Raw genomic sequence first — 57,671 nt, forward strand, 5'->3', positions numbered from 1 at the left:
ATCCTTGGCGTTTTTGCCTATGCGCCGTAGCTACGTTCAGCGCCTTCAATGGCGTCAGCTTCCGTGCTTTTTTCAGCACTTATATCGTCTGCTGATTTTTAGTCATGGTTCAAGTGGAATTAAACTTAATAAATTGTTTTATAACAAAATTAATCATTATAGAGTTATTCAAAATCAAACTGGATTTTGTGGGGATTCGTCAGACCCCCGCCAATTTGGTGAGCAGTGTTTCTGCCTGCTGCTGCAAATGTTGAACAAAAGTGCTCACCAGTTCAGAAGAGGGGCGGTGTAGTGGGCGGATCAAACTCACCGTGAAGGGCACAGCCACACTAAAGGGCCGGATATGGATGCCGTTGCTGGCATAATCCAATGCGGTCAGTGGGTTGACAATCGATATGCCGACACCTTCTTTGACCATGGCACACACGGAAGCCGCGCTATGGGTTTCCAGCACCATCCGGCGCTCGACCCCTTGTTCATGGAACAGCGTATCCAGTAATTGCCGATAACTGTCGGTGGCAGACAGGCTGATAAAGTTCTCTGCTGTAAAGTCCTGTGGGGTGAGTTGTGCTTTAGCCAACAGGCGGTGCCCGGCAGGGAGCACACAGACTTCATTCATGGTCATTAACGTCATGCGTTCCGTGCCCGCTGGCGTCAGGGTATTTTCTGTCAAACCCAGGTCATAACGCTGTGCCGAGAGCCACTCTTCCAGCAGCGGTGATTCCTGCGGGATCACGCTGAAACTCACTTCAGGATAGCGGTCAACAAAGGGTTTACAGACTGCGGGCAGCAACGATTGGGAAAACACCGGCAAACAGGCAATGGACAGTTGGGCCTGCTGGAATTGGCGGATCCCGGCGGCCGCATTGGTGATACGCTCCAGGCCATAATAAGAGCGTTGCACTTCCTCAAACAATCTCAGCCCTTGCACTGTAGGCTGAAGACGACCACGTACCCGATCAAACAACGGTAACTGGATCAGCTTCTCAAAACGAGCCAGTTCACGGCTGACCGTCGGCTGCGAAGTTTGCAGCAGGGCAGCCGCTTCAGTCAGGTTGCCAGTGGTCATTACCGCATGAAAGATCTCAATCTGGCGCAGGGTTATGGCGGGCATATTTAGGCTCCATGAATCGGGTCTACCAGCGAGATAATGAGGCCGAGATCATTGAGCCATCTCGAAACTATACCTATATCATAAATGAATAGACTAGGCCTAAATAGATATTTTTCATACCAACTGGGTCGCGGCATGATAGGGAAAATTTGATGATGGAAACAAAGTTATGCCATATGCCTTGAATGATACCGCTACAGCACTTAATGCAACCAACCTGCTGGCATTACCAAAACGTTTTGGCTGCCCGGTATGGGCCTATGATGCGGATATTATTATTGATCGTATCAACCAATTGCATAATTTCGATGTGGTGCGTTTTGCCCAGAAAGCCTGTTCGAATATTCATATTCTGCGCTTGATGCGCGAGCACGGCGTGAAGGTGGATGCGGTATCGTTGGGGGAGATTGAGCGTGCGCTGAAGGCGGGTTTTGAGCCGGGTGGCGAGGAGATCGTCTTTACTGCAGATTTGCTCGATCAGGCTACGTTACAACGTGTCAGCGAATTGCGAATACCGGTTAACGCTGGCTCGATTGATATGTTGGAGCAACTGGGGCAGGTTTCCGCTGGGCACCCAGTCTGGCTGCGTATCAACCCCGGCTTTGGTCATGGTCATAGCCAGAAAACCAATACCGGTGGGGAAAACAGCAAGCACGGTATTTGGTATGCCGATTTGCCCCAAGCCATTGCTCAAGTGCAACAATACGGCTTGCAGTTGGTCGGATTACATATGCATATCGGCTCGGGTGTGGATTATCAGCATCTGGAGCGCGTATGCGACGCCATGGTGCAGCAGGTGATAGCGTTGGGGCAGGATATCAGCGCTATTTCAGCCGGTGGTGGTCTTTCCGTACCTTATCAGTTTGGTGAGGAAGCGGTGGATACTGAGCACTATTATGGTTTGTGGAATCGAGCTCGTGAGCGGATTGCCGCGCACCTGGGGCATCCGGTCAAGTTAGAGATTGAGCCGGGTCGCTTTCTGATGGCGGAGGCGGGGGCGCTGGTGGCAGAAGTACGCTCGGTGAAGCAGATGGGGAGCCGCCATTTTGTCTTGGTGGATGCCGGTTTCAATGATCTGATGCGCCCGGCAATGTACGGCAGTTACCACCATATCTCATTGTTACCCGCTGACGGGCGTAATCTAGAGCAGCAAGCGGAGCACGAAACCGTGATTGCCGGGCCGTTGTGTGAATCTGGTGATGTCTTTACCCAGCAAGCAGGGGGCGGCATTGAAACCCGCCTGTTGCCATCGGTGCAGGTAGGGGATTATCTGGTATTCCATGATACCGGGGCTTATGGCGCATCTATGTCGTCTAACTACAATAGTCGTCCATTATTACCCGAGGTGCTGTTTGAGCAGGGGCAACCACGGTTAATCCGCCGCCGTCAGACTATTGAAGAGTTGATTGGATTAGAACTGGTGTAAGTGGCCAGTGTGTTCGCCGGCCTCACGCTCGCCTAGCTGCAACTTTATGAACCAAGGGTAGCGGTGGCGTAGGGGCCGGGAATTACCGATTCACGCAGTTTTAGTTCACCAGTGAACGGGGTTAACGGTGGCAACGGTTGCCCATTAATCAGGCGCAACGCCTGGGTAATGGCGGTTTCGATCATGATATCGATCGGCAGATAAACCGTAGACAAGGCCGGTTGCAGGTAAGCCGCGCTGGGTTCGTCATCAAAGCCAAACAGTGAAACATCTTCTGGTAGACGTTTGCCGGCTTGTTGCAGCGCTTTCATCGCCCCAATGGCCATATCATCATTGTTGGCAAAGAGGGCACTGAAATGGCTGCTGTGGGCTAACAAGGTGTTGCAGCTGTGGTATCCCCCCGGCACGCTGCTATCGCTGTTGGCAACCAGCGCTGGGTTGAAGGCAATATTATGCTGTACCAAGGCCTGACGGTAGCCTGCTAGGCGTGCTTGGGCCGTGGGGGTGTTGATCGGCCCGGTAATACAGGCGATCTCACGGTGTCCTTGGCCAATCAGATAATCCACCACTTGGTAGGCAGCCTGCTGTTGTTCAAAGAACACGCAGCGTTCGGGTGCTTGGGGGAGGTTGCGGTTAACCACCATCACCGGCAAGCTTTCCACCAGCGCCATCAGTGCGCTTTCACTCATAAAGCGGGTATAGAGAATAATGGCATCACAGCGGCGGTCAGCCAGCAGATGCACTGCCTGCAATTCGTTTTCTGGCGTATTGTGTCCATCAGTGACGATCAAATGTTTGCCGTTAGCTTCTGTCAGCGTGGCGGCCTGGCGTAACAAACGGCCAAAATAGGGACCATCGAAATTGGACACCACCAGACCAATACTATTGGAGCTGTTATTGGCCAGTGATTGAGCAAGAAAGTTTGGCCGATAGCCTAACTCATCCATGGCCTTGAACACCGCGTCGCGGGTACTTTTTTTCACCAGACCGGTGTCATTTAATACGCGGGAAACGGTGGCTTTCGACACTCCCGCGCGAATGGCGACATCCAACATGGTGATCATTAGTCAGTAACCTCTATCAGTAGCGGCAGTAGTCAATATCGCTCAGTTTACCATAGGGGCTCTATACCTAGGTTCATTCAAGTTGCAGGTAGGCGGCAATTGAATGAATCCCTAGGAGCATAGCCCACTATGTGACTAGGGTGAGTGAGAGAAGCCAACAACCCTGTAGTTTGAATGGCGACGTGTATAAACCCGGTGATTAGCCAGGTCTAGGGATTATCAAGCATCGGTTGGATTTGGCTCAACTTGATGACTGATATTAGCCACTGAATGGCGGCGCACCAGCGTTGGGCTAAACATATTGGTGACTTCCGGCAGGGGTTGTTTGTTCGCCAGCGCCAAAGCCAGTTGTGCTGCTTGTGTCGCCATGGCTACCACCGGATAACGGATGGTGGTCAGGCGCGGGCGCAAATAGCGTGAAATCAAAACATCATCAAAGCCAATTAAAGAGAGTTGTTCCGGTACGTTGATGCTGTTGTCGCTGAGAACCGAAAGTGCTCCGGCAGCCATGGGGTCGTTATAACAGGTGATAGCGGTGAAGTTTTTGCCCCGGCTTAACAGTTCGGTCATCGCTTGTTCACCGCCGACCTCATCGGGCTCGCCGTAGGCAATCAGCTTTTCATCCACGGTGATACCCTGTTCCGCCAAGGCATCCCGATAACCTTGTAACCGATCGGTGGCGTCTGAAATCTGGTGGGTGGAACAAATGATAGCGATGCGTTGGTGGCCCTGCTGGATCAAATGTTGTGTTGCCAGCCAGGCACCGTAATGGTCATCCAGCGCCACACAGCGCTGCTCGAACCCTGGCAGGGTTCGATTGATCAGCACCATTCCCGGTATTTGTGCCATCCAGGCCATAAGTTCTTCATCGGTCAGCTTTTTGGCGTGGACCACCAAGGCAGCACAACGGTGGCGGAGCAGTTGTTCAATCGCCTGACGCTCTTTTTCAGCGTTGTGATAACCATTGCCAATCAGCAAAAAGTTGTGGGTGGCATAGGCGACCTGTTCCACGGCTTTGACCATGGTACCAAAGAAGGGGTCGGACACATCGGAAACGATCAAACCCAGGGTTTCAGTGGATTGTTGCGCCAGTGCGCGCGCATTGGCGTCGGGGTGATACTGCAGCGCTTGCATGGCATCTTGTACCGCAGTACGTGCACTTTCGCTGGTTTTGGGGGAGTGATTGATTACGCGTGATACTGTGGCTACGGAAACGCCCGCCAGCCTGGCAACATCTTTGATCGTGGCCATATCTCTCAACGTTTCCTGAGTAACTGCCTGATAACCGCCAGTCTTACGGAAAAAGCCACAAGCTGCAACTTGAATTATCAGACTATTTTCATCTGGGTTTGTCCATTTACTGGTTAAGACGTCGCCATTATGTCAACCAGAGGTGAAAAATGACATCGTTAGTTACATTTTGCACCTGACTGTTGCGATTAGCCGCTGGCAGTGATTGGCGATGACACGATAGATTAAGCGTCCCAGAGGTATTGATTGGTGAACATCAGCAAGTTGCTTGTTGAAACTGTTTGTTGAAACCATCTTGATTACACCAACCTACGCAAATGCGTAGGTTTTTTTTTACCTGTCATCTCTATATACTCCGTTCGTTATACCCCAAATGATTAGATTTGCTTGCGGGCGGAAAATCCGAGAGTCGCCAGGAACATAGCCCGCTATGTGACTGGTGCGAACGGAGGCAGTTCGCACCCAAGCAATTTGAAGTATCAAGGGGATATATATTTCAAGTAGCAAGGGTTCGGCTTATGGCTGAGGCATCCCTATCGCTATTCAAGCTACAGCGGTGCTGGCTACGTTATGGGGCCAATCCCTGAGCCCCTTAATCCCGTAGGAGAGTGGGATGTTATTATCTGTATTACGTGCGCTGTTTCGCTTGCTGTTTCGTGTTCGTGTTGAAGGTGATGCCAGCTATTTTGAACACCAGAAGTTGCTGATTGTACCGAATCACGTCTCTTTTATGGATGGTGCGTTGCTGGCACTATTCTTGCCTGTCAAACCGGTTTTTGCGGTTTACTCGTCGATTTCTCAACGCTGGTTTATGCGTTGGTTGAAACCCTTTATCGATTTCGTCCCGCTGGATCCCACCAAGCCAATGGCCATCAAATATCTGGTTCGGATGGTGGAACAGGGCAGGCCGATTGTCATATTCCCGGAAGGGCGTATCACGGTGACCGGTTCATTGATGAAGGTCTATGATGGCGCGGCTTTTATTGCCGCCAAGTCTGGTGCGACCCTGGTTCCTGTGCATATTGATGGCCTTGAGTTTAGCCGTTTTAGCCGTATGGCTGGGGTGTTTAAACTCCGTTGGTTTCCTGCAGTGAACATCACCGTCCTTCCTCCGACAACCTTGCCGATGCCGGAGGCTCCACGAGCCCGTGAGCGGCGGGAGTTGGCGGGTGACAAACTGTATCAGATCATGATGCAGGCGCGGATGGATAGCATTAAACCACAAACCCTGTTTAGTGCTTTATTAGCGGCGCAGTCTCGTTATGGGCGCAATAAGCCTTGTATCGAAGATATCTCCTTCAAGGAAGAGAGTTACCAACAGCTGATTAAAAAGGCGCTGGGGGTTAGCCGGATTCTGCAGCGTTTTACCCAACAAGGGGAGCATGTCGGCTTGTTGTTGCCGAATGCCACGATCACTGCTGCCGCTATCTTCGGTGCTTCGTTACGTGGCCGTATTCCTGCCATGCTCAATTACACCGCTGGCGCCAAGGGGTTAAACAGTGCGATGACTGCCGCGCAGATCAAAACCATTGTCACTTCGCGCCAGTTTCTGGAAAAAGGCAAGCTGACTCATCTGCCCGAGCAGGTACCTGAAGCCAATTGGGTCTATCTGGAAGATTTGAAAGATAGCGTGACCCTGCAAGATAAGTTATGGATCCTGCGCCATCTGTTCCAGCCAGAACGGGCCATGGTACCTCAACAGCCAGAGGATGCCGCCTTGATCCTGTTTACCTCTGGTTCAGAAGGCAATCCGAAGGGGGTGGTGCACTCTCACGCCAGTTTATTGGCCAATGTGGAGCAGATCCGCACTATTTCAGATTTCACGCCGCGAGACTGCTTTATGTCTTCGCTACCCTTGTTCCATTCATTTGGTTTAACCGTGGGATTATTCACCCCGCTAATGACCGGTAGCCGAGTGTTTCTTTACCCCAGCCCACTGCATTATCGGGTGGTGCCGGAACTGGTGTATGACCGCAACTGTACTGTGCTGTTTGGCACGGCGACGTTCCTCAATAACTATGCCCGTTTCGCTCACCCTTATGATTTTGCTCGCCTGCGCTATGTGGTGGCCGGGGCTGAAAAACTGGCAGAAAGTACCCGCCAAATCTATCAGGACAAATACGGGATTCGTATTCTGGAAGGATATGGGGTCACAGAGTGTGCGCCGGTGGTGTCGATCAACGTTCCTCTGGCCGCGAAGGTGGGGACCGTAGGGCGCATGATGCCGAAAATGGAAGCACGCCTGATGGCGGTACCAGGGATTGAGTATGGCGGCCGCCTGCAACTGAAAGGCCCGAATATTATGAAAGGCTACCTGCGGGTTGAGCGCCCTGGCGAATTAGAGCCCCCTGCTGCGGAAGATGAACATGGGGTACTGCAAGCGGGCTGGTATGACACGGGGGATATTGTCAGCTTTGATCAACAGGGCTATTGCACCATTCGTGGACGGGTAAAACGTTTTGCCAAGCTGGCGGGTGAAATGGTGTCATTGGAAAGTGTCGAACAGTTGGCATTGCGCCTGGCACCGGAAGGCTTACATGCCGCCACCGTGAAAAGTGACAGTGGCAAAGGTGAGGCGTTGGTCTTATTTACCAATACCCCCAGCCTCACTCGTGAGGCCTTGTTGCGCGTCGCGCGTGAGCAGGGTGTCCCGGAGTTGGCGGTGCCACGCGATATCCGTTTGCTGAAGGCATTACCGCTGCTGGGAAGTGGCAAAGCGGATTTTGTTACTTTACGCCAAATGGCTGAACAGCCGGAGAGTGTTTGATGAAGTCCCCTGATTCTTCGTTGTTATCACGCCCGATGATAGCGGTGATTTGCGCGCAGTTTTTTTCGGCTTTTGGTGATAATGCGCTGCTGTTCGCCACGTTGGCGTTGATTAAGCAATTAGAATACCCAGAATGGAGCCAGCCGGTTTTGCAAATGGCTTTCGTGGTGACCTATGTCATTATGGCGCCGTTTGTTGGCCAAATTGCGGATAACTTCTCCAAAGGGCGGGTGATGATGTTTGCCAACGCCCTCAAGGTGGGTGGTGCGTTGGTAATTTGTTTCGGCTGGGATCCTTTCTTGGGGTATAGCCTGGTGGGGGTGGGCGCGGCCGCCTATTCACCGGCGAAGTATGGCATTCTTAGTCAAATCACCAGCGGTGAAAAACTGGTTAAAGCGAATGGGCTGATGGAAGCCTCCACCATTGCGGCTATTTTGACTGGTTCATTGGCGGGTGGCTATCTGGCTGATTGGCATATTGTGGCCGCGCTGGTGGCTTGTGCCTTGATGTATGGTATTGCGGTGGTGGCTAACTGCTTTATCCCTCGTTTGCCAGCAGTGCATAAAGTCACCTCCTGGCGGCCTTCGGCGATAGGGCGCAGTTTCTTCAACGCCTGTGTGGTGCTGTGGAAAGATGGAATGACGCGTTTTTCGCTGCTTGGTACCAGCCTGTTCTGGGGGGCTGGGATCACCTTGCGTTTACTGTTGGTGATGTGGGTGCCAGTGGTGCTGGGGATTAACGATAATTCCACGGCCCCACAACTCAACGCCATGGTGGCGATAGGAATAGTCGGTGGGGCGGGGGTGGCGGCACGTTTTATTACTTTGGAAAACGTTAAACGTTGTATGCCTGCCGGGATATTGGTCGGGGTGGTAGTGGCGTTATTTGCCATACAAACCCATATATTGAATGCTTATGGTTTGTTACTGCTCATCGGTGTGCTTGGCGGTTTTTTTGTCGTGCCGTTGAATGCGCTGTTGCAGGAACGGGGTAAACAGTCTGTTGGCGCAGGCAATGCGATTGCGGTACAAAACCTGGGTGAAAATACCGCGATGCTGCTGATGCTGGGCCTATATTACTGGATGGTTGAATTAAAAGTGCCAGTAGTGACGATTGGCATTGGTTTTGGCGTGGTATTCGCCCTGGCTATCACGGCACTGTGGGTTGTTCATTTACGCTCTAAAGCCTAGCTTTTATCTGATTTCCGCTAACCAAGCACCGATATCAGGGCACGGAGTACCGTGCCCTGAGTGCTTTACGGCGCAGGGATGGTAAAGCGGCGATGGATCTCTTCCAGTGCCTGCAAGACTTCGTCATTGAGCACCAGATCAAAACTGCCAATATTGGTTTTCAACTGTTCGAGTGAGGTTGCCCCCAATAAGGTGCTGGCGACAAAAGGCTGTTGCCGCACAAAGGCTAAAGCCATTTGTGATGGGTCTAACCCCTGTTTTTTTGCCAGGGCGACATATTCGGCGACGGCCAATTGACTCTGTGGTGAAGTGTAGCGGGTAAAGCGGCTGAACAGGGTATTGCGGGCGCCCGCTGGCTTTGCACCGTTGAGATATTTGCCGGAAAGCGTACCAAAGGCCAAACTGGAATAGGCCAGGAGCTCCACGCCTTCGTGCCGGCTGATTTCTGCCAGACCAATTTCAAAACTGCGGTTCAGCAGACTATAGGGATTTTGGATTGAGACTATCCGTGGCAAATCATGCTTTTCTGCTAACTGCAGATAACGCATCACACCCCATGGTGTTTCGTTAGAGACACCGATATAGCGTATTTTACCGGCACGGACTTGCTCGTTCAGTGCTTCCAGGGTTTCCAACAGCGAAACAGCAACTTTCTCGTCGGTATATTGATAGTTCAGTTTGCCAAAACAATTGGTGGTACGTTGTGGCCAATGTAACTGATAGAGATCGAGATAATCGGTGTTGAGCCTTTTCAGGCTGGCATCCAGTGCGATACGGATATTTTTGCGATCTAACGCCTGCTCAGGGCGGATGCTATTGTCATTACCTCTTACCGGGCCACTCACTTTGCTGGCCAGCACAATTTTATCGCGACTGCCGCGTGCTTTGATCCAATTGCCAATATATTGCTCTGTCAGCCCTTGGGTAGCCGGGCGAGGGGGAACTGGGTACATTTCAGCGGTATCGATCAGGTTGATGCCAGCGGCTAATGCGTAATCCAGTTGGGCGTGGGCATCAGCTTCGCTATTTTGTTCGCCAAAGGTCATGGTGCCCAGCCCCAGCACGCTGACTTCTAAAGAACTGTGGGGAATACGGTGGTATTGCATTAACAGCCTTCCTTCAATGTTAGCACTTCCAGGTGACCTTCTGACGGGAGATACCCGGTGAGGCAGAAGTCAGAGATCCAAAGCCAATAAAACGCCTTGTCTGTATATATCCAAGCCGAGGGAAATAAGATAATAGTCGCTATTACTGAGCAATAGCGGTTAGCGCTTTGATCACCGGCTCAGACCCTAGTACCGATATCACATTATGCAATCAAGCCGCAAGGGTAGGTTAGCGATTAGCGCTTTTTATCTGCAGGATTAAATTGGCCGCTCGCCTAAATAGATGTTCACAATAGTGAGAGCGGTTTGAGCGATGCGGGTTAGCTGATTATGGTGTGCCTGCGTCAGAAGAATTGACATAAATTCAGGGGGAACAAGGTGCTCCCCCCTGGATTAAATTTTAGGCCGAGGGTGCTTTTTTGTTGCGTATCAGATTCAATGCTTCAACCGACATTGAGAAGAACATGGCAAAATAGATATAGCCTTTCGGAATGTGGATTTGCACGCTTTCCAGTATCAAGGTGAAGCCCACCAGGATCAAGAATGAGAGCGCCAGCATTTTCACTGAAGGATGGCGGTTAACAAACTCCCCGATTGGCCGTGCGGCAAACATCATTACCCCGACGGCAATCACTACCGCCGCCATCATAATAAACAGATGGTCAGACAGACCCACGGCGGTGATGACTGAATCCAGGCTGAAAATAATATCCAGTAACATGATTTGCACGATGGCCCCAAAAAAAGAGTGCACCTTGCTGTGCAGTTCTTCATTTGAGCCTTCAATAGTTTCATGAATCTCTTTACTGGCTTTCCAAATCAGGAATAACCCCCCCAGCAGCAAAATCAAATCGCGGGCGGAGATATTGAAATCCATCACCGAGAACAGCGGTTGCGTCAGGCGGATCACCCAAGCTATTGACGCCAACAGTGCCAAGCGCATCAGCATGGCTGCAGCTAAACCAATACGGCGAGCTTTGTTCTGCTGCGCCTTCGGTAATTTGGCTACCACCAAAGAGAGGAAAATAATGTTATCGATACCCAATACAACCTCAAGAATAGTCAGCGTGCCTAACGCTAACCAGGCATTGGGATCCATAATCCATTCAAACATTGCCGCTACATCCTAATAGAAAAACAAACCGGAATTATACGTGGTTCTCGGCAGCTTGGTACTGTTACTTAATACCCCGCTTAATCTTTATCGCCTTTAGGCCATTGTGCGAATCAACATCAGTTAATGGCGAAATGCCTTGCCAGCAGTGCACCGGTGAAGTTTTTCTTAAGATAGAATCCACGGGGCAGTGTCATAATCGGTTGGCCTTGCTCACCTATGGCTTCGGTTAGCGCTTTGCTGTTAGCGGCCTTGGGGCGTAGTTGCAGCACTTCCCCATGGCGCGCGGTGATGCGTTCCACCTGGCCAAGGACGATTAAATCCATCAGTTCTTCCCAATCGCGGCGTAGCATATCCTCTTCTTCCTGCGAGGGCTGCCATAACAATGGTGAGCCGATACGGCGCTGGGATAACGGAATTTGCCGTTCCCCCTCAACGGGTATCCACAGCACTTGTGCCAGTTTGTGGCGCACATGGCTACTTTCCCAAGTGACGCCACTGTTAGCGGTGAGGGGAGCCACACAGACAAACGTGGTTTCCAGTGGCCTACCGGTGCTATCCACAGGGATGGTTTTCAACTCAATGCCGAGTTCAGGGAAATCCTGCTCTGGTTTACTGCCCGCCATCGCCCCCAGACAGCGTTCCAGCAGGGTCCCTACCCAACCCTTATCACGCTTTAAATCCTTAGGGATATTGAGTTGTACACCCACGGCCAACTCACCGAGAGTGAAACCGGCTAACGCTTGCGCTCGTGCGAACAACTGCTGTGCATTTTCCGGTGGTAACGGAGACGAATATGTCATAAATCAAGCCCATGAGTTCTGGTTGAAAAATACACTGTATTTACTCACAGCCAAAATAAGGGTAGTGAGATCGAAAAGAATAATATTAATACTATGATTTATAATCGTTTTTTTTAATTTCCTGGCGGGTGCGAATTTTTTTATTATGGTTTGTTCATCGGTAGCCACCGACAATGAACAGGATCTTACCCCTATTTATCCACAGATTTATGGGATAACCCAGTTTTTTACTGATCACTGGTTTGATTTACAGCCTTGACGCGAGACTTTTTTTGCGAACTTGTCGGTTTTATAGGCCACTCTGGCGGATAAGCTGTGGATAAAATCGAGGGTGCTGTAACTTTCGCCAGAGAAAGAGATAAAAGCGCTAGCGATCGTAAGTTCACCTGACAAATCGTCCTTAATTGTTACTTAACTCATTGTATTTTAATGATATATTTTATTTTGGTGAAGCGCTATTTCTTAGGCTCTACAGAGTTGTACCAGCTTATCCCTTGAGTTTTTCACATACCTATCCACAGAAATAGTGAATAAAATCCGCTTAAAACCCTAAGCTGTGTTTATAACTTGGCCCATATCTGTGAGTTACCTGAATGTTATCCGAAGACATGTGCTGCAAAGCAGTGGTTTACCGCTTGTAGCTTGTGTGAAACAATCAGGTTATCAATACGAATTTATGCTTATCGAGGTAGTCCGGTGATCGATGATGATGGCTACCGCCCGAATGTTGGTATCGTAATCTGTAATCGTCAGGGGCAGGTCTTATGGGCTCGCCGTTACGGTCAGCACTCCTGGCAGTTTCCCCAAGGGGGTATCAATCCTGGGGAAACGCCGGAGCAGGCGATGTTCCGTGAACTGTTCGAAGAAGTAGGGTTGAATAAAAAAGAGGTGCGTATTCTGGCTTCAACCCGTAACTGGTTGCGCTATAAATTGCCAAAACGTTTGGTGCGTTGGGACACAAAGCCGGTTTGTATCGGCCAAAAGCAGAAATGGTTTCTATTGCAGCTCATGGGCAATGACTCTGATATCAATATGCAACGTAGCAGTACACCGGAGTTTGATGGTTGGCGTTGGGTGAACTTCTGGTATCCGGTGCGTCAAGTGGTCTCATTCAAACGGGATGTATACCGTCGGGTAATGAAAGAATTTGCTGTCACTGTGATGCCCATGCAGGAACAGGCAGTACAGCGGCAGGTCCCGATTTATCGCCGAAAGAGAGGTTAATTTAAACGGACTATGCTCACGCGCTTGCGAGAAGTGGTTGAAAAAGTAGCCGCGACGGCCAACCTGACAGAGGCGCTGGACCTTTTGGTCAATGAAACCTGTCTGGCTATGGATACTGAAGTCTGCTCTATTTATTTGGCAGACAGTGACCGTCGCTGTTATTACCTGATGGCCACGCGAGGGTTAAAAATGCCGCGTGGGCGCACCGTCACATTGGCCTTTGATGAAGGGATCGTCGGTCTGGTGGGGCGTAAGGCTGAGCTAATCAATCTGGCGGATGCGCACAGTCATCCGAGCTTCAAATATGTTCCACAGGTCAAAGAAGAGGATTTTCGATCTTTCCTCGGGGTGCCGATTATTCATCGTCGGCAGTTGCTGGGTGTTTTGGTGGTTCAGCAGCGTGAGCTACGCCAATTTGATGAAAGTGAAGAGTCCTTCATGGTTACCCTGGCCATGCAAATGGCCGGGATCCTCTCGCTCTCACAGCTGAATGCTGTTTTTAGTCAATATCGCCAGATCCGCATCCGCGCGTTAGCTGCCTCCCCAGGGGTTGCCGTGGCCGAAGGGTGGCTGGATAGTAGCCAACCTTCCCTCGATCAGGTCTACCAAGCCTCCACGCTGGATGTTGCCAGTGAACGTGAACGCCTGGTACTGGCTCTGGAAGCGGCCGGTGCTGAGTTCCGGCGTTTCAGCAAGCACTTTAACGCCAGCTCGCAAAAAGAGAGCGCGGCTATTTTCGATCTCTATTCTCTCTTGTTGAATGATGTCCGCCTGAAGCGTGAGCTTTTTACAGAAATAGAGACCGGTTCAGTGGCGGAATGGGCGGTAAAACAGGTGATTGAAGCCTTCGCTGCCCAGTTTGCGGCGTTGCAAGATACCTATCTGCGTGAGCGCGCCAGTGATTTGCGTGCACTCGGTCAGCGCTTGCTGTTTCATCTTGATGATAGCACTCAAGGGGCCACCCAGTGGCCAGCGCGTTTTGTGCTGGTGACCGATGAACTGACCGTAACGTTGTTGGCGGAGGTGCCGCAGGATCGTTTGGTAGGTGTGGTGGTGCGTGATGGTGCTGCCAACTCCCATGCGGCAATCCTGGTGCGGGCCATGGGCGTGCCAACGGTGATGGGGGCGGATATCCAACCGGCTTTGTTGGCACAGCGCCTGTTGATTGTCGATGGCTATCGCGGTGAATTGCTGGTCAATCCAGAACCGGTGCTGGTGCAGGAATATCAACGCCTGATCAGCGAAGAGCAGGAACTGAGTAAACTTGCCGAAGATGACGTTGAGCGGCCCGCCCGTTTGAAATCCGGTGAGCGAGTTCAGGTGATGTTGAATGCCGGTCTCTGCCCTGAACATGAACAAATGCTCGGTGGGCGGGTGGATGGTGTCGGTTTATACCGCACTGAACTCCCTTTTATGCTGCAAAGCGGCTTCCCGTCAGAAGAGGAGCAGGTGGCGCAATATCAGGGGATGCTGCAACTTGATCCGCAAAAGCCAGTCACGCTAAGAACATTGGATGTGGGGGCTGATAAACAGCTTTCTTATCTGCCGATTAGCGAAGAGAACCCTTGCCTCGGTTGGCGTGGCATCCGTATTACTCTCGATCAACCAGAAATTTTTCTGATTCAGGTGCGTGCCATGTTGCGTGCCAATGCGAGTACCGGGAATTTGGGGATCTTGCTGCCGATGATCACCAGCCTGGATGAAATTGACGAAGCTAAACGTCTGATTGAACGCGCAGGAAAAGAAGTGGAGGAGATGCTGGGGTATCAAATACCCAAGCCGAGGATCGGCATCATGCTGGAAGTCCCGTCGATGGTCTTCCTGATCCCTCATTTGGCGGCGCGTATTGATTTTATTTCCGTGGGCACCAATGATTTAACGCAGTATCTGTTGGCGGTCGATCGTAATAATACGCGCGTCGCTTCGCTATATGACAGCTTGCACCCGGCGATGTTACAGGTGCTCAAACTGATTATTGAACAAGGGACAGCTGCGGGGCTACAGGTTGGCTTATGCGGTGAACTGGCGGGTGATCCTATGGGAGCCTTGCTGTTGGTGGGCATGGGATACCGTCATTTAAGTATGAATGGTCGCAGTGTGGCACGTATCAAATACTTGCTGCGCCATATTGAATTAGCCGATGCGCAAACTCTGGCTCAGCGGGTATTGAGCGCCCAAGTCACAACCGATGTTCGCCATTTGATCGCGGCTTTTATGGAGCGGCGCGGTGTGGGGGGGTTGATCCGCGGTGGTCGTTGAAGTGAATACTTTACAGAATTTTTCCCGGTCAGCACGCTGAGGCACGGTTAAGGCTATGCTATGATGCGCCCTCTCTGCACAGAGTGCTTTTGAGCATTTTTGTAGTTACCGACCCCAGATGGGGAAGAATAATCGACATATACCCAAAATAATTCGAGTTGCTTGCAGGCGGAAAGCGATGGAAGCCCTAGGCGCATAGCCAACTAGGTGACCTGGGCGAATAACCGCAGCTCACACCCAGGCAGTTTGAATTATTAAGGGGATAACAGACATATTGTGGTGATAGATGAGTAATAACTATCTGGCGTTTCCTGACTTTGATCCGGTCATTTTCTCTATCGGCCCGGTTTCTTTGCACTGGTATGGTTTGATGTACCTGGTTGGCTTTGTGTTTGCCATGTGGCTGGCGGTTCGCCGGGCGAACAAACCAGGGAGTGGCTGGACTAAAGATGAAGTGGAAAACCTGCTGTATGCGGGTTTTGTCGGCGTGTTTGTTGGTGGTCGGGTAGGTTATGTGCTGTTTTATAATTTGCCCCTGTTTCTGGATAACCCCCTTTATCTGTTTAAAGTCTGGGATGGCGGCATGTCGTTCCATGGTGGCCTGATCGGGGTGATCCTGGTGATGTTGTGGTTTGCCCGCCGTACCAAGCGGAGTTTCTTCCAGGTCTCTGATTTTATGGCCCCATTGATTCCGTTTGGTTTAGGAGCGGGCCGCCTGGGGAACTTTATTAACGGTGAGCTTTGGGGGCGTGTGACGACTGACACCCCTTGGGCGATGCTGTTTCCTACCTCGCGCGCAGAAGATATTGCTGTTGCTGCCAGTAATCCTGATTTGCTGCCATTACTGAATCAGTATGGTGTATTGCCACGCCATCCCTCGCAACTGTATGAGTTGGTATTGGAAGGGATCGTACTGTTTATTATTTTGAACTTGTTTATCCGCAAGCCACGCCCGATGGGGGCAGTTTCTGGGCTGTTCCTGATTGGTTATGGCGCATTCCGTATTATTGTTGAAATGTTCCGCCAGCCGGATGCTCAGTTGGGTCTGTTTGACGGCATCATCAGTATGGGGCAGATCCTCTCTGTGCCGATGGTGCTCGCGGGTATTATTATGATGATTTGGGCTTATCGCCGTCGTCCACAGCCACATTTGTCGTGAGGAACCATGCAACAGTATCTGGATTTGATGAACAAAGTGCTCGCCGAGGGCACCCCTAAGGCTGACCGCACCGGCACTGGTACCTTGTCGATTTTCGGCCACCAGATGCGTTTCAACTTGCAGGAAGGTTTCCCGCTGGTGACCACGAAAAAATGTCACTTGCGCTCGATTATTCATGAGCTGTTGTGGTTCTTGAATGGCGATACCAATGTGGCTTACCTGCGTGAAAATAAAGTCACCATCTGGGACGAGTGGGCTGATGAAAATGGTGACCTGGGGCCGGTCTATGGCAAACAGTGGCGAGCCTGGGGTGCTGCCGATGGCCGCCAGATTGACCAGTTGAGCAACGTTTTACAGCAACTGAAGCAGGATCCAGACTCACGGCGGATCATTGTTTCAGCTTGGAATGTGGGCGAGCTGGATCAAATGGCGTTGGCACCTTGCCATGCCTTTTTTCAGTTTTATGTCGCCGATGGCAAACTTTCCTGCCAACTGTACCAGCGTTCTTGCGATGTATTTCTTGGTTTGCCATTCAATATCGCCAGCTATGCGTTGTTAGTGCATATGATGGCACAGCAGTGTGATCTGCAAGTGGGTGATTTCGTCTGGACGGGTGGGGATACGCATCTGTACAACAACCATATGGAACAGACACAGTTGCAATTAACACGTGAACCGCGCCCCTTGCCGCAGTTAGTGATTAAACGCAAACCTGCATCACTGTTTGATTACTGCTTTGATGACTTTGAGATCACCGGTTATGACCCCCATCCGGCGATCAAAGCGCCAGTGGCCATCTGACGTTTAGGGGCACAACCCGTTGTGCTCTCTCCGTTTGTCGAACCTAAGGCTCAGCATTTGCTGAGCCTTAGGTTTTTGTACGGTACTTGAATCGCGACCAGTGAATTGTGCGATGTTGAGCATAACTTTATCTCGCTTGTTGCCGCACAGAAAAAAACTTTGCTCGCCGCTTTCCAATCAACATTATCTCCGCTGTTACCGCTCTGCGGGCCAATTACACTGGCTCCATGAACCAATATCACGCTCACTCTTATCGGCAACATGGCCTGACACTGATTGAATTACTGTTGGTGATCGTGCTGGCGGGGATGTTGACCTCATGGGGCGTTAACCAGTGGCACCATTACCAGCAATTGGTGAGGCTGGAACAGACGGCTTTGCAATTACAGGCATTTTTGATGCGGCTACAGGCTGATGCTAACTGGCATAACCGCAATGCCTTGTTGTGGTTGCAGCCAGGAGATCATTGGTGTGTCGGCAGTGGTACGCCGATGTCCAGTTGCCACGCTCAGATTAACGAGGTATTTACGCCAGAACACTCAGGGGTGGTGTTGCAGGAGTTTACTCAAAAAGAGATGGGGTTTTATGGTGTGCGCAATAACGCCCAAGCCGGGCACCTGGTGTTAGGTAACCCGGTTGGCCGTATACGCCTGGTGTTGTCCGCCAGGGGGCGGATACGCTTATGCAGTGAAGAGGTCGCTATTCGGAGTATTCCCCCATGTCATTAGATCGTATGTCATTAGGCCGTATGTTATTAGACCGCAAGCTATTAGAGCGTGGTTTTACCTTACCGGAGGTCATGCTGGCGATGACGGTGGGTAGCATGATTACGTTGGCGGCAGCCAAAGCCTTACCGATTTTGCGCCAACAAACGGTTAATGTGGGGCATCACTACCGTTTGGATCTGCTATTGCGTCAGTTAGTGTTCACTATTGATAAGGATCTGCGGCGTAGTGGCTTTTGTGCCGGAGAGTGCCAGGGGCGCCCTCTGTTAATCAGTCGCGTGGCGGGGGAGGCACCGGCCAGTTGTGTCATCGTGGCTTATGACCTAAACCTTAACGGGCGTTGGGAAGAGGGCGGAGAGGCGGAATATTTTGGCTACCGCCTGCGCGCTGGGGCTTTGGAAGGGCAACGTGGTGTTAGGCATTGCCAGGGATCCGGCTGGGAGCGTTTACTCGATCCGCAGGAGGTACAAATTGAATCCTTCACTGTTCGCCAGATAACCCGTAGCGGGGGGAAATCTTTTATTCTGCTGGGGTTAACTGGGCGTTCAAGCATACAGGAAACGATACAAAGTCGTTTGGAGTGGGTGGTGAGTATGGAGGCTCAGTGAAGAGACAGAGGCAAAAGGGGGGCAGCACGCTGGTGGCGGTGATGTTACTTCTGGTGATGGGGTTAATGTTGCTCACCGCCCAGCAGCGGCAATTAGACAGTGCATTATTACTGGCGGTTGACCAGCAGCGTTACCTGCGAGCCTATAATCAGGCCGCCTCAGCATTAAGTTGGGGGTTGTCACAGCCATGGCCGCAGAGCGTTTTGCAGAGCAGCAGGTGGTATTGTCTGCCAGTAAACAGCGATGCTTTACAAGCCTGTGCCCGCTACTCCTCCCGCACAGATATTGTGGTGGTGCGTGGTGCTGGAGCGCCGCTGGGTGGCGAACCTTTGTGGTTATACCAACTGGCGACGGAAGTCCAAGATATGGGTAATAGTCGGTTTAAGGCCCAAAAAGGGGGCTGGCTGGATTTTTGCCCAGAGAAGCGAGAGCGCGATTGTGCGGACTGATCGGATAGAGCGGATAGAGCCGGTAGAGAGAGATGGGCAACGGGGTTTTAGCCTGCCTGAAGTGTTGGTTGCCGCGTTGTTGTTCGCGGTGTCACTACTGGGGTTGTTGCAATATCATCAAATTTTGTTGCAAGGCTTTCAACGACAATGGCAATACCGCCATGCCTGGTCGCTGGCACATCAACAATTAGAGATGCTCGATATCGCGACCGATATGCCCGATCCGCTACTCACACTACCACTCAATTGGCATAGCACTGTTGAAAGCCATATCGGGGCAGGCAACTGTCTCAAGCGCACGGTAAAGATTCAAACGGCGCTGCGGCAACAGGTTGAACTTAGCCGGTGGTATTGCAAACCACCGGGCTAAGTCACTCTTAGAGATTAGGGATTAGTATCGCTGGGCGTTGATATTTAGACTTATACCCAAGTTCAATGAAGTTGCAGGTAGGCGACAAGTGAGAGAGACCCTAGGAGCATAGATAACTATGTGACTAGGGCGTACGAGCGTAGTCAACAACCCTGCAGCTTTACTGCTGAAGGGTATATTCGGCATCTGGCTGATTGATGGGAGAGGCCGCCTGGAAGGCGGGCAGTTCTTCACAGGCTTGGTAAATCTGCTGGATAGTCGGCATTTGCTCCAGTGAGCAATTGAAACGTTGCGCATTGAACACTTGTGGTACTAGGCAGCAGTCGGCTAACCCAGGGGTATCGCCATGACAAAAGCGACCGGTTCGAGGATCATCGACGAGCATTTTCTCAATGGCCAGCAAGCCTTGGTTGACCCAATGTCTGTACCAAGTGGTTTTATCATCGGCCGATATGTCGAACTGCTTGGTAAGAAAATTCAATACTCGGAGGTTGTTGAGCGGATGAATATCGCAGGCGATGATCTGGGCAATACTGCGAACTCTGGCGCGGTCCGCAGAGCGAGCGGGTAGCAGCGGCGGTTCGGGATAGACTTCTTCCAGATACTCGATGATAGCCAGAGACTGCGCCAGATGGCCGCCCTCGTTCGTTTCAAGACAGGGCACGGTCCCGAGTGGACTGATCGCGCGATAGCTGATTGAGTTCTGTTGGCCACCGTCTTTCAATAAATGTACTGACTCGGTCTCGTATGGCAGCCCCTTGAGATTGAGGGCGATACGCACCCGGTAGGCGGCCGAACTTCTGAAATAAGAATAGAGTTTCATCGTTTTTATCCAAACAGGGCGGGAACCCTTGTGGATGGATCACCCGCCCTGGATCCTTAGGTGATATCTGGTTGGACTTGCTGTTCAATGGCGCCGAACAGGCTCTGGTTATGCTGGTCAAACATTTCAATTTTTACGCTGTCGCCAAATTTCAGGAAGGGCGTTTTGGGTTTGCCAATTTCAATGGTTTCGTACATTCTGACCTCAGCCAAACAGCAATAACCAACCCCCCCATTGCTAATCGATGAGCCATACAAATCCCCCTGTTTGTTCGAGACGGTTCCTGAGCCAATAATAGAACCCGCTGTCAACTTGCGGGTCTTGGCAGCATGGGCAATCAACTGGGGGAAGTTGAAGGTCATGTCCTGGCCAGCATTGGGATTGCCAAAAAGGCGCTGATTGATATGGACTGTTAGCGGACGATGAACTCGGCCATCATGCCAATCCTCGCCAAGCTCGTCCGGTGTAATGGCCACCGGACTAAAGGCTGATGCTGGTTTTGACTGGAAAAAACCGAAACCCTTGGCCAATTCAGAGGGAATCAGATTGCGTAAGGAAACATCGTTAACCAGCATGAGGAGGCGAATGCTGCTCGCGCTCTGTTCCTGTGTTGCGCCCATGGGGACATCACCGGTGATTACGGCGATTTCGGCTTCGAGGTCAACTCCCCAGTCTTCTGAATTCACAACAATGGGATCCCGTGGTCCGACGAACGAATCGGAGCCCCCCTGATACATCAAGGGGTCAGTCCAGAACTCTGCGGGCAGTTTGGCACCGCGAGCCCGGCGGACCAGTTCGACATGATTGACATAGGCGGAGCCGTCGGCCCACTGGTAAGCACGCGGCAGCGGCGAGTGACAGTGTTCAGGGTCAAAAGTCTCGGCCGTCTGTAATTGCCCGTGATTCATCGCATGGTAAATTTCATGTAGTTTGCCTTCGACGCTATCCCAGTTATCTAGAGCGTCTTGCAACGTATGGGCGATGGCAGGAACCGATTGGCAATGGGTTAGGGCACGATTCACCACCACCAGTACGCCGTTACGATTGCTGCTCTTCAAAGTGGATAATTTCATGTTGTTACTCCAAGTTCGATGACGATGTAGGGTGTTTTTGACGACTCAGCGTGTGACTAGGGTTTGCTTGTGTGGTTTGTTCGAACCGAGCAAACAGCAGGACCAAGACAATGACGACGGACGGTATGGCAACCAGCTGAAACAAGCTGTCCTGGCCCCAGTTCAAACCGATAAGCTGCCCGCCGACCACTGGGCCGATCACTGATCCGATCCGACCGATCCCCAGGCTCCAGCCTACACCAGTGGTTCGTAGCGCCGTCGGGTAGTAGCTGGCTGCCATGGCGTTGATCGCCGGCTGACCACCGACCACGGCAAAACCAGTGATGAAGACCACGGCAAACAACAGGTAAACTGCGCCCACCGAATGGCCGATTAAGGCGATGAACAGGGTGGCTACGGCGAAACACGGCACCAGAACACGCTTGAATCCGACATTGTCTATCAGTTTGCCCATCGCAAGGGTGCCGATGATTCCGCCCAGTTGTAGCGTGGCCCCCACCAATACGGCGCTCTCAAGGCTTAACCCCGCCGTTTGGGCAATGGTTGGTAGCCAATTGGACAGAAAGTAGAGGGCGATCATATTGAGGAAGCTGATTGCCCAGATCGCCAACGTACCGGCCATCCTGCCATCCTGAAAGAGCGCCATAAGGGGAACGCCACGGCTATTTTGTTCGCCAACGACCAAGACCATGTCGTGGGAAATAGGTTGAGCAGGAAAGATTTTCTTGCAGACAACCAGCGTTGAGGCAGAGGTTTTACCTGTAAGCACTTGGAACTGAATGGATTCCGGTAGATAACGGATCATCAGCACGGCGATAAACAGCGGCAAGATACCGCCGAGATAGAAAATTGATTGCCAGCCATAGGTCGGAATCAGTGCGGCCGCGATGGCACCACCGAGCATGGCACCCACCGTGAAGCCACAAGAAATCATCATCATGATAGAAATTCGCTTGCGCTTCGGGCTGAACTCACCGCAAAGCGCCATCGAATTGGGCATGATGGCACCTAGCCCCAGCCCAGTGATAAATCGAATAGCGATCAATTCCTGGAGTGTGCTGGCAAAGGGGGTGACTAACATGCACAAACCAAAAAAGAAGGTGGAAACGATAAGAACGGGGCGTCGCCCAAGTTTGTCGGCAACCATACTGAATAATAACGAGCCGATGAGTAGTCCAAACAGACCGGCACCGAATACTGGCCCGAGAGAGGATTTGTCGATACGCCAGTCGTGAAGTAACGCTGGGGCGACATAGCTCATCGCCTGAACATCGAAGCCATCAAGGACCATACAAATTGCGCAGAGGATAAAAATTCGCCACTGAAACTTGCCGATGGGACTTTCATCAATCAGCCTGACGACATCAATTTTTGCAGTCAAGGTCATGTAATGCCTCCTTGCCACCCTTGAGACGCTTTTAGACAACGCGTCTCTCGACGATTAGCACGTCGCTCTGATGTGGCTTAATGCGGTTAGTCGGTTATATGCCTGGGGGTATTTAGGGCCCTAACACCTAGAACATAATCGGTTACTCCGTATAGCTGCCGTCGTGCATCCAGCGGGCGTGCTGGGGGGCTTGTTTGGTCTGGGACCACTCGTTGAGCATTTCCCACTTAACGTCATCAAGTAACTTCGCCATCTTCGGTGTGCCGATATTGGTCGCCAATTCAAGGCGATGGCCACTGGGGTCGAAGAAGTAAATGGATTTGAAAATGGTGTGGTCAGTGGGGCCGACGACTGAAATACCATCAGCTTCGAGTTTGCTCTTCACCTCCATCAGGACATCAACCGAGTTAACTTCTAAAGCCAGGTGTTGAGTCCAGTTCGGCGTATTCGGATCTCGTCCCATTTCAGGCTTGGTGGGTAATTCGAAGAACGCCAAAATACTGCCGTTGCCTGCATCCAAAAAAATATGCATGTAGGGATCCGGCTCTTTGGTCGAGGGTACCTGATCCTCGGCAATGGCAAGGATGAAGTTCATGCCCAAGTACTTTTGGTACCATTCGACAGTCTCTTTGGCATCCTTACAGCGATAAGCGACATGGTGAATTTTTTTGATTAGTTGCATGGTTAGTCTCCAAATATCAGGTATAGGTCGGCGTTTCAGTATGGGTGACACGCCGTCAGGGTCATCAATACACTCACTACAGCTCCTCGCTATCAGGGTGAGATTCGATGACAGAATGAAAAGTTAAGGGCATGTCAGCGAGCCAGCGTCATGGCAATGCCTTGTCCGCCCCCCTCGCAGAGGGTAACCAGCCCTTTTCTGACGTCACGGCGCTGCATTTCGTAGAGCAATGTCACCAGTGTCCGACAGCCGGATGCGCCAATCGGATGGCCCAGGGCAATGGCTCCGCCGTTGACATTGACCTTCTGGTTATCCCAACCGAGCGCTTGGCCTACCGCCAGTGATTGCGCGGCAAAGGCTTCGTTAGCCTCGATTAAGTCCACTTCATCCAGAGACCAGCCCGCCTGCCGTAGAGCACGCTGGCTGGCACTGACCGGGCCAATCCCCATCAGCGCGGGGTCGACACCGGTGACAACACAGCTGACAATTTGACCTAACACCGGCAAGCCAAGCTGGTGCGCTTTATCACGGCTCATCAGCAAGACTGCAGCCGCGCCGTCGTTCAGCGTAGAGGCATTCCCAGCGGTGACGGTGCCGTTTTCCTGACGAAAAGCCGGGCGTAGTTGTGCCAGTTGTTCGAGCGTGGTGTTGGCGCGAGGTTGTTCATCGCTATCAACGATACGGGTTAACTTCCGACCTTGTTGAGTAGAGATCGGTGTTATCTGTTGGGTGAAAAAGCCTGCTTCGATGGCGGCTGCCGCTTTTTGCTGCGACTGTAGAGCGAAAGCGTCCTGCGCTTGGCGGGTGATCTGGTATTTTTCAGCCAGATTTTCTGCTGTATCCCCCATATGATAATGGTTGAAGGCATCCCATAGCCCATCGGTAATCATGCTATCCCGCATCTGGGTATGGCCGAACCGCAGCCCTTTACGCACACCCTCCAGCAGATAGGGGGCGTTGCTCATGCTTTCCTGCCCCCCGGCGATGACTACCTGCGCGTCACCACAGCGGATCGCCTGAGCAGCCAATTGCACCGCTTTCAACCCGGCACCGCACACTTGGTTTATGGTTGTTGCTGGAATGTCTACGGACATTCCGCTGGCGATGGCTGTCTGGCGAGCGGGGTTTTGTCCGCACCCGGCAGCCAGTACCTGACCGAAAATCAACTCATCAACCTGTGCCGCGGCAAGTGGGTTCTGCTTCAGGAGGCTACGTACCGTGCAGGCACCCAGTTCTACCGCAGAGAGCGAAGCGAGCGCACCACCCAAACTGCCGATCGGTGTTCTTGTTGCACCAACAATCACCACGTCCTTCATGTTTGTTCCTCAGTTGAAACGCATTTCGCGTATATCGTTTGGGATAATCAGCGGGCCGGCGGTTTTGCTGATGATCTCCCCAATGCTCACGCCAGGGGCGTACTCGCGTAAAACGAATGCCCCGTCGGCTATTTCCAGCAGTGCAAGGTCAGTCAGAACCCGACGAATACAACCAACGCCGGTCAGGGGGAGGGTGCAACGAGAGAGCAGTTTTGATTCACCTCCTTTAGCAGCGTGGGTCATCATGACAATGATGTTTTGCGCACCGGCAACAAGATCCATCGCCCCTCCCATGCCCTTCACCATTTTCCCTGGGATCATCCACGAGGCGATGTTGCCCTCAACATCCACCTCAAAGGCCCCCAGAACGGTCAAATCCACATGACCGCCACGGATCATGGCAAACGATTGAGCTGAATCGAAAATCGCCGCACCAGTGCGTGCCGTTACGGTCTGCTTACCGGCGTTAATCATATCGGCATCGATATGCTGTTCATCGGGAAAGCCACCCATACCCAAGAGTCCATTTTCCGACTGGAGCATCACATCTATTCCTTCAGGGATATAGTTCGCCACCAGCGTCGGGATGCCGATTCCCAGGTTGACGTAGTCACCATCACGTAGCTCTTGCGCCACGCGCATAGCCATCTGTTCGCGGTTCAACATGATCAGCTCCCCTCCTGGCGTAACGTGCGTTGTTCAATACGTTTTTCAACATGCCCAAGAATTAGCCTGTCAACGTAGATACCTGGGGTATGAATAGTGGCGGGGGGTAACTCACCCGGCGGAACAATTTCCTCCACTTCGACCACCGTTATCCGGGCGGCTGTCGCCATAAGTGGGTTAAAGTTCTGTGCGGTATGGCGATAAATCACATTGCCGTACCAGTCTGCTTTCCACCCTTTGATCAGCGCAAAATCGCCCACCAGAGATTCTTCCAGGATGTAATGTTGTTTACCGAACTGGCGAACTTCTTTGCCTGTGGCGACGGGTGTGCCATATCCGGTAGCGATATAAAAGGCCGGGATACCGGCACCGCCCGCACGAACTTTTTCTGCCAGTGTTCCCTGCGGTGTCAGCTCCAGCTCCAGCTCACCACTGAGTACCTGTTGTTCAAATAAGGCGTTTTCACCCACATAGGATGCCACTACCTTGCGTACCTGGCGGGTTTCGAGCAGCATGCCGAGGCCAAAATCATCCACACCACAGTTATTCGAGACGATGGTTAAGTTTTGCACCTGGCGCCGCTTGACTTCAGCAATCAGATTTTCAGGTATGCCGCAGAGTCCGAAGCCGCCAGCAAGAACGGTCATCCCGTCTTTCAGCCCGTCCAGTGCCTGCGCATAATTGACGACGCGTTTATCCAATCCAGCCATGTTTATCTCTCCGCTTGACCCATGGCGCTATCATTGATGGGAAACACTGATTTGTTAATTTTGAATTTGTGACTCAATCATTTGTTTTTTTTATTAATAAGATGTTAACTAATTGTTTTTAATTGGTTGGCGGGAAGAAAAATGAGAATGAGCGTCAAACAGCTACGCGCGTTTCTGGCGGTAGCTCACACTCTGAACTTCGCGCATGCCAGCGAACGACTGAATTTGTCACAACCTGCGTTGAGCTTGAGGATTAAAGGGCTGGAAGATGCGCTAGGGGGGCCGCTGCTCCTGCGAAATACCCGTAAGGTTGCCCTGACGCAAGAAGGGGAGGCGTTTTTGTCAATGGCGCGGCAACTGCTTGCTGATTGGGATAATGTCGAAGAAGCCATGTGTCAGAGCTTCACGCTGCAGCGTGGCAAAATTTCGGTTGCGGCGATGCCTTCCTTTGCGGCGAACGTTTTGCCTGAGGTGTTGAGAGCATTCCGTGAGCGCTACGGCGGAATCAATGTCACCGTACATGACATTATCAATGAGCAGGTGGTTGAAATGGTACGTGAAGGACGGGTTGAAATCGGCATCGCCTTTGAACCTGCACCCACTCACAACTTACTGTTTACTCCTCTGGGTATTGACCGCTTTATCGCTATTGTTCCGAAAACCTCTGCCCTTGCCGCGAAAAAGCGTCTTTCATGGGATGAGTTATTGGCACTGGATTTCATTACCTTGCAGCGTCCTTCCGCGGTACGGTTGATGTTGGAAGAGGAGTTAGCCCGAAGCGGGCGCAAACTGGATGTGGCTTTTGAGAGTCACCAACTGGTCACAGTAGGGCGCATGGTGGCGAGCGGGTTGGGTGGCAGTGCCGTGCCAGCCCTATGCCAGGCACAAATGACCGAATTGGGTGCCGTATGTATCCCGCTTGATAACCCAGTGATAGAAAAATGCATCGGCGTGATTCACGCCGGGCATCTGCAACTTTCAAAAGCCGCCTATGCATTGCTGGAAACATTAAAAGGATATTATTAACTTTTTGATAGCTGAACCGCGTCGGCAAGGCTTCCTTTACCTAAATAGCTGCTCGTAATAGTACTACAGGTGGGAGTGAGGCAGGTTAGCCGACCGTTGAGCGCATGGACGCGCGATACGAGCCCCCAGGGAGGGGTATACGGCGTGTCGGCGTTCCTGACCATTCCCACCGACCAAAAGCGTAAAGTGTAGTGGTATTAGGAACACTTATTTTGTATCAATACGGCAGTTAACTATTCTGGTGTGGTCTTTATTCGGCGTTTTTGAAGCAAGGTGCGAATAGTTTCCTGATGTGAGACCATAAGAACCGCTTTGGTGCTTGGGTCGAGGTTTAATATAAGTCACCCGTTGATGTTCCCAAACCGCGAGTTCAAGGGGCGAGGCCATCAAAGTCGAATTTCGCTCGCCAACAAAAAGGGACCACTCAGGTTATTGCCCCTTGCTTAAAGGAGTCTCATGTTTACGGTTTATCATTCCAATCAGTTGGATTTGCTGAAAACGCTTATCAGCGCGTTGATAGCCAGAGAACCCTTGACCGATCCTTTTCAGCAGGAAGTGGTGCTGGTGCAAAGCCCGGGAATGGCTCAGTGGTTGCAGATACAACTGGCACAAGAGTTCGGCATTGCTGCCAATATCGCTTTCCCGCTGCCCGCCACCTTTATTTGGGAGATGTTTACCAAAGTCTTGCCCGGGATCCCCAAAGAGAGCGCCTTTAGCAAAGATGCCATGACCTGGAAGCTGATGTGGTTGCTTCCTGAGATGCTGACACAACCCGCCTTTGCGCCACTGCAACATTACCTGACGGACGACAGCGATAAGCGCAAGATCCACCAGCTTGCTGGGCGGGTTGCTGACTTGTTTGACCAATATCTGGTTTATCGCCCACAGTGGCTGGAAAGCTGGCAGCGCGGGGAAATGGTTGCCGGGTTAGCCGATGCTCAGCTGTGGCAAGCGCCGCTATGGCAGCGGTTGGTGGAATGTACCGCAGAACTGGGGCAGCCGGAATGGCACCGGGCCAATTTATATCGGCGTTTTATCAGCGTATTAGAGAACGCTGCCTCATGCCCGGCTGGGCTGCCGCCACGGGTGTTTATATGCGGCATTTCCGCTTTACCACCGGTTTATCTTGAGGCACTACAAGCCTTGGGCAAACATATTGATATTCACCTGATGTTTACCAACCCTTGCCGCTACTATTGGGGGGATATTCAGGATTATGCTTTTCTGGCTCGTTTACAGAGCCGCAAACGCCGCCACCATCATCATCAGGCGCAAGAGCATCGGTTATTTCGCCAGCCGGAACAGGCCGCCCAGCTATTTGATGCCGAAGGCGCACAACAACTGAGTAATCCGTTGCTGGCCTCTTGGGGGAAGTTAGGGCGCGACCACCTCTATTTATTGGCGCAGATGACCCAAGTGCAGGAAGTGGACGCCTTTGTAGATATTCCGGCGAATGACTTATTGCATGCTATTCAACATGACATGCTGGAGTTAGAAGATTATGCGGTGATCGGTACCACCCCGGAAACCTTGGACCGCAGCGACCATAAACGCCGTCTGGAACCGCAAGATCGCTCAATTAGCCTGCATGTTTGCCACAGTTTGCAGCGTGAAGTAGAAATATTACATGATCAACTGTTGGCGATGTTGTCGCAAGACCCGCAATTAAGCGTGCGGGATATTATTGTGATGGTGGCCGATATCGACAGCTATGCCCCCTATATTCAGGCGGTTTTTGGCAGTGCACCGCCGGGGCGCAATCTCCCCTTTGCCATCTCCGACCGTAAGGCTCGCCATGTACACCCAACATTGCAGGCGTTTATCTCCTTGCTGGATTTACCACAAAGCCGTTTCACTTCCGAGCAAGTGTTGGCATTGCTGGATGTACCGGCGCTGGCGGCGCGTTTCTCGATTCAAGAGTCCGGGCTAACTCTGTTACGTCGCTGGAGTGGTGAAGCCGGTGTTCGTTGGGGGTTGGATGATGATAATGTGCGCCAGTTGAATCTGCCGGTAACCGGGCAGCATACCTGGCGGTTTGGTATTACACGCATGTTGTTGGGGTACGCGATGGACAGCAATGCGGGTTGCTGGCAGGACGTATTGCCCTATGATGAGTCGAGTGGTTTGGTGGCGGAACTGGCGGGGCAATTAGCCGAACTGCTGGCGCAACTTAGCCATTGGCGGCAGCTATTAAGTGAGGAGCGGCCATTGGCAGAATGGTTACAGCTGTGCCAACAGTTGTTAACCGCTTTCTTCCAGCGAGACAGTGAGACCGAAGAAGCACTGACGTTGATTGAAGATCAATGGCAAAAGGTGATCAGCTTAGGGCTGGCAGCGCGCTATGCTGACCCGTTACCGCTGGTACCGTTGCGCGACGAGCTCGCCGCCAGGCTTGATCAACAACGCATCAGCCAACGCTTCCTGGCGGGGCAGATTAATTTTTGCACCCTGATGCCGATGCGCTCCATCCCGTTTAAAGTGGTTTGCCTGCTGGGTATGAATGATGGTGTTTATCCCCGGAGCTTGCCTCCTTTGGGGTTTGACCTGATGGCGCAGCAAAGTCAGCGTGGTGATCGTAGCCGCCGCGATGATGACCGCTATCTGTTTCTGGAGGCGATACTCTCTGCCCAGCAACGGCTCTATATCAGCTTTATTGGCCGTTCGATTCAGGACAATAGTGAACGCTTTCCTTCGGTGCTGGTGACCGAGTTATTGGAATATCTGGAGCAGAGTTATTGCTTACCTGGCGATGAGCAATGTGATGCAGACTGCAGTGCCCAACGGGTGCGTGAACACTTACTTCAACACCATGCGCGTATGCCGTTTGCCGCAGCCAACTTTGTGCCAGGCAGTGAGGAACAGAGCTATGCAGCGGAATGGCTACCTGCCGCGCAGGGCAATGGGGTGGCACATCCTGGTTTTAGCCATCCGTTGCCACAGGAAGCCAAAACGCAGGTGGCTTTTGACGAGTTACTGCGTTTTTACCGCCACCCGATCCGCGCTTTTTTCCAACTGCGGCTCGGGGTTAATTTTATTCTGGAAGAGACCGAATTACCGGAAGAAGAGCCCTTTACCTTAGATAATCTCGAACGTTATCAATTTAACAGTCAATTGTTGAATACGTTGATTGAGGGGGCAGAGAGCACCCCGTTGTATCAACGGCTCCGCGCCTCCGGCAGCTTACCCTATGGCGCTTTTGGTGAGATTTACTGGCAGAAACAGCAGGAAGAACTGAGCGAATTGGCGGAATTGGTGCGCGAACAGCGCCAGGAGAGTAGCAGCCTAGAGTTGGATATCTCGGTGGCGGGGGTACAAATTAGTGGCTGGTTGCATCAAGTTCAAGCGGATGGTCTACTGCGCTGGCGTCCAGCGACACTTAACGCCGTGGATGGTATTTTGTTGTGGCTGGAGCATTTGGCTTATTGTTGTGCTGGGGGAACCGGGGAGAGCCGGATGTATGGCAGTAAAAAATCTGCCTGGCGTTTTGCGGCACTTTCGGTGGAACAAGCCCATGAGCAGTTGGCTGAGTTGCTAACAGGTTACCAGCGTGGGCTTGCTGAACCCTTGATGCTGTTGAATAAAAGTGGCTGGGCATGGCTGAGCCACTGTTATCAGCAAGAAACGCAGCAAATAGATTGGAGTGAAGAAGTTCAAAGCAAAGCCCGCAGTAAGCTGTTGCAAACCTGGCAAGGTGAACAACGAGTGATAGGGGAAGGGGAGAACCCCTATGTACAGCGGGTGTTCCGGCAAATGGACAATGTTTATTTTGAACAAATTATCAGTGAAACCGTGCGTTATCTGTTACCTGTGGCACGGCATAACCTAGGGTAACTTTTTTAGCTTAAAGCGGTCATGGCTAGGGAATTGACGTGATGGCAGAACAATCGAGGTCTATTTTGGTTATGCGCAGACAGTTTGCCCACCTTTTCGGGTTGGTATTTTTGGTGATGTTTTGGTTGCCGTCAGGCTGGGCTGCCCAGGGATGGCAACCGCTGGCAGAAAAGATCAACAAAAGTGATCATGACCCGCGTCAGTATCAGGCGATTACCTTAACCAATGGGATGACGGTGTTACTGGTTTCTGACCCTCAGGCTCCCAAGTCACTGGCGGCTTTGGCACTGCCAATTGGGTCGCTGGATGATCCTGACAGCCAGTTGGGTTTGGCTCATTACCTTGAGCATATGGTGCTGATGGGGTCCAAACATTATCCAGAGCCGGAGAGTCTGGCCGAGTTTTTGAAAAAGCATGGGGGGAGTCATAACGCCAGTACCGCCCCTTATCGCACCGCGTTTTATCTGGAAGTGGAAAACGACGCCTTGGCAGCGGCGGTTGATCGTCTGGCGGATGCCATTGCTGCCCCGATCCTGGATCCTGACAATGCCGACCGTGAGCGTAATGCGGTCAACGCCGAGTTAACCATGGCGCGTTCCCGCGATGGGATGCGTATGGCGCAAGTCGGCGCTGAAACCTTGAATCCGGCACACCCTGCCGCACGTTTTTCTGGCGGTAATCTCGATACCTTGAAGGATAAACCCGGCAGCAAACTGCATGATGAGCTGACGCAATTTTACCAGCGCTACTACTCCGCCAACCTGATGATGGGGGTGTTATACAGCAACCAACCCTTGCCGGAATTAGCGGCACTGGCGGAAAAAAACTTTGGTCGCATAGCCAATCGTCATGCGCAGGTACCCGCCATCACGGTGCCAGCAGCAACGTCTGAACAGAAAGGGATCATCATCCACTATGTTCCGGCACAGCCACGCAAACAGTTGAAAATCGAATTCCGGATTGATAACAACAGTGCGGAATTCCGCAGTAAAACCGATACCTATATCGGCTATCTGATTGGCAATCGAAGTAAAAATACGCTTTCAGACTGGTTACAACGACAAGGGTTAGCGGATGCTATCAATGCCGGTGCCGCCCCGATGGTGGATCGTAACGGCGGTGTGTTCTCCATCAGTGTTTCCCTGACGGACAAAGGGCTGGCACAGCGTGACAAGGTGGTTGCCGCCATCTTCAGTTACCTGCAAATGATGCGCCAGGAAGGGATAAAACAGAGCTATTTTGATGAGATTGCCCGGGTATTAAATATCGATTTCCGCTATCCATCTATTACCCGCAATATGGGGTACATCGAGTGGCTGGTGGATGCGATGCTGCGGGTACCGGTTGAACATGTGCTCGATGCCCCTTTTCTGGCGGATCGTTATGATCCACAAGCGATTGCCGCACGCCTGGAGCAGATGACCCCGCAAAATGCACGAATCTGGTTTATTAGCCCCGATGAACCGCACAACAAACAGGCTTACTTTGTTGAGGCACGTTATCAGGTAGAGAAAATCCCCCAGGATCGTTTTACTCAGTGGCAGCAACTGGGGCAGGGAATTGCGCTTTCATTGCCAGGGTTGAACCCTTATATTCCGGATGACTTTAGCCTGATCAAACCTTCTCATCCGTTTAGCCAACCGGAAATGGTGGTGAATCAACCTGGGTTACGCGCACTGTATATGCCCAGTCGCTATTTTGCTGATGAGCCGAAGGCGGATGTGACGGTGGCATTACGTCACGCCAAAACGATGGATTCTGCACGTCACCAGGTATTGTTCTCGTTGATGGATTACCTGGCGGGCCTGTCGTTGGATCAGTTAAGTTATCAGGCCGCAGTAGGGGGGATCAATTTTTCCACCTCATCAAACAACGGCCTGCTGTTTAATGCGAATGGATTTACTCAGCGGTTACCACGGTTACTCACCGCGCTAATAGAGGGCTATGCCAGCTTTACCCCTACTGAAGAGCAGTTTGAGCAAGCTAAATCCTGGTATTTGGAACAGTTGGATGCTGCCGAAAAGGGCAAAGCTTTTGAGTTGGCGATCCAGCCGGCACAGGTGCTTTCCCGTGTACCTTATGCAGAACGCAGTGAACGGCGTGAAATTGTGCGTTCGCTGACGCTGAAAGAGGTATTGAGTTATCGCGATAGCCTGATGGTTGGGGCAACCCCTGAACTGCTGGTGGTGGGTAATATCAACCAACAACAGGTCGGTGTACTGGCCTCTTCATTACAACATCGCTTGGGCAGTCACGGGGTTGATTGGTGGCATGGCGAAGACGTGGTGGTTGCCAAAAAGCAGTTGGCAAATATGCAGCGCCCGGGTAGCAGCACTGACTCTGCGCTGGCGGCAGTGTATGTGCCAACGGGTTATGATGACATTACCAGCATGGCCTATAGCACTTTGCTGGGGGAGATGATCCAACCCTGGTTCTATAGCCAATTGCGTACCCAAGAACAACTCGGTTATGCGGTATTTGCTTTTGCGATACCGGTTGGTCGCCAGTGGGGCGTGGGTTTTTTGTTGCAGAGCAATAATCAGCAGCCCGCCTATCTCTACCAGCGTTATCAAGACTTCTATCCGAAAGCAGAAAAGCGTTTGCGCGAGATGAAAGCGGCTGATTTTGAGCAGTATAAGCAGGCGATGATCAATCAACTGGAGCAACGTCCACAGACATTAAGTGAAGAGGCGGGGCGTTTTAGCAACGATTTTGACCGGGGTAATTTTGCTTTTGATACCCGCCAAAAACTGATTGCGCAAATCAGGCTGTTGACCCCGGTCAAGCTGGCAGATTTCTTCCATCAGGCGGTCATTTCCCCCCATGGGTTGGCACTTTTGTCGCAGGTGAGTGGCAGCAGCCAGCAGAAAGCGGATTTTGCCACCCCCGGTAAAGATTGGGTGACCTATGACAATGCCTCCTCGTTACAGCAAACACTGCCACGTCAGGTGGTGACGCCATGATGAAAGCGGTTCCTCAGCGGCTTGATCCACTTAGGTTGCCACTGTTTGGTGAGCGCCTGATTGAAGCCTCCGCAGGGACGGGTAAAACCTTCACCATTGGCGTGTTGTATTTGCGTCTACTGCTGGGGTTAGGAGCGTCAGCGGCGTTCCCTCGCCCCTTGATGGTAGAAGAGATCCTGGTGGTGACCTTTACCGAGGCGGCAACTGAGGAGCTGCGCGGGCGTATTCGCAGTAATATCCACGCGTTACGTGTGGCTTGTGTTCGTGGGCAGAGTCAAGATCCCATATTGGCCGCCTTGATGGCAGAACTGGATGATTTGGCAGCGGCCGCCGCGCAATTGCTGGCGGCAGAACGCCAAATGGATGAAGCGGCAATCTACACCATCCACGGTTTTTGCCAGCGAATGCTCACTTACCATGCATTTGAATCCGGCATTCTGTTTGAACAAACCCTGATACAAGATGAGTTGCCGTTACGCCGTCAGGCCTGTGCCGATTTCTGGCGGCGACACTGCTATCCGTTACCGCTGAATGTGGCGCGTGCTGTTAGCCAGGAGTGGAGTGGCCCGGAAGCACTGCTTAGTGACCTGACCAGTTATCTGCATGGCGAGGCACCCACCTTACGCCAGCCCCCGCGGGATGACGAAACCCTGTTGATGCGCCACGAACAGGTCGTCGCGCGTATTGATGCCCTTAAAGCACAATGGCGTGCGGTATCAGCGGAACTGGAGGCCTTGATCAGCCAATCTGGCGTCGACAAGCGTAGCTATAGCAGTAAACACCTGCCTAACTGGCTCAATAAGGTGGGGGAATGGGCTGGGCAGGAAACGCAGGATTATCAGTTACCCAAAGAGTTGGACAAGTTCCGCCAATCCGTCTTGTTGGAGAAAACCAAAAAAGGGGAAGCCCCACGCCATAGTCTGTTTGTCGCCATTGATGAACTGTTTTCTCAACCACTGACCCTCCGTGACCTGGTTATGGCGCGGGCGTTGAGTGAGATACGCATCTCTGTGCAACAGGAAAAGAGCCAACGTGCCGAATTGGGGTTTGATGACCTGCTTAGCAGATTGGATGGCGCATTACACAGCAGCGGTGGGGAACAACTGGCTTCGGCTATCCGCCAGCGTTACCCGCTGGCGATGATTGATGAGTTTCAGGATACTGACCCGCAGCAATACCGTATCTTCCAAAAACTTTATGTCGGCCAACCAGAGTGTGGCCTGTTGCTGATTGGTGACCCCAAACAGGCGATTTATGCTTTTCGTGGCGCGGATATCTTTACCTATATGCGAGCGCGTTCAGAGGTGATGGCTCACTATACGCTGGAGACTAACTGGCGTTCATCACCAGCGATGGTGGGTAGCGTGAACGCGCTATTTAGCCAAGTGGAAAAGCCATTTCTGTTTGAGCAAATCCCGTTTATCAAGGTGGCGGCAGCTGCAAAAAATCAAGGGTTGGCCTTCGAGCTATGTGGCAAATCACAACCGGCCATGCAGTTCTGGTTGCAGCCAGGGGAAGGGGTCGGCGTCAGTGATTATCAGCAATTAATGGCGCGGCAATGTGCAGCGCAGGTTCGTGACTGGCTGAGTGCGGGTCAGGGCGGGGAAGCCTGGTTGGCGGACGGGGAACAGCGGCGTTCAGTTCAGGCGTCAGATATTACCATTTTGGTGCGTAGCCGCGCGGAAGCGGCGTTGATACGTGATGCGCTCAGTGCGCTGGCGATTCCTTCGGTTTACCTTTCCAGCCGTGACAGTGTTTTTGATACTGTAGAAGCGAAAGATTTACTGTGGTTACTGCAGGCGGTATTGGCTCCGGAACAGGAGTGGACATTACGTAGTGCCATGGCGAGCAGTTTGCTGGGGCTGGATGCGCTGACGCTGGACCAGTTGAATCGCGATGAGCGCGCCTGGGATGCCTTGGTTAATGAGTTTGATGCATACCGCACTTGCTGGTTGCAGCGGGGTGTTTTGCCCATGTTGCGTCAGGTGATGGTCAAGCGGCATTTAGCTGAGGATCTGCTGGCCAGTCTGGGCGGTGAACGTCGTTTGACCGATATTATGCACTTAGGCGAGTTATTGCAGGAAGCCTCGACGCAACTTGAAGGGGAACATGCCCTGGTACGCTGGTTGGCGCAGCAAATTGCTCAGCCCAACCAGCAGATGGATAACCAACAATTGCGGCTAGAGAGTGATCGGCATTTAGTTCAGGTGATGACTATCCATAAATCCAAAGGGTTGGAGTTCAATCTGGTGTGGCTGCCTTTTGTCGCCCATGCTCGCCAGCAACAACAAGGGCTATACCATGACCGCCAAACGTTTCAGGCGTTGCTGGACCTTAACGCCAATGAAGAGAGTCAGGCCTGGGCAGAAGAAGAACGTCTGGCCGAAGACTTGCGGTTACTGTATGTGGCGCTAACCCGTTCGGTTTATCACTGTAGCATCGGTCTCGCCCCACTCTTTCTGGGGATGCGTAAGAAACAAGGTGAGACGGATTTGCACCGTAGCGCCCTGGGTTATCTGTTACAGGCTGGGCAAGCGGGTGATGCCGACTACCTTAAAGCCTGTTTACAGCAGTTGTCAGCCAAGGAGATGGCCTTTGCATGGGTGGATACGCCAGATGAACATCTCTGGCAGCCACAACAGACTACGGTCACTGAGTTAGTCGCCAGGCAGTTCTCACGGCAATATCAAGATTCATGGCGTGTCACCAGCTATACCGGGTTGCAGCAGCATGGTTCGAGTCGCGTACTGGAGTTGTTACCGCGCCTGGATATTGAGGCTATTGGCGAGCAATCGGTAGAGAGTGTCACCACCCTGACCCCCCATACTTTTCCACGCGGCGCAGCACCCGGGACGTTTCTGCATAGTTTGTTTGAAGAATGGGATTTCACTCAACCGTTAGATCAAGCGTGGTTGCTGGAACAAGTGCAGAAACAGGGCGTAGAGCCGCATTGGTTACCGGTTTTGTATCACTGGATGCAAACGGTGCTCAATACGCCGCTTAATCACAGCGGGGTGATGCTTTCAGCGCTACCTGCTGGGGCCCGGCAGGCGGAGTTACAGTTTTATTTGCCGATTAATCGGCTGTTGCAGGCGAGCGAGTTGGATAAGCTGATAAAACGCTATGATGCGCTGTCTGCCCATTGCCCGGAACTCAATTTCCAACAGGTGCAAGGGATGCTGAAAGGCTTTATTGATTTGGTGTTCTGCTGGCAAGGGAAATACTACTTGCTGGATTACAAATCCAACTGGTTGGGCGATAACAGCGGCGCTTATACCCAGCAAGCCATGGAGCAGGCGATGGTTCAACACCGCTACGACCTGCAATATCAACTCTATACCTTGGCGCTGCATCGTTATTTGCGCCATCGTCTGGTGGATTACGATTATGAGCACCATTTCGGCGGGGTGATTTATCTATTTCTACGCGGCGTGGATAGCGAACAGGTTGGCAACGGTATCTTTACTTGCCGCCCGCCACTGGCGTTAGTCGAAGGGATGGATCGCCTGTTTAGTGGTGAACCCCTGGCCCTTGAGGTGGAGCAATGATCAATATCCTGAATCAGGCATTGGCGTTGGGGGTGTTGCGCCCGTTAGATGTGCAATTTGCCCAGGTGGTGGCCAGCGAAGATCAACCCGCACTGCTGCTGGCTGCCGCTTGCTTGAGTGCAGATGCCGGGGCAGGGCATGTCTGTTTGTTGCTCGAGCAACTGTTACCGGAAAATTTGTTCCATGGCCGTCAACCTGAGTTGGCATTGGCTGCCTGGCAAGCCTGTGGGCAACCGGATCTGGCTGGTTGGCAACAGTGCTTACTGGCAACGCCGGCAGTGAGTGATGGTAGTGCTGCGACCCCCATGGTGCTGCAACAACAACGGCTCTATTTGCAACGTATGTGGCAAAACGAGGGTGAGGTGGCGGCCTTTATCGGCAGTGAGAGTTCACCTCTGTTGATGGAGGAAGCGCCACTGCGCACCATCCTCGATCAACTGTTTGGCGAGACAACCGCTGAACCTGATTGGCAAAAAATTGCCGCAGCCGTTGCGGTGACACGGCGTATTGCGGTGATCTCTGGTGGACCAGGCACGGGGAAAACCACCACCGTCGCTAAATTGTTGGCGGCATTGGTCCAGTTGAACCACAGTGAGCACTTACGTATCCAGCTTGCGGCCCCGACGGGCAAAGCAGCGGCGCGCCTGACGGAGTCCTTAGGCCGTGCCAGTCAGCAGTTAAATTTAACCACGGAGCAGCGGGCATTATTCCCGACAGAGGCAGCAACGTTACACCGTTTGCTTGGCGCTCAGCCAAACAGCCAGCGGATGCGTTACCACCGGGGTAACCCACTGCATCTGGATGTATTGGTGGTGGATGAAGCCTCAATGGTGGACTTACCGATGATGGCGCGTTTAATTGCTGCTTTACCCGCTAATGCGCGGGTGATTTTCCTGGGGGATCGTGATCAGTTAGCGTCTGTAGAGGCGGGGGCGGTGCTGGGGGATATCTGTCAATTTGCCGAGCAGGGTTATAGTGAGAGTCGAGCTGAACAGTTGACGCGCTTGACCGGGTGCTCAATACCCCGGCAATGGGTGGGGGACGGGCCCTTGGTGCGTGATAGCCTGTGCTTACTGCGTAAGAGTTATCGGTTTGACGCCAACTCCGGTATTGGGCAGTTAGCGTTGGCGGTGAATGCCGGTGAGGCTAAGCGTGCTATGGCGGTGCTAAATAGCGGCTACGCCGATGTGTCTGCCTATCCATTGGTTGAAACTGAAGATTATCAACAGTTACTGGATACCTGTGTTGATGGTTATGGTGCTTATCTACGGCTGGTGGCTACCGGCGCCGGGGCTGCCACCATCCTGACCGCGTTCGGTGACTTTCAACTCTTGTGCGCGCTGAGAGACGGGCCATTTGGCGTTGCTGGGTTGAATCAACGTATTGAAAGCGGCTTGCAGCGAGTGGGGTTGATCCAGCGTAATGCGGCGGCAGGGCGTTGGTACCCAGGGCGTCCGGTGATGATTAGCCGAAACGATAGTGCCTTGGGCTTATTCAATGGCGATATTGGTATCGCTTTGCCCGATGAAGAAGGCAACCTGCGGGTTTATTTCCCATTACCGGATGGTTCAATTAAATCGGTGCAACCGAGCCGCTTGCCAGAGCACGAAACCGCCTATGCCATGACGGTACATAAATCCCAAGGCTCAGAGTTTGAACATACGGTACTGGTGTTACCCCCTGACTTTCTGCCGCTACTCACTCGCGAACTGCTGTATACCGCAATTACCCGTGCTCGTAAGCAGCTCTCGCTTTATGTTACCGATAAGGTGCTGATGGGGGCGATTCGCACTCCAACACAGCGCCGTAGTGGTTTGGCCGAACGGCTGCAATTGATGAGCAGTCCGTGATTTTGGTTAATGGTGAATTTGTTTGGATAAATTGCTTAGGAACCTGAGGGATCCCCATATATTTTCTGTCAACATTCTGTATTGAGACAAATTTAAGGTATAAAATTCAATATATTGTATTTTTGTGACAAATTTCGGTCGCCTTATGTTTTCCATACTATGAACTGATTGCGCCTGCGACCGAATCAGGGGCCAAAGGCGTGGCCCCTGATAACCCGCGCCTTTGCCAACTCAGGCGGTCGCTACGCGACAATTACTCGGCCCGTCCCTGGGCCTCGCCCCTGCAGCTTGAATGATGACGAGTATAAACAGTCAGAGATTCGCCAACAGGATTTTTGAGCGACGTTGGTAGTTGTACAACGCCTGTTTTTTCATCGGCAATACGTCTACTTCCGCCGGGGTGAAGCCCCGTTCCTGGAACCAGTGAATGCTGCGGGTCGTGAGCACAAACAGTTTCTGCAGCCCCATTTGACGCGCCTGGCTTTCTACCCGTTGCAGCAGCATTTCACCGCGTGATGAACTGCGGTAATCCGGGTGTACCGCAACACAGGCCATTTCACCGATCTTCTCTTCCGGGAAGGGGTAGAGTGCCGCACAGGCAATGGTCAGGTTATCCCGCTCGATAATGGTAAATTTGTCGATTTCCATCTCAAGTTGTTCCCGCGAGCGGCGTACCAGGATCCCTTGCTGCTCCAGTGGGCGGATAAGCTCCAGTATGCCGCCAATATCATTGATGGTCGCATTGCGTACCTGTTCGGCACTCTCCATCACTATCTGGGTGCCGATGCCATCCCGTGAGAATAGCTCTTGTAGCAAGGCTCCATCTTCCTGGTAGCTGATCAAATGGCAACGGCGTACACCGCTACTGCAGGCTTTGACTGCACCGCGCAGGAAACGTACCGTACCGGAGTAGTAATCGCCAGACTCTTCCAGTTGTTCAATGCGTTTTTGCGCATCGTTAGGGAACAATTCGGAGATAATATTCCCTTGCTTATCCGTCACCCCTTGTGAAGAGCAAAAGCCGATCATTTTTTCCGCCTGCAATTTGATCGCCAACTGTGTAGCGACTTCTTCGGAGGTCAGGTTAAAACTTTCGCCAGTGACTGATACCGCGACAGGGCCAATCAAGACAATGGCGTTGCTGTCTAACTGACGGTGGATGGCTTCCTGGTCAATGCGGCGGATACGGCCACTGTGGCAGTAATCTACGCCATCATCCACCCCCAACGGTTGGGCAATGACAAAGTTACCGCTGACGACATTGATATGCGCCCCTTGCAATGGGGTATTGTTGAGGCTCATTGAGAGCCGTGCCGTGATATCCAGTTGTAACAAGCCAGCAGCCTGTTTCACCAACTCTAAGGCTTGAGCGTCAGTCACACGGACATGTTTATGATAAATGGGCTCACAATGATGTAGGGCCAGATTGCTATCGATTTGTGGGCGTGCGCCATAGACCACCACCAGACGGATCCCCAAACTATGTAATAACCCAATATCATTGACGATACTGGTGAAGTTTTCATGCTCAATGGCTTCCCCACCGAGCATGATGACAAACGTTTTGCCACGGTGAGCGTTGATATAGGGAACTGAGTGACGGAATCCTTGGACCAGCTCTGTGCTACGTTCCTTCACGGCAAAACCTCTTTGCATATTTATACGGTATTTTTGTATTTTTATTCTTTTATGGCGTAAATGGCAAGAGGGAAATAATCTGAAACTGCCCGTTAGGTGAGTGATCTGGCGGTTGTTATTCAGGTTTTGGCGCATGTCTTTGCTTTACCTGCTTGAGAATAACGCGAATTATTCACCACAATAGATGAGTAAATTGAAAACCATTAAAGATGACAGGGTTGTCGAGATTAGTTAAAGTTTTGCAATTATGCTTGTTTTTCTATCGGTTATAGCAAATTTTATACGGGTTATAGATAAAAACCCTGTAGCTTGAAGAGTGACGGGTAAAAATTTTTACTATTGCTGGAGCCACATGCCTAACGCTAACCACCATCAGACTCGTCGTCGTCTTTTACAAGGAGTAGCCGCAACTTGGTTGCTGAGTGTGAGCCGCGTTGGCTTCGCTGCTGCTGCTTCGGTGATTGCGGTCCGCATCTGGCCCTCCTCGACCTATACCCGGGTAACGCTGGAATCTAATATTCCATTGAAGTATCAGCAGTTTGCATTGGCTAATCCAGAGCGAATCGTCATTGACGTGGAAGGGGTGCATCTTAACTCGGTGCTTAAAGGTATCGCCGGGCAGGTACGCAAGGAAGACCCTTATTTGAAACAGGTGCGAGTGGGTCAGTTCGATAAAGATACCGTCAGATTGGTACTAGAACTCAAGCAACGTGTAAGTTCACACCTGTTTACCCTGTCACCGGTTGCTGAGTATCGTAACCGCCTGGTTATGGATCTCTATCCTGCTAAAGCAAGCAGCGGTGAAGAGTACGACCCGTTGCTGGCATTACTGGAGGATTATAATAAAGGCGATGTGGAACGCACATTACCCGCCCCGGCACAAACCCCAGCGGTGGGTAAGGCAGGGCGTGACAGGCCTATTGTGATCATGCTGGATCCTGGTCACGGTGGAGAAGATCCTGGTGCTATTGGTAGAAATAAAACCCGCGAAAAAGACATTGTGTTGCAAATTGCCCGCCGGTTGAGCGCGCTGATCAAGCGTGAACCCAATATGCAAGTCTTTATGACACGCAATGAAGATGTGTTTATTCCATTGAAAGTGCGTGTGGCGAAAGCACGCAAGCAACGGGCAGATCTGTTTGTTTCGATCCATGCTGATGCTTTTTCCAACCATAGCGCTCGGGGATCTTCCGTTTTTGCCCTATCCACCAAAGGCGCTACCAGTAATACCGCCAAGTTTCTGGCACAAACACAGAACGCCGCCGATGATATTGGTGGGGTAAGCAAAAGTGGTGATCGCTATCTTGATCACACCATGTTTGATCTACTGCAGACGGCGACCATCAATGACAGCCTGAAATTTGGCCGGGAAGTGCTGACTCGTATGGGGAAAATTAACCGTTTGCACAAGAACCGGGTCGATCAGGCGGGGTTTGCTGTGCTCAAAGCACCGGATATTCCTTCCATTCTGGTGGAAACGGCATTTATCAGTAACCCGGAAGAGGAGCGTAAACTGCGCACCAGTCAGTTTCAGCAGCAGATAGCCCAATCTATTTTGGCCGGAATCAAAGCCTATTTTGCCAATGGTGGCGCGCAGGCACGTGGTTGAGTATCAAGGGGGAAGATAAATGATAGACACAAAAAAAACACCCGTTAAGGTGCTTGCTTGTACCACTCAAGATTGGTTGCGGAGGCCGGATTTGAACCGACGACCTTCGGGTTATGAGCCCGACGAGCTACCAGGCTGCTCCACCCCGCGTCCGTCTTGATGCTGATATTATCACTACAACATTACTATGGTTAACAACAAGTTGTTAGACAGTAAGTTGGTTGCGGAGGCCGGATTTGAACCGACGACCTTCGGGTTATGAGCCCGACGAGCTACCAGGCTGCTCCACCCCGCGTCCGTATAATACCTGTTTTTTCATCGAATCCAATCTTTTATCTGTAATTATTACCACAGTATTGATTGGTTGCGGAGGCCGGATTTGAACCGACGACCTTCGGGTTATGAGCCCGACGAGCTACCAGGCTGCTCCACCCCGCGTCCGATGGATGCGCACTATACTCTCCGCACACTTTGTTGCAAACTCTTTTTACAGATAATTCATCGAAAGCTATCTTTGTGCTGAATTAGTCCACAAATTGTCTTTTTTTTCGCCATTAACATTTGGCGGGAAATTTTTAGCGCGAGAGATTCCTTTATTAATAGCTGTTTGTTATCGTTCAGCCAGTTTTTCGGTGTGTTGCACGTCGCGGCGTAGTGATTAGCCAGTCTGCCGCGAAGCAAGCTCCAGAGGGAGCTAGGGCCGCCAACCGCGCTACACGAGAATGGTGACGGGTAGAAAGCAGATCAGTCTGAGAGAGCGAATATAATGAAAGAACGTTGGTGTAAGTACCTGCTGGGTGGGTTAGTGATTGCAGCACTGGCTGGTTGTTCGTCAAAGCCAACTGATCGTGGGCAACAGTATAAAGATGGCCATCTGGATCAATCGCTAGAGCTAGAGAGCCAGCCTAATGCCAGGGGGGTGCCGATCAACGGTAATGATTACTCTGTGCAACTGACAAAGATTCAATCTTCGGCCCCTTCGCTGTTTACCCGTAATAACGCGACCTATCAAGCGGTACAAAACTGGATGGCGGCGGGGGCGGACCCGAAAAAACTGAATCAATTTGGTTTGAACGCCTATCAGATGGGAGGCGTCGATAACTATGGTAACGTGCAGTTTACCGGTTATTATACCCCGGTGGTGCAGGCACGCCGTACCCAGCAAGGGGAGTTTCGTTATCCGTTATATCGTATGCCATCCAACGGTAAACGCCGGTTGCCTGATCGTGCAGCGATCTACTCCGGTGCCCTTGATCCTCGTTATATCATCGCTTACAGCAACTCGCTGATGGATAACTTTATGATGGAGGTTCAGGGCAGCGGTTATGTTGATTTTGGCGATGGTCAACCATTAGTATTCTTTGGTTATTCCGGTAAAAATGGTCATGCTTATCGTAGCATTGGTAAGGTGTTGATTGACCGTGGGGAGGTGGCCAAAGCCGATATGTCGATGCAGGCCATTCGTCAGTGGGCCGATGCACACAGTGAAGCGGAAGTACGTCAACTTTTAGAGCAGAACCCATCATTCGTCTTTTTCCACCCCGAGGTGTTTGCACCGGTGAGAGGCGCGAGTGCCGTCCCCTTGGTGGCCAAAGCCTCTGTCGCTTCTGACCGTTCGTTGATCCCGGCTGGGACAACACTGTTGGCAGAAGTGCCGTTACTGGACAATAAAGGGAAATTCACCGGGAAATATGAAATGCGCTTGATGGTCGCTCTGGATGTCGGTGGCGCTATTAAAGGGCAGCACTTTGATATGTATCAGGGGATTGGCCCAGAAGCGGGGCATTCCGCGGGTTACTACAACCACTATGGTCGCGTATGGGTGTTGAAAGGTACTGACGGTGGTGCTGCGCAATTCAATGCTTACCAGCCTACCACGGCATCGAGCTCGAACGGTTCCTCGTTAATTACCCGCTGAAGTAGCGGTAGTATTGCTTTTGACCCGCCAGGGCCGGATTTCCCGGCCCTGGCTATTTTGAGATATTAAGGTAATAAAACCCAATGACTACACCCTATTCAGCCGCCTATTTGCAGCGTTTTGGCGGCATAGCCCGTTTATATGGTCAATCTGCCCTTGCCCTGTTTGCACAGGCTCATATCTGTGTAATCGGTATCGGTGGGGTCGGTTCATGGGCAGCAGAAGCGCTGGCAAGAACGGGTATCGGTGCCATTACCTTGATCGATATGGACGATGTTTGTGTCACCAATACCAACCGTCAGATCCACGCTTTGCGTCAGCATGTTGGGCAGTCAAAAACTGAGGTGATGGCGCAGCGCATTCTGGCCATCAATCCGGAATGTCGGGTGACTTGCATAGATGATTTCATTACACCCGATAATGTGGCGCAACTGTTGAATCATAATTTCAGCTATGTCATTGATGCGATTGACAGTGTGCGACCCAAAGCTGCGTTACTGGCCTATTGCCGCCGTTTCAAAATACCGGTTGTGACCACCGGGGGAGCAGGGGGGCAGATTGATCCAACACGCATCGAAGTCACTGATTTAGCCAAAACTATTCAGGATCCGCTGGCGGCCAAGCTGCGTGAAAGATTGAAAAGTGACTTTAATGTGGTGAAAAACAGTAAAGGGAAGCTGGGGATTGATTGTGTCTTTTCCAGTGAACCGTTGGTTTACCCACAGCCAGATGGTTCTGTGTGCCCTTCGCGCAGTAGTGCCACCGGGCCAAAACGCATGGATTGCAACGCAGGTTTTGGCGCAGCAACCATGGTTACCGCTACCTTTGGCTTTGTTGCCACCTCCCATGCCTTGAAGAAGATGCTGGCAAAAGCGGCGCGTCAGGCACCGTCCGTAGAAATATAGCCCGTAGCGATGGTGTTTACTCTGGCGGCCAAAGCTGCCAGGCCGCTGGCACGAGTGGCACTGAGTTGGTCACGTAGTGACAGCTGGTCAAACAAACTAAGTGGGTCGCAGGCTAATAGCTGTTGTGGCGTTTTGCCCTCCACTGTAGTGAGTAAGATTGCCAGTAGACCACGGACAATACGGCCTTCACTGTCACCATAGAAATGCAATGTGCCATCTGCCAGTAATTGGTGCCCTAACCAGACGCGATTTTCACAACCACTCAGTTCAATATCCGCTTGTCGCAGCCCTTCAGCCAACGGTGGCAGTTGCTTTGCGAGCAGGATCAATTGGCGATAACGATCTTCCCACAGTTTCAAGGTGCTGAATTTTTCTATCAGTGCTTGGGCGGTAATGTCACGACCAAAGGGATGAGCGGTTAGCATGGGCTCTCTCATAGTTGGGTATAGAATTGGCAATCTTATTCTGCCAACAGTGCGACGGCATTGGTCAATGCTTGTATCAGGGCATCAACATCCTGCGGGGTATTGTAAGGTGCAAATGAGGCTCTCAGTGTTCCATTGATACCTAATGCCGCCATCAGCGGCTGGGCACAATGTTGACCTGCACGCACGGCGATACCTTGTTCGGCCAATAAAGTGACGATATCACTGTGGTGGATCCCGCTGATATCAAATGCCAGCAGGCTGGAGCCGGAGCAGCGGAAACTACGGAACCCAGGTAACGCCTGTAGCCGTTGTTCAGCACTTTGTGCTAAAGCACAACTATATTGTTCAGCGCCAACACGATCCTGCGTATCAAGCCAGTCAAGTGCCGCGCCCAGCCCGAGGACTCCCGCAATATTGGGGGTGCCAGCCTCAAAACAGTGTGGTGGTTTCTGTGGTGAGAAACCAGTGAATGAAGCGTGGGTCAGCATTTTCCCCCCGCCTTGCCAGGGTTTCATTTGTGCCAGCAGGGCGCTTTTGCCATATAACGCACCAATGCCCGTGGGGCCATACAATTTATGGCCTGAGAAGGCGTAGAAGTCGATATCCAACTGTTGTACATCGGTAGGACCATGCACAATGCCTTGTGCACCATCGACCATCACCACTGCGTTAACCGCATGAGCCAACTTGATGGCCAAAGCCAGGTCTGGGCAGCCACCCGTCACATTGGACATTTGCCCCAGCGCCAGAATGCGGGTTTTCTCACTCAGCAGGTGGGGTAATTGCGTTAAATCGGGGAGACGATCTTTCCCCAGGGGGAGTTTCACTACCTGAGCACCGGTTTGCTCCGCCACCATCAGCCATGGGATCAAATTAGCATGATGCTCTGCTTCACTGACCAGGATCTGGTCACCGGCTTGCAAACGCGGACGGGCATAACTCTGTGCAACCAGATTGATCGCTTCGGTTGTCCCGCGTACCCAGACAATATCGTCTGCGCTAGGGGCGTTAACCAGCGTTGCCACTTGTTGACGCACATGTTCAAACCGCAAGGTCAGGTCCTGTGCCGCTCGGTGCTGGCTGCGGTGCACTGTGGCTGCATCTTCACTGTAGAACTGCTGTGTCGTATCAACGACGGCCTGTGGCTTCAGCGCGGTAGCAGCACTGTCGAGGTAAATTCCCGCCTGTTTGATGGCAGGAAATTGGCTGCGGAAAAGGATGGGATCGAAAGGCTTCATAAATGGGTCATCGCTGCTTCACCAAAAAAGGATCCTGACCTATTTTTTCCGTTGAGACAAGTTCTCTGATAGCGCTATTGATGCCAATTGAGGGGGGTTACAGGTAAAAAAAAGCACCGCTAAAGTGGCGGTGCTACATAAATCACTATGGACAGACAGGGTTAATGTACAGAAGTGAAAATAGTAAATAATGACCATATCCGGGATACCGGACAAATTGCAAACACAACATCACCACCACAGAGCCAAAAGTTCATCGGTGTCCTCGACACCCAATTCCTTTCCGTTCCGGCTCGGTAAGTGCAGCTACTATAGGTATTTACTGGCCCCGGCTCAATGGACAATTTATAATGTCTCGGATTAAAAAAACTAATGGCAATGACTGCGTTATACTCCTCATCATTTTGGGGATTATGGCTTGAATGGCAACGGGATAACCATACCTCTTATACTTCAAGTTGCTTGGGTGTTGGCTGTGCTACGAGGTCCATCCGTGGACCTCGCCCCTTACGGGGCCGCCGCTAGCGGCGTTCAAATCTGCTCCAGGCAGATTTGTCGTTCACCCCAGTCACATAGTTATCTATGATCCTGGGGATTCTCTTAGTTGCCGCCTACACGCAACTCGAATTCTTTTGGGTATAAGCGCTGCTTTATGCAGCCTGAACCGATTATGCGAACCGATACGGATAACTGTAATATGATAAATATCGCTATGCCCAAGGGATTTCAGGCACGGGGGGCAATGCATGTCTAAGCGCTTGCCCCCTCTTAACGCATTACGGGTTTTTGATGCCGCGGCTCGCCATTTGAGTTTTACCAAGGCGGCAGAAGAGCTGTTTGTGACACAGGCAGCGGTCAGCCATCAGATTAAGTCGCTGGAGGATTTCCTGGGTCTCAAGTTGTTTCGGCGGCGTAACCGCTCGCTATTGCTGACAGAAGAAGGCCAAAGTTACTATCTTGATATTAAAGAAATCTTCTCTGCGATTAATGATGCGACACGTAAACTTCAGGCACGCAGTGCCAAGGGCGCGTTAACCGTCAGTCTACCGCCCAGTTTTGCTATTCAGTGGCTGGTGCCACGGCTTTCTGGTTTTAACTCCGCCTACCCGGGGATTGATGTGCGTATACAGGCGGTTGATCGTGAAGAAGATAAATTGGCCGATGATGTCGATGTGGCGATCTTTTATGGTCGTGGCAACTGGCCGGGAGTGCGAGCAGAGCGTTTGTATGCAGAATATCTGTTACCCGTCTGTTCTCCTGCGCTGCTGATGGGCGAGCACGCACTGAAAGTGCCAGGTGACTTGGCTTACCATACGCTTCTGCACGATACTTCCCGTCGCGACTGGTTGGCTTATACCCGCCAATTGGGGTTACTGCAGATTAATGTGCAACAGGGGCCGATTTTCAGTCACAGCGCCATGGTGGTTCAGGCTGCCGTGCATGGTCAAGGCGTTGCGCTGGTCAATAATGTGATGGCACAAACCGAGATTGAGGCGGGGCGTTTGGTTTGTCCGTTTAACGAAGTACTGGTGAGTAAAAACGCTTTTTATCTGGTATGCCATGACAGCCAGGCAGAACTGGGTAAAATAGCCGCTTTTCGCCAATGGATCCTGGCGCGAGCAGCCAGTGAGCAAGAGAAGTTTCGTTTTCGCTATGACTGATATCCTCAGTCTTCGGCTACACCCGACCCCTTTATCAGTCGCGGTGGAGTAACTTTAATTAAGGTGAATAACGTGAGTTATCGTTCTATGCTGATTTTTGCTGCTATCAGCGGTTTTGTCTTCGTTGCGCTGGGGGCCTTTGGCGCCCATGTTTTGAGCGGTAAGCTAGAGGTTAATGAGATGGCCTGGATCCATACCGGGCTTGAGTATCAGGGGTTTCATACCTTAGCGATCCTGGCGTTGGCTGTTGCTATGCAGCGCCAATTCAGCCGATGGTTTGCTTGGAGCGGGGCATTGCTGGCATTGGGTACGGTGCTGTTTAGCGGGAGTTTGTATGCTCTGGCGTTGTCACCGCTGAAAATTTGGGTTTATATCACCCCCGTTGGTGGGATGTGTTTCCTCATTGGTTGGGTATTAATGTTGATTGGCGCTTTGCGTCTGAGAGAAAAGGCCGAGTGCCATGAATAAAATTGCGTTGTATTGTCGCCCCGGCTTTGAAAAAGAGTGTGCGGCAGAAATCACTGATAGAGCTGGGCAATTGGCGGTATTTGGTTTTGCCCGGGTGAAAGAAAATAGCGGTTATGTGCTGTTTGAATGTTATCAGCCGGAGGATGCTGATCGTCTGGCAAGAGAGCTCCCCTTCCGTGAGCTGATCTTTGCCCGCCAGATGCTGGTGGTGGGCGAGTTATTACGTCATTTGCCGCCAGAAGATCGTGTCTCCCCCATTGTTGGCATGTTAATGGGGGTGGTTGAGCGTGCAGGGGAGTTACGAGTAGAGGTGCCGGACACCAACGAAAGTAAAGAGTTGATGAAGTTCTGCCGCAAATTGACCGTACCACTGCGAGCCGCCATGCGTGAGCAGAAGGTGATGATGGCGCGTGAGAACCCAAGCCGCCCGGTGGTACATGTGTTTTTTATTGCCCCTGGCTGCTGTTATGCGGGTTATTCCTACAGTAACAACAACTCTCCGTTCTATATGGGGATCCCTCGGCTAAAATTCCCCTCTGATGCACCCAGCCGTTCTACGTTAAAGCTGGAAGAAGCTTTTCATGTTTTCATCCCAGCGGATGAATGGGATGAGCGCTTGGCCAGTGGGATGTATGCCGTCGATTTGGGGGCTTGCCCTGGTGGTTGGACTTATCAATTGGTCAAGCGCAGCATGATGGTCCACGCGGTGGATAATGGGATGATGGCGCAAAGTCTGATGGATAGCGGGCAGGTGACTCATCACCGTGCGGATGGTTTTAGATTTGAACCTACCACCAGCAAAAATTATTGGTTGGTGTGTGATATGGTTGAGAAGCCAGCAAAAGTCACCAACCTGGTGATTCAATGGCTGGTTAATGGTTGGTGTCGAGAAGCGATTTTTAACCTGAAGTTGCCAATGAAGAAACGCTACGAAGTGGTTGCAGATAATTTACGGGCCATTCGTGAAGCCATGGCCGCCGCTGATATCAGCGCCGAAGTCAATGCCAAACAGTTGTACCATGACCGTGAAGAGGTCACCGTTCATATACGCCGTATGTGGTCAGCGGTTCCGGGGCGCCGCGACGAGCGTGATTAATCCACTAGCCTCTCCATCATGTCAATTGCCGTGACCCCCACGGTAGTTGACGGATAGATAGGCGCTTAGTGTGTTGGTAAACGCAGTTGCTGTAGGTTGCCTTCCAGTGTCAGGTCGGTACGCAAAGTGGCGGCCTGTTTACTGATATACGCCAGTTCCCGGTGTTGTTGCAGTTTGCTGCGCCATTTTTCTGGTACCTGATCCAGATGTTGGTAGAGGTCATCCAGCCCGGTGATTTGTTGTAACAGCAGCGCGGCGGTTTTGGGCCCGATACCAGCAACCCCCGGGATTTTACTGCTGCTTATTCCTGCCAACCCCCAATAGTCCGGCAACTGCTGTGGTAACACACCAAATTCCTGCTGTACAAATGGCATATCCAGCCAACGCTTCTGGAAGTAGTCGCGGATTTGCACATTAGGTGCCAGTAGTTGGCAGTAGCCTTTATCGGTAGAGACGATGGTCACCTGATAACCATGACTGGCGACTTTTGCTGCCAGTGTCGCCGCCAGATCGTCTGCTTCATTGCCAGGGGAGTGCCAACCAGCGACCCCCAGTTGGTTAAATGCTTGATGCAGTAGCGGCATTTCCAGTTTCAGATTATCCGGCATTGGGGAACGCCCCGCTTTGTAATCAGGCAGGATCTGGTGGCGCCAGCTTTGGCTGCGATCATCGGCGTCAAACACCGCCACCGCATGAGTGGGCTGACTATGCTGAATCAACTGCTGTAGCGCATGCTGGCAGGTTTCGACGCAAGGTGAACCCTGCACCGCATGGATACGGCGGATTAAGTTCAGGGCATCGACAATCAGTAAATGTATCGTCATGGACTCGTCGTCTTTCAGATTGCGGCGTGGTTGCTGCTACGTCGTTATTTATCGCCATCGTGATTCAAGCTGCAGGGGGCTACAACTTGAATCAACGTGGCGGTGATGAGGATCAGGTTACGATTTCATAACAAGGCACATAAGCACTGCCAGGCAGTTTCATACGATGCTGCGCAACAAAGCCCTGCAACAGGCTGTCCATTTGCTGCATCATTTGCGGTTCACCATGCAACTTGTAAGGGCCAAATTGCTCAATAGCGTGAATACCATTCTCTTTCACATTACCTGCTACGATGCCTGAGAAGGCACGACGTAGTGCCGCAGCCAGTTGCTCTGCAGGTTGATTAGGATACAGGTTGAGATTAGCCATATTTTCATGGGTTGGCTCGAACGGGCGCTGTAAATCTGGAGCAATGCGAATAGACCAGTTAAAACTGTAGGCATCTCCGCTATTGCGGCGGTTTTCTTTCACCAGCGGCATGGCTTTTTTCATCTGGCGGGCCACTTCTGCCGGATCATCAATGATGATTTGGTAATGGCGGCGGGCTTTATCACCCAGGGTATTGATGATGAATTCATCCAAGACACGGAAGTAATCGGCACTCTCTTTTGGCCCGGTGAGAATCAACGGTAACACTTGATCGCTGTTCTCTGGATTCATCAGAATGCCCAGTAGGTAAAGCAGTTCTTCCGCGGTACCAACCCCACCAGGGAAAATCACAATACCGTGCGCGATACGCACAAACGCTTCCAGGCGTTTTTCAATATCGGGCATGATCACCAGTTCATTCACCAACGGATTGGGCGGCTCAGCGGCAATAATGGAAGGCTCGGTCATGCCGATAAAGCGGCTGTTGCGATAGCGTTGCTGCGCATGACCGACAGCAGCCCCTTTCATGGGGGCCTCCATGGCTCCAGGCCCACAACCGGTACAGATATTCAGTTCGCGCAGCCCCAGTTGGCTACCCACTTTGCGGCCATAAAGATATTCATTTTCGTTGATCGAGTGCCCCCCCCAACAGACCACCAGGTTCGGGTCTTCATCGAGGTGAAGCGTGCGGGCATTACGTAATATGGAAAATACCAGATTGGTAATATGGATAGAGTCGTCCAGATTCAGATGACGGAAACGCTCCGCATTGACCAGTTGACCGTGTACGAACAGGATGTCACGCAGTACAGCAAACAGGTTGGCTTGTAATGAGCGGATTATCCGCCCATCGACAAAGGCCTCTTCTGGTGGATTGACCAGCTCCAGTTTTACGCCACGTTCTCGGCGTAGCACATTGATATCAAAATTTTTGTAGCGAGCTAACAACTGTTTACTGCTATCGGTCTGGCTACCTGAATTTAACACTGCCAGGGAACAGTTACGGAATAAACGATACAGATCGCTGCTGGCGGTATGCTTGAGCATGTCGACTTCCAACTGCGATAACAAATCCATAGAGCCAAGTGGGCTAATGTGTGTAATCAAGGTAACTCCTTTGCGCCGGTTATGGGCGATAGTATTGCGTACCGCAATCATAGCCATTGTTACTCAGGCTGCGGTGAAGGCCCTGCAACTTGAATAAATCTGGAGATAAAGAGCGGGCTTGCTTGCTTCAACCTTACCGTTGTCCCCGGATTTTTACCAATATAAACTGCTTGTTAGCTTAGATATTGCGCATTAACAGGCATTATTGACGGGCCAACCGGGCGCGTGCCGGTTCAAAGGCAACATTGCTGCGCCATGGGTTGATATCCAGGCCCCCTCGTCGGGTATAGCGAGCATAAACACTTAACTGTTCTGGTTGGCAAAAACGCAGTAGGTCGTTAAAGATACGTTCTACACATTGTTCATGAAATTCATTGTGATGTCGGAACGAAACCAGGTAGCGCAACAGCGCCTCGCGGTTGATCTGCGGCCCACGATAGCTGATTTGCACTGAGCCCCAGTCGGGTTGGTTGGTGATCAAACAGTTGGACTTTAACAGATGGCTGACCAGGGTTTCCTCAACCGTTGCTGATGTGGTGGCACCTTGCAGATAATTGGCATTGAACTCATAACTGTCGATAAAGATATCCTGCTGATCGAGACATTCTCCTGCCAATCGGCCGATGGGCGCGCCTTCTAATTGCTCAACCCGGTATAGCTCAACATTGACATCCCCTTGCGCACAGGCAGCAAGGTCGCGTTGCAAGGTAGTACACACCGTTTGCCAGTCAGGGAACGGGGTTTGGTTAAAGCTATTGAGATAGAGCTTGAAACTTTTGGATTCGATCAAATTAACACTATCGGCACTTAGGCTGATTTCACCCACGGCCACTTGGGGTAATCCCTTGGCATTCAGCCAGGAAAGCTCATAGAGCGTCCAGATATCCGCACCATGAAATGGCAGGCTTTCAGGATAAAGCCCTAACGGTTCACGATTCATGCTGCGGGGAACCGCCTGTAACAGTGTCGGATCGTAATGGTCGCAGTAATCCGTGGGTTTACCCAGAGTTAATGCCGACAAAGCCTGATGCATTTTTGAAGAAGACATGAGCTGTCACCTTGATGTTAGAGAGGTACAATGGCGGCCAGTTTATCGTATGTGAGAAAAATTATGGACTATCACCATGAGGTAGCGCACGCATTGGGTGAATTTACTCAGCGCTATGTTGATTATTGGCAGCAGCAGCGTGGTCATGCTCCTGCAAGTGAGGAGCTGTATGGTGTGGCCTCCCCTTGTATTGTCGAAAATCGCGGGGATACCGTATTGTGGCGGCCGCAACCTTTTATCCCAGCAGCCAGTTTGGTTAAGGTCGAACAGGCGCTGGAAATACAGTTGTGCCCGGAGATTCATACTTTTTATACTCAACAATATGCGGGTGACATGAGCGCCATGTTGGGGGAACAGGCGCTTACACTGCTCCAAGTGTGGAGTGAGGATGATTTTATCCGCCTGCAGGAAAATCTGATTGGCCATTTGGTGACGCAAAAGCGCCTTAAACTATCACCTACTTTATTTTTGGCGACGACAGAATCGGATATGGCCATGGTATCGCTGTGTAATGTCAGTGGTCATGTGGTGCTGGAACAGTTTGGTAGTACAAAACAGACATTACTCGCTGATTCACTCGGTCACTTCCTGGGTGCTTTACAGCCGACCTTGGGATAGCGCTTGGTTATTATCGCCACAGCGTGTGAGATATATCTTACAAAACCTGTAAGAGATCGCTTTTAATTTTTTTATTCCCATGGTTTTTTTTAGGGTTATTTTCATTAAAATCAATTTATTAGGTTTATCTTGAAATGAATATTGGATAAAACTCGTTGTAATCCATCCTACATGACCTTGTAGCCGGGAGAGAATTAAGCGATCTTATACGCATCGGACAGGAGTCTGTAGGAATAGAAAACATCAGGATGATGTCACTTCAGGAAGAAGAAAAGGATGCACTCAGGGAGAGTGAAAAGGAACAAGCTTCAGGATGACGCTTAGGATATTTCAGGGTTGAATTTAGGGACACCTCCGGGAAAGAGATTGAGTACCAGCACAGGAATGTTGGTGAGTCAGGAAGACCAAGGAACTTCATCAGGATGATGTCACTTCAGGAAGAAGAATTGGATACACTCAGGGAGAGTGACAAGGACAAGCTTCAGGAAGAGGTTTGGAATATTTCTGGAATGAAATCAAGGACACCTCCAGGAAGGAGAACGAGAGCCAGCACAGGAATGTTGGTGGGTCAGGAAGACTAAGGAACAGCGTCAGGATGATGTTATAGGAATTTAGCAAGGATTGTTTGGTCAGGATGGCCGAAGGAAAAGTTTTCAAGGATCGAGCAGGGAGCATACTTGTAGCGGGATAGCTATAAAACGAACCGGGGGCACTGCATTAGCAGTGCCCCCCTTTTCTTTTGGTGCGCATGGTGACTGGCCTATACCCAAGTTCAATCAAGATGCCGTCAGCTTGATTGACTGTGGGTATAAGGTGTTAACCAATGGCGCCTAATGAATCGCCGGAGCCTTGTTTTTTGGCTGACGGGTTCTTGGGTAACAGGAACAGCGTGGCGATAATATCTAATAGGTAAATACTCGCCAGCAGGCTGATAGCAGCAGTAAAGGAAACCTGTGTAACCAACGCGCCAATAACCAATGGCCCAAACCCACCAACACCCCGCCCCAGGTTAAACAGGACATTTTGTGCGGTAGCACGAGCCTGTACCGGATAAGTATCAGAAATTAACGCCCCGTAACCGCCAATCATGCCGTTAACAAAGACACCCATCAAGGCACCAGCGAACAGCATTAATGTAGGATCGCTAAGCTGCGCGTAGCAAATGACCATCACTGTTGCGCCGCTCTGATATATCACAAAAATGATCCAGCGCGGGAAACGGTCAGCCAGTATACCGAACAACCAGATACCAAAGGTCATCCCAATAACTGTCACCCCTGTCCAGATACCCGATTTGGTGAGTGAAAAGCCAAAGTTTTTAGACAGATAGGTAGGCATCCAAATCATTAAGCCGTAATAGCCAAAGTTTTGTACTGAACAAAGAATAAAGATCCCCAGACTGGCTTTGCCCGTGGTGCGATCTTTAAACAGGAGTTGTAAACGTTGAGTGAAAGATAGCTGTTGTTCGCTGGGTTGTTGTTGTACGAACGCCTCTGGTTCACCCATGGTGCGGCGGATAAAAAAGGAGACCAGGGCAGGCAGCAAACCCACCAGAAACATGCCACGCCAGCCAATATAGGGTAACAACAACGGGGTAAGGAACGCAGCGGCCAATACACCAAGTTGCCAACCCATACCCACATAGGCAGAGGCACGGTTGCGTTTTTCTGCAGGCCAGGCTTCGGCAATCAATGCCATACCAATACCAAATTCACCGCCGAGCCCTATGCCAGCCAAGGTGCGGTAAGCGAGAAGATCCCAGTAACCGACAGCAATAGCGCAAAGGCCGGTAAACAGCGAAAACATCAAAATGGTGATGGTTAATATACGGATACGACCAAAACGATCACTGAAATGGCCGAAAATTACACCACCAATCACTGCGCCTATCAGTGTCCAGGTAACCAGAGAACCGGCTTGTGATGAGGTAAGGCCCAGTTCAATGGAAATCACTGGGAGCATAAAGCCGAGTATCAGTAGATCGAAACCATCCATTGCATAACCGGTCACTGAAGCTAACATAGCTTTAGCAGGTGTGGCGTGATTCTTAGTGGGGGAAGTTGCGGGCATTTCTTTTATCATAATAGGTAGTTAGTTAGGTGCGCGTATTGTGCCGTGCCTTGGTGTTGTCCACCAGATAAAATTAGGGCGTCAGCGTTAAAATGCCTTGAGTCGATAATCAGGTCGAAATAACTTGGGATTACAGATGAGTCTACAAAATCAGGTTCGTTGCAGTTTGCAGGAGATTGAACAAGCCATGCGCGAGTTAGCATGGTGGCAGGAGATGCCACCCGCAGCGGAAGCCTTTGCCAGTATCGAACCTTTCTGTGTCGATAGCATGTTGGCTGAGGAGTGGTTGCAGTGGGTATTGTTACCTAGAATGAACGCATTGCTGGATGCCGATGCGCCTTTGCCAACCCGCTTTGCTATCACGCCTTATTTTGAACAGGCATGGCAGGACAAACAACCAGAGTGTTTGCCACTATTGGTGCTGCTGCAACGGCTGGATAACTTGCTGAATAAAGAGCCTTAGTGATAGTGATAGGTTTTTGCCCGTCAGCTTCGGCAAATTACAGCCACCATGCTGCCGAATAACCTCATCAATTTCCCAGCAGTTTGATTGACAGCAGGTATATGCGAAGCTGCACGCAATTTATGCGATATTAATGTTATTGAGTCTCCATCTTTCAATAAAAATGATGGATAATCCATCGCTTAGCAGTGTCGCTATGAGTGGTCAGGGAAAGAGCGTTATGAACAAAAAAGACCTATTCCCTCGCTTGAAGTGCGATGGGTAATAACATAACCGCAGGTATCAAGGATTCTAAGGTGCTGAGATAATGGATTTACTAAAGTTTCTCCTCCGTTTGCCTTTTACGTTGATAAAAGGCGTGTTTCGCTTGTTGGCGATAATCCTTGGCCTGTTGGGGCGGTTGTTCAAGCCGTTGGTGGGTAACCTGGCCTGGAGTGCACCTGGCTGGTGGACGGTATTTTCGGGTTGGGTTAAACGTGTTTTTTTGCGCCTGGAAACTGGGGTGGATAAACATCCGGGAACGATCAGCCTGATACTGCTGGTTTTATTATGTATCGCCGGTGGGGGTTACTACGGTTGGCACTGGTGGCAAAACCGGCCGCAGCCCATAGAGCCAGCCCCAATGGTCTATCAGGAAACCAGTGTCAGGGTTTCCGACCCTCAACCGATCAACTTTAGGGTGCAGAAAGCCGCACCACAGCAAGTAACGCTCACCTTTAAAAACTCGGTGGCTCCGTTAACTGATGCCGGTAAAGTGATCGATAAAGGGGTGAAAATCACGCCCGCTATTGAAGGGCAGTGGAAATGGGACAATGCCTGGACATTGGTTTTTACCTCCCAAAAACCATTGCCAATGGGGGGCAGCTACGAAATCAATCTTGACCCATCGGTGCTGTTGGCACCAC

General features: G+C 51.4%; 45 protein-coding genes and 3 tRNA genes (1 of these 48 running past the window's edge). 25 read left to right on the forward strand and 23 right to left on the reverse strand.

Annotation, left to right across the window (positions count from 1 at the left end):
• Window positions 1-199: 199 nt before the first annotated feature.
• Entirely contained in the window at window positions 200-1,114 is a 915-nt protein-coding gene (locus AC2A06_RS12745; protein ID WP_484380532.1) for a LysR family transcriptional regulator, read from the reverse strand.
• A gap of 169 nt (window positions 1,115-1,283) precedes the next feature.
• On the opposite strand from AC2A06_RS12745, the gene lysA reads away from it, so the two are divergent.
• Window positions 1,284-2,540 carry a diaminopimelate decarboxylase gene (gene lysA / locus AC2A06_RS12750; protein ID WP_484380533.1) on the forward strand — a complete coding sequence of 419 codons (1,257 nt, stop codon included), beginning with the start codon at window positions 1,284-1,286 and terminating at the stop codon, window positions 2,538-2,540.
• Between the two features lie 44 nt (window positions 2,541-2,584).
• On the opposite strand, the gene AC2A06_RS12755 is transcribed toward lysA, so the two are convergent.
• On the reverse strand, window positions 2,585-3,604 hold the full coding sequence (locus AC2A06_RS12755; protein WP_484380534.1) for a LacI family DNA-binding transcriptional regulator: 1,020 nt from the start codon (window positions 3,602-3,604) through the stop codon (window positions 2,585-2,587).
• Between the two features lie 219 nt (window positions 3,605-3,823).
• On the reverse strand, window positions 3,824-4,855 hold the full coding sequence (galR, locus tag AC2A06_RS12760; RefSeq protein ID WP_023489632.1) for an HTH-type transcriptional regulator GalR: 1,032 nt from the start codon (window positions 4,853-4,855) through the stop codon (window positions 3,824-3,826).
• A gap of 613 nt (window positions 4,856-5,468) precedes the next feature.
• Between galR and aas the strand changes: the two genes are divergently transcribed.
• Both aas and lplT read left to right on the forward strand, forming a co-directional pair.
• Window positions 5,469-7,622 (forward strand): bifunctional acyl-ACP--phospholipid O-acyltransferase/long-chain-fatty-acid--ACP ligase, encoded by a 2,154-nt coding sequence (gene aas, locus AC2A06_RS12765; protein ID WP_484380535.1) that lies wholly within the window; start codon window positions 5,469-5,471, stop codon window positions 7,620-7,622.
• The gene (lplT, locus tag AC2A06_RS12770; protein WP_484380536.1) at window positions 7,622-8,812 is read left to right on the forward strand and encodes a lysophospholipid transporter LplT; all 1,191 of its coding nucleotides are present in this window, start codon (window positions 7,622-7,624) and stop codon (window positions 8,810-8,812) included. The genes aas and lplT overlap by 1 nt, the downstream gene beginning before the upstream one ends.
• 65 nt (window positions 8,813-8,877) lie before the next feature.
• On the opposite strand, the gene AC2A06_RS12775 is transcribed toward lplT, so the two are convergent.
• The 3 genes from AC2A06_RS12775 to mutH all read right to left on the reverse strand — a co-directional run bounded on the left by AC2A06_RS12775 (window position 8,878) and on the right by mutH (window position 11,835).
• Complete coding sequence (locus tag AC2A06_RS12775; RefSeq protein WP_484380537.1) at window positions 8,878-9,918, reverse strand: NADP(H)-dependent aldo-keto reductase; 1,041 nt, start codon at window positions 9,916-9,918, stop codon at window positions 8,878-8,880.
• Window positions 9,919-10,318: 400 nt separating this feature from the next.
• Window positions 10,319-11,032, reverse strand: coding sequence for a TerC family protein (locus tag AC2A06_RS12780; RefSeq protein WP_484380538.1), 714 nt, complete (start codon window positions 11,030-11,032; stop codon window positions 10,319-10,321).
• A gap of 119 nt (window positions 11,033-11,151) precedes the next feature.
• On the reverse strand, window positions 11,152-11,835 hold the full coding sequence (gene mutH, locus AC2A06_RS12785) for a DNA mismatch repair endonuclease MutH (protein WP_484380539.1): 684 nt from the start codon (window positions 11,833-11,835) through the stop codon (window positions 11,152-11,154).
• 696 nt (window positions 11,836-12,531) lie between these two features.
• Between mutH and rppH the strand changes: the two genes are divergently transcribed.
• From rppH to AC2A06_RS12825, 8 genes are all read left to right on the forward strand, one after another.
• The gene (gene rppH, locus AC2A06_RS12790; protein WP_484380540.1) at window positions 12,532-13,059 is read left to right on the forward strand and encodes an RNA pyrophosphohydrolase; all 528 of its coding nucleotides are present in this window, start codon (window positions 12,532-12,534) and stop codon (window positions 13,057-13,059) included.
• A gap of 12 nt (window positions 13,060-13,071) precedes the next feature.
• Window positions 13,072-15,318 carry a phosphoenolpyruvate--protein phosphotransferase gene (ptsP, locus tag AC2A06_RS12795; RefSeq protein ID WP_473197043.1) on the forward strand — a complete coding sequence of 749 codons (2,247 nt, stop codon included), beginning with the start codon at window positions 13,072-13,074 and terminating at the stop codon, window positions 15,316-15,318.
• A 286-nt stretch (window positions 15,319-15,604) separates the two neighbouring features.
• Window positions 15,605-16,477 carry a prolipoprotein diacylglyceryl transferase gene (gene lgt / locus AC2A06_RS12800; RefSeq protein ID WP_023489624.1) on the forward strand — a complete coding sequence of 291 codons (873 nt, stop codon included), beginning with the start codon at window positions 15,605-15,607 and terminating at the stop codon, window positions 16,475-16,477.
• A 6-nt stretch (window positions 16,478-16,483) separates the two neighbouring features.
• A complete protein-coding gene (thyA, locus tag AC2A06_RS12805; RefSeq protein WP_023489623.1) occupies window positions 16,484-17,278 on the forward strand; it encodes a thymidylate synthase in 795 nt (264 codons plus the stop codon).
• A gap of 227 nt (window positions 17,279-17,505) precedes the next feature.
• A complete protein-coding gene (locus AC2A06_RS12810; RefSeq protein WP_484380541.1) occupies window positions 17,506-18,006 on the forward strand; it encodes a prepilin peptidase-dependent protein in 501 nt (166 codons plus the stop codon).
• Window positions 17,997-18,611 carry a prepilin peptidase-dependent protein gene (locus tag AC2A06_RS12815; protein WP_484380542.1) on the forward strand — a complete coding sequence of 205 codons (615 nt, stop codon included), beginning with the start codon at window positions 17,997-17,999 and terminating at the stop codon, window positions 18,609-18,611. Before AC2A06_RS12810 ends, AC2A06_RS12815 begins: the two co-directional genes overlap by 10 nt.
• Complete coding sequence (locus AC2A06_RS12820) at window positions 18,608-19,060, forward strand: YgdB family protein (RefSeq protein WP_484380543.1); 453 nt, start codon at window positions 18,608-18,610, stop codon at window positions 19,058-19,060. Before AC2A06_RS12815 ends, AC2A06_RS12820 begins: the two co-directional genes overlap by 4 nt.
• A complete protein-coding gene (locus tag AC2A06_RS12825) occupies window positions 19,050-19,430 on the forward strand; it encodes a prepilin-type N-terminal cleavage/methylation domain-containing protein (protein WP_484380544.1) in 381 nt (126 codons plus the stop codon). The genes AC2A06_RS12820 and AC2A06_RS12825 overlap by 11 nt, the downstream gene beginning before the upstream one ends.
• 160 nt (window positions 19,431-19,590) lie before the next feature.
• Here AC2A06_RS12825 and maiA read toward each other — a convergent pair whose 3' ends face one another.
• The 7 genes from maiA to AC2A06_RS12860 form a co-directional block, all read right to left on the reverse strand.
• Window positions 19,591-20,253, reverse strand: coding sequence for a maleylacetoacetate isomerase (gene maiA / locus AC2A06_RS12830; RefSeq protein ID WP_484380545.1), 663 nt, complete (start codon window positions 20,251-20,253; stop codon window positions 19,591-19,593).
• A gap of 56 nt (window positions 20,254-20,309) precedes the next feature.
• The gene (locus AC2A06_RS12835; protein WP_484380546.1) at window positions 20,310-21,326 is read right to left on the reverse strand and encodes a fumarylacetoacetate hydrolase family protein; all 1,017 of its coding nucleotides are present in this window, start codon (window positions 21,324-21,326) and stop codon (window positions 20,310-20,312) included.
• Between the two features lie 4 nt (window positions 21,327-21,330).
• A complete protein-coding gene (locus AC2A06_RS12840) occupies window positions 21,331-22,713 on the reverse strand; it encodes an MFS transporter (protein ID WP_484380547.1) in 1,383 nt (460 codons plus the stop codon).
• 142 nt (window positions 22,714-22,855) lie between these two features.
• Window positions 22,856-23,395 (reverse strand): VOC family protein, encoded by a 540-nt coding sequence (locus AC2A06_RS12845; RefSeq protein WP_023489615.1) that lies wholly within the window; start codon window positions 23,393-23,395, stop codon window positions 22,856-22,858.
• Between the two features lie 134 nt (window positions 23,396-23,529).
• The gene (locus AC2A06_RS12850) at window positions 23,530-24,711 is read right to left on the reverse strand and encodes an acetyl-CoA C-acetyltransferase (RefSeq protein WP_484380548.1); all 1,182 of its coding nucleotides are present in this window, start codon (window positions 24,709-24,711) and stop codon (window positions 23,530-23,532) included.
• A gap of 9 nt (window positions 24,712-24,720) precedes the next feature.
• Window positions 24,721-25,377: a CoA transferase subunit B gene (locus AC2A06_RS12855; RefSeq protein ID WP_023489613.1), complete on the reverse strand. Its 657-nt coding sequence runs from the start codon at window positions 25,375-25,377 to the stop codon at window positions 24,721-24,723.
• A 2-nt stretch (window positions 25,378-25,379) separates the two neighbouring features.
• Entirely contained in the window at window positions 25,380-26,087 is a 708-nt protein-coding gene (locus tag AC2A06_RS12860) for a CoA transferase subunit A (protein WP_473197053.1), read from the reverse strand.
• 141 nt (window positions 26,088-26,228) lie between these two features.
• On the opposite strand from AC2A06_RS12860, the gene AC2A06_RS12865 reads away from it, so the two are divergent.
• The 5 genes from AC2A06_RS12865 (at window position 26,229) to recD (ending at window position 39,305) form a co-directional block, all read left to right on the forward strand.
• A complete protein-coding gene (locus AC2A06_RS12865; protein WP_484380549.1) occupies window positions 26,229-27,113 on the forward strand; it encodes a LysR family transcriptional regulator in 885 nt (294 codons plus the stop codon).
• Window positions 27,114-27,569: 456 nt separating this feature from the next.
• Window positions 27,570-30,944: an exodeoxyribonuclease V subunit gamma gene (gene recC, locus AC2A06_RS12870; protein ID WP_484380550.1), complete on the forward strand. Its 3,375-nt coding sequence runs from the start codon at window positions 27,570-27,572 to the stop codon at window positions 30,942-30,944.
• A 71-nt stretch (window positions 30,945-31,015) separates the two neighbouring features.
• Window positions 31,016-33,907 (forward strand): pitrilysin, encoded by a 2,892-nt coding sequence (gene ptrA, locus AC2A06_RS12875; RefSeq protein ID WP_484380551.1) that lies wholly within the window; start codon window positions 31,016-31,018, stop codon window positions 33,905-33,907.
• On the forward strand, window positions 33,904-37,455 hold the full coding sequence (gene recB, locus AC2A06_RS12880) for an exodeoxyribonuclease V subunit beta (RefSeq protein WP_484380552.1): 3,552 nt from the start codon (window positions 33,904-33,906) through the stop codon (window positions 37,453-37,455). The genes ptrA and recB overlap by 4 nt, the downstream gene beginning before the upstream one ends.
• Window positions 37,452-39,305 (forward strand): exodeoxyribonuclease V subunit alpha, encoded by a 1,854-nt coding sequence (recD, locus tag AC2A06_RS12885; protein ID WP_484380553.1) that lies wholly within the window; start codon window positions 37,452-37,454, stop codon window positions 39,303-39,305. Before recB ends, recD begins: the two co-directional genes overlap by 4 nt.
• Before the next feature lie 312 nt (window positions 39,306-39,617).
• Here the strand turns inward: recD and argA are convergent, their stop codons facing one another.
• Window positions 39,618-40,961, reverse strand: coding sequence for an amino-acid N-acetyltransferase (argA, locus tag AC2A06_RS12890; RefSeq protein ID WP_484380587.1), 1,344 nt, complete (start codon window positions 40,959-40,961; stop codon window positions 39,618-39,620).
• Window positions 40,962-41,295: 334 nt separating this feature from the next.
• Here argA and amiC point away from each other — a divergent pair, with 334 nt between their 5' ends.
• On the forward strand, window positions 41,296-42,552 hold the full coding sequence (gene amiC / locus AC2A06_RS12895) for an N-acetylmuramoyl-L-alanine amidase AmiC (protein ID WP_484380554.1): 1,257 nt from the start codon (window positions 41,296-41,298) through the stop codon (window positions 42,550-42,552).
• 73 nt (window positions 42,553-42,625) lie between these two features.
• Here amiC and AC2A06_RS12900 read toward each other — a convergent pair.
• From AC2A06_RS12900 to AC2A06_RS12910, 3 genes are all read right to left on the reverse strand, one after another.
• Window positions 42,626-42,702, reverse strand: a tRNA-Met gene (locus AC2A06_RS12900).
• A gap of 68 nt (window positions 42,703-42,770) precedes the next feature.
• A tRNA-Met gene (locus AC2A06_RS12905) sits at window positions 42,771-42,847 on the reverse strand.
• 66 nt (window positions 42,848-42,913) lie between these two features.
• Window positions 42,914-42,990 (reverse strand) — tRNA-Met (locus tag AC2A06_RS12910).
• Between the two features lie 328 nt (window positions 42,991-43,318).
• Between AC2A06_RS12910 and mltA the strand changes: the two genes are divergently transcribed.
• Window positions 43,319-44,470 carry a murein transglycosylase A gene (mltA, locus tag AC2A06_RS12915; protein WP_484380555.1) on the forward strand — a complete coding sequence of 384 codons (1,152 nt, stop codon included), beginning with the start codon at window positions 43,319-43,321 and terminating at the stop codon, window positions 44,468-44,470.
• An 83-nt stretch (window positions 44,471-44,553) separates the two neighbouring features.
• The gene (gene tcdA / locus AC2A06_RS12920) at window positions 44,554-45,375 is read left to right on the forward strand and encodes a tRNA cyclic N6-threonylcarbamoyladenosine(37) synthase TcdA (protein WP_484380556.1); all 822 of its coding nucleotides are present in this window, start codon (window positions 44,554-44,556) and stop codon (window positions 45,373-45,375) included.
• On the opposite strand, the gene csdE is transcribed toward tcdA, so the two are convergent.
• Window positions 45,351-45,800: a cysteine desulfurase sulfur acceptor subunit CsdE gene (gene csdE, locus AC2A06_RS12925; RefSeq protein WP_484380557.1), complete on the reverse strand. Its 450-nt coding sequence runs from the start codon at window positions 45,798-45,800 to the stop codon at window positions 45,351-45,353. The genes tcdA and csdE overlap by 25 nt on opposite strands.
• A 35-nt stretch (window positions 45,801-45,835) precedes the next feature.
• A complete protein-coding gene (gene csdA / locus AC2A06_RS12930; protein WP_484380558.1) occupies window positions 45,836-47,041 on the reverse strand; it encodes a cysteine desulfurase CsdA in 1,206 nt (401 codons plus the stop codon).
• 746 nt (window positions 47,042-47,787) lie between these two features.
• Here csdA and AC2A06_RS12935 point away from each other — a divergent pair.
• The 3 genes from AC2A06_RS12935 (at window position 47,788) to rlmM (ending at window position 50,266) form a co-directional block, all read left to right on the forward strand.
• A complete protein-coding gene (locus tag AC2A06_RS12935) occupies window positions 47,788-48,702 on the forward strand; it encodes a transcriptional regulator GcvA (RefSeq protein ID WP_023489600.1) in 915 nt (304 codons plus the stop codon).
• 72 nt (window positions 48,703-48,774) lie between these two features.
• Window positions 48,775-49,170: a DUF423 domain-containing protein gene (locus AC2A06_RS12940; RefSeq protein WP_152554914.1), complete on the forward strand. Its 396-nt coding sequence runs from the start codon at window positions 48,775-48,777 to the stop codon at window positions 49,168-49,170.
• Window positions 49,163-50,266: a 23S rRNA (cytidine(2498)-2'-O)-methyltransferase RlmM gene (rlmM, locus tag AC2A06_RS12945; protein ID WP_484380559.1), complete on the forward strand. Its 1,104-nt coding sequence runs from the start codon at window positions 49,163-49,165 to the stop codon at window positions 50,264-50,266. Before AC2A06_RS12940 ends, rlmM begins: the two co-directional genes overlap by 8 nt.
• Before the next feature lie 65 nt (window positions 50,267-50,331).
• On the opposite strand, the gene xni is transcribed toward rlmM, so the two are convergent.
• From xni to queF, 3 genes are all read right to left on the reverse strand, one after another.
• Window positions 50,332-51,090, reverse strand: a complete 759-nt coding sequence (gene xni / locus AC2A06_RS12950; RefSeq protein ID WP_484380560.1) for a flap endonuclease Xni — start codon at window positions 51,088-51,090, stop codon at window positions 50,332-50,334.
• A gap of 112 nt (window positions 51,091-51,202) precedes the next feature.
• The gene (gene ppnN, locus AC2A06_RS12955; protein WP_037384957.1) at window positions 51,203-52,567 is read right to left on the reverse strand and encodes a nucleotide 5'-monophosphate nucleosidase PpnN; all 1,365 of its coding nucleotides are present in this window, start codon (window positions 52,565-52,567) and stop codon (window positions 51,203-51,205) included.
• Between the two features lie 202 nt (window positions 52,568-52,769).
• A complete protein-coding gene (gene queF / locus AC2A06_RS12960; protein WP_484380561.1) occupies window positions 52,770-53,615 on the reverse strand; it encodes an NADPH-dependent 7-cyano-7-deazaguanine reductase QueF in 846 nt (281 codons plus the stop codon).
• A 63-nt stretch (window positions 53,616-53,678) separates the two neighbouring features.
• Between queF and syd the strand changes: the two genes are divergently transcribed.
• Window positions 53,679-54,233: a SecY-interacting protein gene (gene syd / locus AC2A06_RS12965; RefSeq protein ID WP_484380562.1), complete on the forward strand. Its 555-nt coding sequence runs from the start codon at window positions 53,679-53,681 to the stop codon at window positions 54,231-54,233.
• An 816-nt stretch (window positions 54,234-55,049) separates the two neighbouring features.
• Here the strand turns inward: syd and AC2A06_RS12970 are convergent.
• Window positions 55,050-56,303: an MFS transporter gene (locus tag AC2A06_RS12970; protein ID WP_484380563.1), complete on the reverse strand. Its 1,254-nt coding sequence runs from the start codon at window positions 56,301-56,303 to the stop codon at window positions 55,050-55,052.
• Between the two features lie 136 nt (window positions 56,304-56,439).
• Between AC2A06_RS12970 and AC2A06_RS12975 the strand changes: the two genes are divergently transcribed.
• Together AC2A06_RS12975 and AC2A06_RS12980 are read left to right on the forward strand one after the other, a co-directional pair.
• Entirely contained in the window at window positions 56,440-56,766 is a 327-nt protein-coding gene (locus tag AC2A06_RS12975; RefSeq protein WP_023491883.1) for a YqcC family protein, read from the forward strand.
• Window positions 56,767-57,073: 307 nt separating this feature from the next.
• A protein-coding gene (locus AC2A06_RS12980; RefSeq protein WP_484380564.1) for an alpha-2-macroglobulin family protein crosses the window boundary here: on the forward strand, window positions 57,074-57,671 show its 5' end (the start). The gene runs 5,417 nt beyond the window's last position; the window shows 598 of its 6,015 coding nt (coding positions 1-598); the start codon lies at window positions 57,074-57,076; its stop codon lies off the right edge, out of view.

It is taken from the genome of Serratia sp. HNCC26DJ244, from assembly GCF_057180565.1.

What these genes read in the sequence shown, in the direction of transcription:
- AC2A06_RS12780 (WP_484380538.1), bottom strand. Translation starts at nt 11,032, where the DNA reads ATGTTTGAATGGATTATGGATCCCAATGCCTGGTTAGCGTTAGGCACG.
- AC2A06_RS12860 (WP_473197053.1), bottom strand. Translation starts at nt 26,087, where the DNA reads ATGGCTGGATTGGATAAACGCGTCGTCAATTATGCGCAGGCACTGGAC.
- AC2A06_RS12835 (WP_484380546.1), bottom strand. Translation starts at nt 21,326, where the DNA reads ATGAAATTATCCACTTTGAAGAGCAGCAATCGTAACGGCGTACTGGTG.
- AC2A06_RS12810 (WP_484380541.1), top strand. Translation starts at nt 17,506, where the DNA reads ATGAACCAATATCACGCTCACTCTTATCGGCAACATGGCCTGACACTG.
- recC (WP_484380550.1), top strand. Translation starts at nt 27,570, where the DNA reads ATGTTTACGGTTTATCATTCCAATCAGTTGGATTTGCTGAAAACGCTT.
- maiA (WP_484380545.1), bottom strand. Translation starts at nt 20,253, where the DNA reads ATGAAACTCTATTCTTATTTCAGAAGTTCGGCCGCCTACCGGGTGCGT.
- tcdA (WP_484380556.1), top strand. Translation starts at nt 44,554, where the DNA reads ATGACTACACCCTATTCAGCCGCCTATTTGCAGCGTTTTGGCGGCATA.
- aas (WP_484380535.1), top strand. Translation starts at nt 5,469, where the DNA reads ATGTTATTATCTGTATTACGTGCGCTGTTTCGCTTGCTGTTTCGTGTT.
- AC2A06_RS12745 (WP_484380532.1), bottom strand. Translation starts at nt 1,114, where the DNA reads ATGCCCGCCATAACCCTGCGCCAGATTGAGATCTTTCATGCGGTAATG.
- rlmM (WP_484380559.1), top strand. Translation starts at nt 49,163, where the DNA reads ATGAATAAAATTGCGTTGTATTGTCGCCCCGGCTTTGAAAAAGAGTGT.
- recD (WP_484380553.1), top strand. Translation starts at nt 37,452, where the DNA reads ATGATCAATATCCTGAATCAGGCATTGGCGTTGGGGGTGTTGCGCCCG.
- xni (WP_484380560.1), bottom strand. Translation starts at nt 51,090, where the DNA reads ATGACGATACATTTACTGATTGTCGATGCCCTGAACTTAATCCGCCGT.
- mutH (WP_484380539.1), bottom strand. Translation starts at nt 11,835, where the DNA reads ATGACATATTCGTCTCCGTTACCACCGGAAAATGCACAGCAGTTGTTC.
- amiC (WP_484380554.1), top strand. Translation starts at nt 41,296, where the DNA reads ATGCCTAACGCTAACCACCATCAGACTCGTCGTCGTCTTTTACAAGGA.
- AC2A06_RS12975 (WP_023491883.1), top strand. Translation starts at nt 56,440, where the DNA reads ATGAGTCTACAAAATCAGGTTCGTTGCAGTTTGCAGGAGATTGAACAA.
- csdE (WP_484380557.1), bottom strand. Translation starts at nt 45,800, where the DNA reads ATGCTAACCGCTCATCCCTTTGGTCGTGACATTACCGCCCAAGCACTG.
- AC2A06_RS12935 (WP_023489600.1), top strand. Translation starts at nt 47,788, where the DNA reads ATGTCTAAGCGCTTGCCCCCTCTTAACGCATTACGGGTTTTTGATGCC.
- lplT (WP_484380536.1), top strand. Translation starts at nt 7,622, where the DNA reads ATGAAGTCCCCTGATTCTTCGTTGTTATCACGCCCGATGATAGCGGTG.
- queF (WP_484380561.1), bottom strand. Translation starts at nt 53,615, where the DNA reads ATGTCTTCTTCAAAAATGCATCAGGCTTTGTCGGCATTAACTCTGGGT.
- ptsP (WP_473197043.1), top strand. Translation starts at nt 13,072, where the DNA reads ATGCTCACGCGCTTGCGAGAAGTGGTTGAAAAAGTAGCCGCGACGGCC.
- galR (WP_023489632.1), bottom strand. Translation starts at nt 4,855, where the DNA reads ATGGCCACGATCAAAGATGTTGCCAGGCTGGCGGGCGTTTCCGTAGCC.
- argA (WP_484380587.1), bottom strand. Translation starts at nt 40,961, where the DNA reads ATGCAAAGAGGTTTTGCCGTGAAGGAACGTAGCACAGAGCTGGTCCAA.
- mltA (WP_484380555.1), top strand. Translation starts at nt 43,319, where the DNA reads ATGAAAGAACGTTGGTGTAAGTACCTGCTGGGTGGGTTAGTGATTGCA.
- ptrA (WP_484380551.1), top strand. Translation starts at nt 31,016, where the DNA reads ATGCGCAGACAGTTTGCCCACCTTTTCGGGTTGGTATTTTTGGTGATG.
- recB (WP_484380552.1), top strand. Translation starts at nt 33,904, where the DNA reads ATGATGAAAGCGGTTCCTCAGCGGCTTGATCCACTTAGGTTGCCACTG.
- AC2A06_RS12815 (WP_484380542.1), top strand. Translation starts at nt 17,997, where the DNA reads ATGTCATTAGATCGTATGTCATTAGGCCGTATGTTATTAGACCGCAAG.
- AC2A06_RS12855 (WP_023489613.1), bottom strand. Translation starts at nt 25,377, where the DNA reads ATGTTGAACCGCGAACAGATGGCTATGCGCGTGGCGCAAGAGCTACGT.
- AC2A06_RS12850 (WP_484380548.1), bottom strand. Translation starts at nt 24,711, where the DNA reads ATGAAGGACGTGGTGATTGTTGGTGCAACAAGAACACCGATCGGCAGT.
- AC2A06_RS12845 (WP_023489615.1), bottom strand. Translation starts at nt 23,395, where the DNA reads ATGCAACTAATCAAAAAAATTCACCATGTCGCTTATCGCTGTAAGGAT.
- lysA (WP_484380533.1), top strand. Translation starts at nt 1,284, where the DNA reads ATGCCATATGCCTTGAATGATACCGCTACAGCACTTAATGCAACCAAC.
- AC2A06_RS12840 (WP_484380547.1), bottom strand. Translation starts at nt 22,713, where the DNA reads ATGACCTTGACTGCAAAAATTGATGTCGTCAGGCTGATTGATGAAAGT.
- AC2A06_RS12865 (WP_484380549.1), top strand. Translation starts at nt 26,229, where the DNA reads ATGAGAATGAGCGTCAAACAGCTACGCGCGTTTCTGGCGGTAGCTCAC.
- AC2A06_RS12755 (WP_484380534.1), bottom strand. Translation starts at nt 3,604, where the DNA reads ATGATCACCATGTTGGATGTCGCCATTCGCGCGGGAGTGTCGAAAGCC.
- lgt (WP_023489624.1), top strand. Translation starts at nt 15,605, where the DNA reads ATGAGTAATAACTATCTGGCGTTTCCTGACTTTGATCCGGTCATTTTC.
- AC2A06_RS12775 (WP_484380537.1), bottom strand. Translation starts at nt 9,918, where the DNA reads ATGCAATACCACCGTATTCCCCACAGTTCTTTAGAAGTCAGCGTGCTG.
- AC2A06_RS12970 (WP_484380563.1), bottom strand. Translation starts at nt 56,303, where the DNA reads ATGCCCGCAACTTCCCCCACTAAGAATCACGCCACACCTGCTAAAGCT.
- thyA (WP_023489623.1), top strand. Translation starts at nt 16,484, where the DNA reads ATGCAACAGTATCTGGATTTGATGAACAAAGTGCTCGCCGAGGGCACC.
- syd (WP_484380562.1), top strand. Translation starts at nt 53,679, where the DNA reads ATGGACTATCACCATGAGGTAGCGCACGCATTGGGTGAATTTACTCAG.
- csdA (WP_484380558.1), bottom strand. Translation starts at nt 47,041, where the DNA reads ATGAAGCCTTTCGATCCCATCCTTTTCCGCAGCCAATTTCCTGCCATC.